This window comes from Bifidobacterium avesanii (assembly GCF_009299475.1).
GTDB lineage: Bacteria > Actinomycetota > Actinomycetes > Actinomycetales > Bifidobacteriaceae > Bifidobacterium > Bifidobacterium avesanii.
On the sequence record NZ_WBSN01000011.1, the window covers coordinates 1 to 57,671 of the forward strand.

42 protein-coding genes (1 of these 42 running past the window's edge) are annotated in these 57,671 nt (G+C 67.0%); 15 read left to right on the forward strand and 27 right to left on the reverse strand.

Going from position 1 to position 57,671, the window contains the following annotated elements; translation table 11 throughout:
- Positions 1 to 302 (forward strand): transposase (locus DSM100685_RS06765; RefSeq protein ID WP_240811893.1); only part of this gene is annotated, 302 nt, incomplete at its 5' end.
- A gap of 79 nt (positions 303 to 381) precedes the next feature.
- Here DSM100685_RS06765 and pstB read toward each other — a convergent pair.
- The 6 genes from pstB to DSM100685_RS06795 all read right to left on the reverse strand — a co-directional run bounded on the left by pstB (position 382) and on the right by DSM100685_RS06795 (position 6,943).
- On the reverse strand, positions 382 to 1,161 hold the full coding sequence (gene pstB / locus DSM100685_RS06770) for a phosphate ABC transporter ATP-binding protein PstB (RefSeq protein ID WP_152350598.1): 780 nt from the start codon (positions 1,159 to 1,161) through the stop codon (positions 382 to 384).
- A 33-nt stretch (positions 1,162 to 1,194) separates the two neighbouring features.
- A complete protein-coding gene (gene pstA, locus DSM100685_RS06775) occupies positions 1,195 to 2,187 on the reverse strand; it encodes a phosphate ABC transporter permease PstA (protein WP_163201029.1) in 993 nt (330 codons plus the stop codon).
- A complete protein-coding gene (gene pstC, locus DSM100685_RS06780) occupies positions 2,187 to 3,140 on the reverse strand; it encodes a phosphate ABC transporter permease subunit PstC (RefSeq protein ID WP_152350599.1) in 954 nt (317 codons plus the stop codon). Before pstC ends, pstA begins: the two co-directional genes overlap by 1 nt.
- Before the next feature lie 96 nt (positions 3,141 to 3,236).
- Positions 3,237 to 4,373 (reverse strand): phosphate ABC transporter substrate-binding protein PstS, encoded by a 1,137-nt coding sequence (gene pstS, locus DSM100685_RS06785; protein WP_152350600.1) that lies wholly within the window; start codon positions 4,371 to 4,373, stop codon positions 3,237 to 3,239.
- Between the two features lie 234 nt (positions 4,374 to 4,607).
- Positions 4,608 to 5,312, reverse strand: a complete 705-nt coding sequence (locus DSM100685_RS06790; RefSeq protein WP_152350601.1) for a response regulator transcription factor — start codon at positions 5,310 to 5,312, stop codon at positions 4,608 to 4,610.
- 314 nt (positions 5,313 to 5,626) lie between these two features.
- Positions 5,627 to 6,943 carry a sensor histidine kinase gene (locus DSM100685_RS06795; protein ID WP_420837380.1) on the reverse strand — a complete coding sequence of 439 codons (1,317 nt, stop codon included), beginning with the start codon at positions 6,941 to 6,943 and terminating at the stop codon, positions 5,627 to 5,629.
- Between the two features lie 92 nt (positions 6,944 to 7,035).
- On the opposite strand from DSM100685_RS06795, the gene DSM100685_RS06800 reads away from it, so the two are divergent.
- The 3 genes from DSM100685_RS06800 (at position 7,036) to DSM100685_RS06810 (ending at position 9,152) form a co-directional block, all read left to right on the forward strand.
- Positions 7,036 to 7,575: an arsenate reductase/protein-tyrosine-phosphatase family protein gene (locus DSM100685_RS06800; protein WP_152350602.1), complete on the forward strand. Its 540-nt coding sequence runs from the start codon at positions 7,036 to 7,038 to the stop codon at positions 7,573 to 7,575.
- Between the two features lie 251 nt (positions 7,576 to 7,826).
- Complete coding sequence (locus DSM100685_RS06805; RefSeq protein ID WP_239512699.1) at positions 7,827 to 8,363, forward strand: hypothetical protein; 537 nt, start codon at positions 7,827 to 7,829, stop codon at positions 8,361 to 8,363.
- Between the two features lie 327 nt (positions 8,364 to 8,690).
- Positions 8,691 to 9,152, forward strand: a complete 462-nt coding sequence (locus DSM100685_RS06810; RefSeq protein WP_152350603.1) for a hypothetical protein — start codon at positions 8,691 to 8,693, stop codon at positions 9,150 to 9,152.
- Positions 9,153 to 9,347: 195 nt separating this feature from the next.
- Here the strand turns inward: DSM100685_RS06810 and DSM100685_RS06815 are convergent, their stop codons facing one another.
- The gene (locus DSM100685_RS06815) at positions 9,348 to 9,530 is read right to left on the reverse strand and encodes a hypothetical protein (protein WP_152350604.1); all 183 of its coding nucleotides are present in this window, start codon (positions 9,528 to 9,530) and stop codon (positions 9,348 to 9,350) included.
- Between the two features lie 41 nt (positions 9,531 to 9,571).
- Between DSM100685_RS06815 and DSM100685_RS06820 the strand changes: the two genes are divergently transcribed.
- A complete protein-coding gene (locus DSM100685_RS06820; RefSeq protein ID WP_152350605.1) occupies positions 9,572 to 10,858 on the forward strand; it encodes a Gfo/Idh/MocA family protein in 1,287 nt (428 codons plus the stop codon).
- Positions 10,859 to 10,877: 19 nt separating this feature from the next.
- Here the strand turns inward: DSM100685_RS06820 and DSM100685_RS06825 are convergent, their stop codons facing one another.
- From DSM100685_RS06825 to DSM100685_RS06840, 4 genes are all read right to left on the reverse strand, one after another.
- Complete coding sequence (locus DSM100685_RS06825; RefSeq protein WP_152350606.1) at positions 10,878 to 11,309, reverse strand: nucleoside 2-deoxyribosyltransferase; 432 nt, start codon at positions 11,307 to 11,309, stop codon at positions 10,878 to 10,880.
- A 138-nt stretch (positions 11,310 to 11,447) separates the two neighbouring features.
- A complete protein-coding gene (gene ilvC / locus DSM100685_RS06830; RefSeq protein WP_152350607.1) occupies positions 11,448 to 12,503 on the reverse strand; it encodes a ketol-acid reductoisomerase in 1,056 nt (351 codons plus the stop codon).
- A gap of 319 nt (positions 12,504 to 12,822) precedes the next feature.
- On the reverse strand, positions 12,823 to 19,332 hold the full coding sequence (locus tag DSM100685_RS06835; protein ID WP_152350608.1) for a 3-keto-alpha-glucoside-1,2-lyase-like domain-containing protein: 6,510 nt from the start codon (positions 19,330 to 19,332) through the stop codon (positions 12,823 to 12,825).
- Between the two features lie 705 nt (positions 19,333 to 20,037).
- Positions 20,038 to 21,189, reverse strand: a complete 1,152-nt coding sequence (locus tag DSM100685_RS06840; RefSeq protein ID WP_152350609.1) for a glycoside hydrolase family 88 protein — start codon at positions 21,187 to 21,189, stop codon at positions 20,038 to 20,040.
- A gap of 251 nt (positions 21,190 to 21,440) precedes the next feature.
- Here DSM100685_RS06840 and DSM100685_RS06845 point away from each other — a divergent pair, with 251 nt between their 5' ends.
- The 6 genes from DSM100685_RS06845 to DSM100685_RS06870 all read left to right on the forward strand — a co-directional run bounded on the left by DSM100685_RS06845 (position 21,441) and on the right by DSM100685_RS06870 (position 30,125).
- Complete coding sequence (locus DSM100685_RS06845) at positions 21,441 to 22,877, forward strand: M20/M25/M40 family metallo-hydrolase (protein WP_152350610.1); 1,437 nt, start codon at positions 21,441 to 21,443, stop codon at positions 22,875 to 22,877.
- 246 nt (positions 22,878 to 23,123) lie between these two features.
- Positions 23,124 to 24,890, forward strand: coding sequence for an ABC transporter substrate-binding protein (locus tag DSM100685_RS06850; RefSeq protein ID WP_152350611.1), 1,767 nt, complete (start codon positions 23,124 to 23,126; stop codon positions 24,888 to 24,890).
- Between the two features lie 122 nt (positions 24,891 to 25,012).
- Complete coding sequence (locus DSM100685_RS06855; RefSeq protein ID WP_152350612.1) at positions 25,013 to 25,990, forward strand: ABC transporter permease; 978 nt, start codon at positions 25,013 to 25,015, stop codon at positions 25,988 to 25,990.
- On the forward strand, positions 25,987 to 26,949 hold the full coding sequence (gene opp4C, locus DSM100685_RS06860; RefSeq protein ID WP_152350613.1) for an oligopeptide ABC transporter permease: 963 nt from the start codon (positions 25,987 to 25,989) through the stop codon (positions 26,947 to 26,949). The genes DSM100685_RS06855 and opp4C overlap by 4 nt, the downstream gene beginning before the upstream one ends.
- 24 nt (positions 26,950 to 26,973) lie before the next feature.
- On the forward strand, positions 26,974 to 28,770 hold the full coding sequence (locus DSM100685_RS06865) for an ABC transporter ATP-binding protein (protein ID WP_152350614.1): 1,797 nt from the start codon (positions 26,974 to 26,976) through the stop codon (positions 28,768 to 28,770).
- Positions 28,771 to 28,892: 122 nt separating this feature from the next.
- Positions 28,893 to 30,125 (forward strand): amidohydrolase, encoded by a 1,233-nt coding sequence (locus DSM100685_RS06870; RefSeq protein WP_152350615.1) that lies wholly within the window; start codon positions 28,893 to 28,895, stop codon positions 30,123 to 30,125.
- Between the two features lie 165 nt (positions 30,126 to 30,290).
- On the opposite strand, the gene DSM100685_RS06875 is transcribed toward DSM100685_RS06870, so the two are convergent.
- The 7 genes from DSM100685_RS06875 to DSM100685_RS06905 all read right to left on the reverse strand — a co-directional run bounded on the left by DSM100685_RS06875 (position 30,291) and on the right by DSM100685_RS06905 (position 39,675).
- A complete protein-coding gene (locus DSM100685_RS06875; RefSeq protein ID WP_152350616.1) occupies positions 30,291 to 31,871 on the reverse strand; it encodes an MFS transporter in 1,581 nt (526 codons plus the stop codon).
- Positions 31,872 to 32,020: 149 nt separating this feature from the next.
- Positions 32,021 to 33,556: an MFS transporter gene (locus tag DSM100685_RS06880; protein WP_152350617.1), complete on the reverse strand. Its 1,536-nt coding sequence runs from the start codon at positions 33,554 to 33,556 to the stop codon at positions 32,021 to 32,023.
- 146 nt (positions 33,557 to 33,702) lie between these two features.
- Entirely contained in the window at positions 33,703 to 35,226 is a 1,524-nt protein-coding gene (gene gtfA / locus DSM100685_RS06885; protein WP_152350618.1) for a sucrose phosphorylase, read from the reverse strand.
- A gap of 684 nt (positions 35,227 to 35,910) precedes the next feature.
- Positions 35,911 to 37,257, reverse strand: coding sequence for an Nramp family divalent metal transporter (locus DSM100685_RS06890; RefSeq protein ID WP_152350619.1), 1,347 nt, complete (start codon positions 37,255 to 37,257; stop codon positions 35,911 to 35,913).
- 84 nt (positions 37,258 to 37,341) lie between these two features.
- Entirely contained in the window at positions 37,342 to 38,118 is a 777-nt protein-coding gene (locus DSM100685_RS06895; RefSeq protein ID WP_152350620.1) for an HNH endonuclease family protein, read from the reverse strand.
- 68 nt (positions 38,119 to 38,186) lie between these two features.
- Complete coding sequence (locus tag DSM100685_RS06900) at positions 38,187 to 39,056, reverse strand: aldo/keto reductase (RefSeq protein ID WP_152350621.1); 870 nt, start codon at positions 39,054 to 39,056, stop codon at positions 38,187 to 38,189.
- A gap of 109 nt (positions 39,057 to 39,165) precedes the next feature.
- Entirely contained in the window at positions 39,166 to 39,675 is a 510-nt protein-coding gene (locus DSM100685_RS06905; protein WP_152350622.1) for a hypothetical protein, read from the reverse strand.
- Positions 39,676 to 39,906: 231 nt separating this feature from the next.
- Here DSM100685_RS06905 and DSM100685_RS06910 point away from each other — a divergent pair, with 231 nt between their 5' ends.
- From DSM100685_RS06910 to DSM100685_RS06925, 4 genes are all read left to right on the forward strand, one after another.
- Entirely contained in the window at positions 39,907 to 40,494 is a 588-nt protein-coding gene (locus tag DSM100685_RS06910) for an MptD family putative ECF transporter S component (protein ID WP_152350623.1), read from the forward strand.
- A 28-nt stretch (positions 40,495 to 40,522) separates the two neighbouring features.
- Positions 40,523 to 41,245 (forward strand): energy-coupling factor transporter transmembrane component T, encoded by a 723-nt coding sequence (locus tag DSM100685_RS06915; RefSeq protein WP_152350624.1) that lies wholly within the window; start codon positions 40,523 to 40,525, stop codon positions 41,243 to 41,245.
- Between the two features lie 167 nt (positions 41,246 to 41,412).
- Positions 41,413 to 43,032 carry an ABC transporter ATP-binding protein gene (locus DSM100685_RS06920; protein ID WP_152350625.1) on the forward strand — a complete coding sequence of 540 codons (1,620 nt, stop codon included), beginning with the start codon at positions 41,413 to 41,415 and terminating at the stop codon, positions 43,030 to 43,032.
- 170 nt (positions 43,033 to 43,202) lie between these two features.
- Positions 43,203 to 45,026, forward strand: coding sequence for an AMP-dependent synthetase/ligase (locus DSM100685_RS06925; protein ID WP_152350626.1), 1,824 nt, complete (start codon positions 43,203 to 43,205; stop codon positions 45,024 to 45,026).
- Here DSM100685_RS06925 and DSM100685_RS06930 read toward each other — a convergent pair.
- From DSM100685_RS06930 to DSM100685_RS06970, 9 genes are all read right to left on the reverse strand, one after another.
- Positions 45,008 to 46,138 (reverse strand): HTH domain-containing protein, encoded by a 1,131-nt coding sequence (locus tag DSM100685_RS06930; protein WP_152350627.1) that lies wholly within the window; start codon positions 46,136 to 46,138, stop codon positions 45,008 to 45,010. The two genes, DSM100685_RS06925 and DSM100685_RS06930, sit on opposite strands and share 19 nt — an antisense overlap.
- Positions 46,135 to 47,034, reverse strand: a complete 900-nt coding sequence (locus DSM100685_RS06935; protein WP_163201031.1) for a class C sortase — start codon at positions 47,032 to 47,034, stop codon at positions 46,135 to 46,137. Before DSM100685_RS06935 ends, DSM100685_RS06930 begins: the two co-directional genes overlap by 4 nt.
- 67 nt (positions 47,035 to 47,101) lie before the next feature.
- Entirely contained in the window at positions 47,102 to 48,826 is a 1,725-nt protein-coding gene (locus DSM100685_RS06940) for a SpaH/EbpB family LPXTG-anchored major pilin (RefSeq protein ID WP_152350629.1), read from the reverse strand.
- Positions 48,827 to 48,937: 111 nt separating this feature from the next.
- Positions 48,938 to 51,376, reverse strand: coding sequence for a SpaA isopeptide-forming pilin-related protein (locus tag DSM100685_RS06945; protein ID WP_163201033.1), 2,439 nt, complete (start codon positions 51,374 to 51,376; stop codon positions 48,938 to 48,940).
- Between the two features lie 640 nt (positions 51,377 to 52,016).
- Positions 52,017 to 53,036 carry a glycerophosphodiester phosphodiesterase family protein gene (locus DSM100685_RS06950; protein ID WP_152350631.1) on the reverse strand — a complete coding sequence of 340 codons (1,020 nt, stop codon included), beginning with the start codon at positions 53,034 to 53,036 and terminating at the stop codon, positions 52,017 to 52,019.
- Between the two features lie 84 nt (positions 53,037 to 53,120).
- A complete protein-coding gene (locus DSM100685_RS06955) occupies positions 53,121 to 53,972 on the reverse strand; it encodes an amino acid ABC transporter permease (RefSeq protein ID WP_239512701.1) in 852 nt (283 codons plus the stop codon).
- Positions 53,963 to 54,634, reverse strand: coding sequence for an amino acid ABC transporter permease (locus DSM100685_RS06960; protein ID WP_204314333.1), 672 nt, complete (start codon positions 54,632 to 54,634; stop codon positions 53,963 to 53,965). Before DSM100685_RS06960 ends, DSM100685_RS06955 begins: the two co-directional genes overlap by 10 nt.
- A 162-nt stretch (positions 54,635 to 54,796) precedes the next feature.
- Positions 54,797 to 55,756, reverse strand: a complete 960-nt coding sequence (locus tag DSM100685_RS06965; RefSeq protein WP_152350632.1) for a glutamate ABC transporter substrate-binding protein — start codon at positions 55,754 to 55,756, stop codon at positions 54,797 to 54,799.
- Positions 55,757 to 55,877: 121 nt separating this feature from the next.
- On the reverse strand, positions 55,878 to 57,671 hold the 3' portion of the coding sequence (locus DSM100685_RS06970; RefSeq protein ID WP_240811894.1) for an ABC1 kinase family protein. Its footprint extends 90 nt past the window's final position; only the last 1,794 of its 1,884 coding nucleotides appear in the window; its start codon lies off the right edge, out of view; it ends in the stop codon at positions 55,878 to 55,880.

Genomic DNA, 57,671 nt, shown 5'->3' on the forward strand with positions numbered 1-57,671 from the left:
AGGAAGACCGCAGGAAAGGCCGGGGCATGATGGCCGAACTCATCGAATCCCTCGCCGTCAAAGGCGCGACACCAGGATGCCCCGAACTCGCCACGCTCGGCCGCACCCTCAAACGACGCATGAGCGATATCCTCGCGTTCTTCGACCACCCCCACGGGGCGAACGGGCCCACCGAGGCCGTCAACGGCCGACTCGAAACCCTCAGAGGCATCGCCCTCGGATTCCGCAACCTCGACAACTACATCACCAGAAGCCTGCTCCACACCGGCGGATTCAAACACGCCATCCAAACCCACCTCTAACCACCACCCCTACACACCAAAATGCGAAGAGCCGTTATATGAAAAAGCCCCGCCGAAGCGGGGCTTTTTCATATAAGGATCAGCCAAAGCGACCGGTGATGTAGCGCTCGGCCTCTTCGTTCTGCGGGTTGTTGAACATCGTGGTGGTGTCCGCGAAGTACTCGAGGTGGCCCGGCTGGCCCACGGCCTTCAGGTTGAAGAAGCCCGTGAAGTCGGCGATACGGGCGGCCTGCTGCATGTTGTGGGTCACGATCACGATCGTGTACTCGCCCTTCAGCTCGTTGATCAGGTCCTCGACGGCGAGCGTCGAGATCGGGTCAAGGGCGGAGCAGGGCTCGTCCATGAGCAGCACCTGAGGGTGCACGGCCACGGCGCGGGCGATGCACAGACGCTGCTGCTGGCCGCCGGACAGGCCAATGCCCGGGTTGTCCAGACGGTCCTTGACCTCCTGCCACAGGTTGGCGCCGCGAAGCGCCCACTCGACGAGGTCGTCGGCGTCGGACTTGGAGATCTTGCGGTTGTTCAGGCGAACGCCGGCGAGCACGTTCTCACGGATGGACATCGTGGGGAACGGGTTCGGGCGCTGGAACACCATGCCCACGTCGCGGCGCACGGCCACGGGATCCACGTCGTCGGCGTAGAGGTTCTTGCCTTCGAGCAGGACCTCGCCCTTGCAGTGGGCGCCGGGGATGATCTCGTGCATGCGGTCGAGGGTGCGCAGCACGGTGGACTTGCCACAGCCGGAGGGGCCGATGAAGGCGGTGACCTTGTTGGCCTCAATGTGCATGTTCACGTCTTCGACGGCCAGGAAGTTGCCGTAGTAGACGTTCAAATGGTTGACATCAATACGCTGTCCCATTATGGTTCCTTTGGTTTTGTTCCTAGAGTCGAATCACTGTTCGGTCTTGACCGCGAAGATCTTGGCGACCAGACGGCCCAGCAGGTTGAGCAGAAGCACGATGACGATCAGCACGAGGGCGGCGGCCCATGCGCGCTCGGTCGGGATCGTGGGGACGCAGGCGGCGCCGGCGCTCTTGGTGCAGACCACGGCCATGGTGCTGTACTCCTGGTACACGTACACAGGCAGCGTGGTCATCTGGCCGGAGAACAGGTTGAAGTTCGTGGAGCTGATGTAGCCGGCGGTCATAAGCAGCGGGGCGGTTTCGCCGATGACTCGCGCGATGGCGAGGATCGCGCCGGAGACGATGCCCGGCAGGGCCGTCCTCAGGACGATCTTGGTGATCGTGCGCTGCTTGGTGACGCCCAGTGCGTAGGAGGCCTCGCGCAGGTCGCCGGGGACGATCTTGAGCATTTCCTCGCTGGTCTTCACCACGGTCGGCATCATGAGCAGGGACAGTGCGACCGAGCCTTCGAAGCCGTTGATCGTGCCGGGGCCGCCCAGGATGGTGAACATCGAGAAGGCGAACAGGCCGGCGACGATGGACGGGATGCCACTCATCACGTCGACGAGCAGGGAGATGGACTTCGCGAGCTTGCCGCCATGGGCGTACTCGACGAGGTAGACCGCGCACAGCAGGCCGATCGGGATGGAGATGACCATCGAGCCGAAGGTCACCTCAAGCGTGCCGATGATGGCGTGGAGCACGCCGCCGTAGCCGCCGGAGGGGGACGGCTTGCCGCCGGAGATGCCCTTCATGTTGTGGGACAGGAAGTCCAGGTTCAGACGCTGGAAGCCGTCCGCGATGGTGGTCCACAGCACGGAGATCAGCGGGATCAGGGCGATGATGAAGGCGATCACGATGAGCGCCTGCATGATCGCGTTCTTGCGCTTGCGCGCCGCGATGAACGAACGGGTCGGCTTGAACTTGTCGAAGTCGATGACGGGCGCGCCGTCCATCGAGCTCTTCTTTGCCGCTTCAGCCATCAGACACCTGCCTTATCGGTGATCTTGCGGGCGATGTAGTTGACCACGAAGGTCAGCACGAACAGCACCAGACCGGTGCCGATCAGCACCGACACGCCAAGGTCGTCCGCCTCAGGGTACTGGGCGGCGATGTTCGCGGCGATCGTCTGGCTCTGCGAAGCCTGCAGCAGTTTGAACGAGTAATTGAGGCCGGGGGAAAGAATCATGAGCACGGCCATCGTCTCGCCGAGTGCGCGGCCGAGGCCGAGCATGGAGGCCGACACGATGCCGGACTTGCCGAACGGAAGCACGGCGAGCTTGATCATTTCCCACTTGGTGGCGCCGAGCGCCAGCGCGGCCTCCTGCTGCAGGCGCGGGGTCTGCAGGAAGATGTCGCGCGACACGGAGGTGATGATCGGCAGGATCATCACGGCGAGCACCACGGCCACGGTTGCGACGGTGCGGGACGGGTTCGCGGCCGGACCGGCGAAGATCGGGATCCATCCGAGGTAGGTGGCCACCCAGTTCCAGAACGGGTAGATGGCCGGCACGAGGATGATACCGCCCCACAGACCGTAGATAACGGAGGGGATGGCGGCGAGCAGGTCCACGACCGAGCTCAGTACGGTGGCCAGCTTCTTCGGCGCGTAGTGCGAGATGAACAATGCGATGCCGAGGGAGACGAAGAAGGCCAGAATCAGCGCGAGGGCTGCGACGAGCACGGTGCCGAACAGCAGCGGGCCGACGTACTGCCAGAAGTTGGTGGCCTTGCCGCCGGTCAGCGTGTTGATGGTCTCGGAGTTGGCGGACTGGTCACCGCCGATGAGCGGCCACGCACGGTAGAGCAGGAAGAGCGTCACCGCGCCGAGGACCACGAAAATCATGATGCCGCACGCATAGACGACGCCACGGAAGACCTTGTCGGCGGTCTTGCCGGTCGCGGGCTCCACGGCAGCCTTGTCTTGTGAACTCACGGGTTCTCCTTATATCGCTGCTTATCCGCGAAACCGCAGCCCGCTCGGGGAAGGTCCCTGATCAAGCGGACTGCGGTGTCAGCGGATGAGCAAAGCTCACTTGATGGCGTTGATGGACTCGGTCACCTTGGCGCGCAGGGTGTCCGAAATCGGGGAGGAACCGGCGTCCTCGGCGGCGGCCTTCTGGCCCTCGTCGGAGGTGACGTAGGTCAGCCAGGACTTGACGAACTTGGCGGTGTCGTTCTTGTCGTTCTGGTAGGACGGGCAGGCGATCATGTAGGAGACCAGGATGACCGGGTAGGCGCCGTCGGCGGAGGTGGTGCGGTTGATGTTCACAACCACGCGGTTCGCACCCTCGGCGGAGGAGTCAAGCTGGGAGTCGTCCAGCGTCTTGGCGGCGGAGCCCTCCTCGTTGTAGGCGACGTACTTCTCGCCGACCTTGACGGCCACGGTGCCGAGGGAACCAACGGCGGAGCCGTCGGCGTAACCGATGGTGCCGTCGGCCTGCTTGACGGTGTTCACCACACCATCGGTGCCCTTGGCGGCCTGGCCGACCTCGTTCGGCCAGTTCTCGCCGACCTCGTAGTTCCAGTTGTCCTTGCCGCCGGCCTTCTGCACGTAGTCGAGGAAGTTCTTGGTGGTGCCGGACTTATCGGAGCGGTGGACCACGGTGATGTCCTTGGCGGGCAGGTTGACGCCGGGGTTCTGCTCGGTGATGGCCGAGTCGTTCCACTTGGTGATCTTGCCGTCGAAGATCTTGGCGATGGTCGCGGCGTCGAGGTTGAGGTGCTTGTCCTGGCCGGAGATGCCGTCGAGGTTGAAGATCACGGCGATCGGGGACACGTAGACCGGCACGTCGAACGCGGTGGTGCCGGCGGCGCAGGCCTTGTCGGAGGACTGCTTGACCTGATCGGCGGTCAGGGCGGCATCGGAGCCGGCCCAAGCGGCGGAGCCCTGCAGGAAGGCGGTCACGCCGGCGCCGGAACCGGACGGATCATAACCGATCTTGACGTTGGGGTTGGCGTCCTGGAAGGCGTTGGTCCAAGTCTGGACGGCGGTCTTCTGGGAGGACGCGCCCTTGCCCTGGAACTCGCCGGACAGCTCGGAGGAGGAAGAGTTGGAGCCGGAGGCGGTGTTGCCGCTCGTGGAAGTGTTGTCACCGCAGGCGGCGAGAGAGGCCATCGCGGCAATGGAAGCCACGGCGGCAATGGAACGAATCACAATCTTGCGCATTCTTGTTTCCCTCTATCTATTGTCGACGGCCCGGGACCCGAGCCGCCTTTCTCATGACACATCCAAGCCTAAAGGCGCGGCGAGGGGGTGAAATCCAAAAATGGTGAACGGAAGATGAACAGTTTTCGATCACTCTGCGCGTAGATGCGATCGCCGGCGTCCGCCGCTGTGAGCGTTCAACTACGTTGTTGCGTTCACGCGCCCGGACGCCGGCGAATTGGGCCGCGAAACGACTTACTCGGCCTCCGGCTCGTCGATCTTGTAGCCGAGGCCGCGCACGGTCGTCAGGTACTTGGGGTGCGCCGGGTCCTCCTCGATCTTGGAGCGCACGCGCTTGACGTGCACGTCGAGGGTCTTGGTGTCGCCCACGTAGTCGGATCCCCAAATGCGGTCGATGAGCTGATGGCGGGTCATCACGCGTCCCTTGTTCTGCATGAGGTACTCGAGCAGCTCGAACTCCTTGAGCGGGAAGAACACGGTCTCGCCGCGCACCAGCACCTGATGCTGTCCCACGAGCATGGAGACGTCGCCGCACTTCAGGGGCATGTCTTCGTCGCCGCCGGGCGCCAGCGAGCCGCCCTGGTTGCGGCGCAGCACCGCGCGGATGCGGGCCAGCAGCTCGCGGAACGAGTACGGCTTGGTCACATAGTCGTCCGCGCCGATCTCGAGGCCCACCACTTTGTCGATCTCCGCGCTCTTGGCGGTGAGCATGATGATCGGCACGCGGCTCTGCTCGCGGATGCGGCGGCACAGGGACGTGCCGTCGAGCCCCGGCAGCATGAGGTCGAGCAGCACCAGATCGATGCCGCCCTTGGTGAACAGCTCAAGCCCCTCCTCGCCGGTCGCCGCGGCCGACACTTCGAATCCCTCGCGGTGCAGCTGGTACACCAGCGGCTCCCTGTACGACTCCTCGTCCTCGACGATCAGAATGCGAGTCATGCTTCCGATGCTCTCCTTCTCCCGCGCTTCCGCCCGGTTCGGCCCCTCCCGGTTTCGTCCGGCAGACGCGGCGTTCATGAATCCGCCACCCATCATACCCACCGGAGCCACCGCGGATTCACGTTCCGTTCGCCTTATTCGTGAGCTTGGTCAAACGTCCGTCAGGAGCTACATTGTCGCTATAAAAACCACGTAGTTTTTTATGTTTTGGCGTGCGTTCCACGCCCACTGCACATCTCTTCGCCGACCTTTTGGAGATCCTTCGGCGACCCATTGAACGCCGCCGCCGATTTCCGACCTCATGCGGCGTGAATTCACGCGCCGGCGGGAGCTTGCTCCGTTTTGGTATCCGCGGCATTCTTGGCCTCGGGCAGCTCGATGGTGAAGGTGGACCCTTCCCCCTCGCGCGACCACACCGAGATGGTGCCGCCGCACTCCTGCACGCAGTGCTTCACGATCGCAAGCCCCAGACCGGTGCCGCCCGTGGCGCGGGAGCGGGCCGGATCCACGCGGTAGAAGCGCTCGAAGATGCGGTCGAGCGAATCCGCGGGGATGCCGATGCCCTGATCGACCACGCGGATGGTGACCTTGCCGCCCGCCACGGCCACGCCCACGCCGATCGTGGTGTGCTCGGGCGAATAGCGCACGGCGTTCTCCACGAGGTTCTTCACGGCGGTGGTGAGCGCCTCCTCGTCGAGGAACACGGTCGCGTCGCCATGCTCGTCGCGCTGCGCGGCCTCCGCAGCGGTGGGCGCCACGGGGGTTCCGTCGAACGAGATGTTCACGCGGATGTGCTTGTTGGACGCCTGCACGGCGTTCTCCTGCACGGCCTCGCGCACCACCTTGAGCACGGACACATTCGCCGCGGACAGGTTGAGCGCCTGACTGTTCTGAGCCTTCTGCAGGTCGATGAGGCGCTTGACCATCTCCGTCAGGCGCGCGGACTCCTTGGTGATGCGCCCGGAGAAGTAGCGGACCATGTCCGGATCGTCGGCGGCGTCCGTGATGGTCTCCGCGAGCAGACTGATCGCCCCGGCCGGGGTCTTGAGCTCGTGCGACACGTTGGTGACGAAGTCGCGGCGCATGGCCTCGAAGCGGCGCTGCTCGCTGATGTCCTCGATGAGCACGGCGTACAGCTGCTCGGTGATGCGGCCCGCGCGGATGCGCAGGTGCAGCGTGTCGCTCGGCGCCTTGTCCCCCGCCTTGATGCCCTTGCCGCTCATCTCCGGGCGCGGGCGCACGCCGGCCGGATAGTTGATCGGCATGTCCACCTCGCGCTGGAGGATCTCGCCGTCCTCGGCGGCCTGCGTGATGATGTCCTCCACCTCGCGCGACGACAGCCATCCGCCCTGCACCACGCCGAGCTGGCGCGCGCCGGGACTGTAATAACGGACCATACCGTGCACGTCCGCGATCACCACGGCGCTCGGCATCACCTCGATCAGCCCACGCTCCGCCTCGCGCACCGGCACGTCCTCGCCGAACAGCGACGACTCCTCCCCCATGCGGCGCAGTTCCTCGCGGCTGCGTTCCTCCTCGACCATGCATCCCGTGTGGTAGCCCCACACCCACACGCCGACCGCCGCCAGCAGCACGCCGACGATCACCGCCGCCATCTGCACCGTATCCAGATCACCCATGCCGACCTCGCTTCGTGTCGCTTTGCGCATCCGCTTCGCATCCTACGACGACGGGCCGTCGCAAACGACCTACAATCGTGCGCGTGAAGATCCTATTCGTATGCACCGGCAACATCTGCCGATCCCCGATGGGCGAGCTGCTGTTCCCGCGGTTCATCGCCGACCCCGCCATTACCGTGCGCTCGGCGGGCACGCACGGCCTGATCGACCATCCCATAGCCAAGCACTCCGGCGAGCTCATGCGGCACGACGGCATCGACCCGAGCGCCTTCCGCTCCCGCCGGCTCACGCCCGCCATCGCGCAGGACGCCGACCTTATTCTCTGCTTTGAAAAGGCCCAGCGCGCCGACATCGTGACCATGGCGCCGGCCAAGCACCGCCGCACGTTCGTGCTGCCCGACTTCGCCAACGCCTGCTCCTACTGCGCCAAGGCCGGCTACGTGCGGGGCGGATCTCCCGCCGCACGGTTGGAGTCGGTGATCGCCAACGCCGATCTGGCGCGTCCCCTCCTGCCGCCCGTCCACGATGTGGCCGATCCGCAGGGCAAGGACACGCCGGCGTTCATCACGGCGCACAACGAGATCGTGACCGCGCTGAACGCCATCGCCTTGGCGGTCCGATAGGACGACACGCCCGGAATGACGCCAAAAGGGGGGATTTTTAAGAGGGCATATGCCGATGCCCCCTTGATGAATTTTGTCTCCCAAGTCACAAATCGTTCATTTAGCCGTCATTTAGAGGATTCTCAGTTGTCGGCAGACGTGGTATGGTAGAGCACGCGTAAGGGGGAACACCTCATTCGAGATGCCTTTCGCATAACTGCACAAAGCAATGAGGGTTGTTGCATGCCCCCCAACGCATTAAGGAGTTACCCATGAAGGGACTGAAGAAGAAGATCATGGCGGTCGTCGCCGCCGTGGCCGCGCTGTTTGCCGTTAGCGCCGGCACCACCGCTGCTTTCGCCGAGGACTACGGTGCAGCCACCGTGGCCGGCAACACCGTCACCGTGTCCTACAAGGCCGGTGCGTTTGATCCGTACGAGACCGTGAACGTCACGGTTGACACCGACTACGTGTCCAACGTCGTGCAGGTCGCCAACAAGACTTACACGTTCAAGGCCGACGCTCAGGGCGCCCTGAACCTCAAGCTCACCCTGACCCAGAAGGCTCTCGCCAACGGTGGCACCGTGACCGTCGTGGCCAAGGGCGCCACTTCCGGCAAGACCTACAGCACTCCGGCCGAGGTTCCGGCCACCGGCGCTGGTGAGAACACCACCGCTGGCACCACCTCCTCCGAGTCCGCTGGTCTGGCCCAGACCGGTGCTTCTGTCGCTCCGTACGCGGTTGCCGCCGTCCTGCTGGTCGCCGCCGGTGCCGCTGCCCTGGCCGTTCGCAAGCAGAACGCCCGCTGAAATTAGCATTGTTCTGATCTAACTTCAGGGTTTCCAAAAATCCCGGGAATCGCAAGGTTCCCGGGATTTTTTATATGCCGTCGCCATCATCGCCGATGTAGCGGCGGACATCAGTGCACATTGCCAAACTGTAAAACTAATGCAATATCCCCCTGCATAGTCTTCGTCTATTCGAATATCTTTGTATTGTCTTTATCGAGCGATATTCCCAGCACAATACTTTGCATTAAAAGAAACTGCTAACCCTCGTGAATAACATCCCGTAAAAGCGATGTTATACTGACGTTGAAATCATTTGTTCGCATGCATGATGAAGGAGCGCATATCATGGCCGCATTGCTGCAGGGATTCAGCGAAATCAACCTCACCGTTCCGCCTCTGAAGACCGTCATGACCGTCACGGAAACCGCCATTCGATTCAACAAAGCCACCGCCGAGGCGCTGGATTACCCGGCGTACGCCAAAGTGCTCATCAACGAGCGCACCCGCCGCATCGCCGTCACCCCGTGCGAGAAGGACGATCCGAACGCCGTGAAGTTCAGCAAGCCTGAAGGCAAGCAGACCACGTCCGTGTCCATCAAGACCCCGCTTGTGCTCGAGGCCGTGCTGCGCTACTTCCCGCTGGACAAGGCCCCGGAGGGCGAAGTGTCCTACAAGTCCGTCGAAGGCAACGACTACCCGCGCGAGAAGGCCGTGATCTTTGCCGTGGACGAGGCCGTGGCCGGCACCATGAAGCACCGCGGCCGCCGCAAGGCCTCCGCCGCCGAAGACGCCTCCACCGAGGAGTAATTGCGGGCGTCATTGCAGACGCATTCGCACTTTCGGATGCGGTTTGAGACACGGCAGTATTTGTTTGCGTCTCAATCCGCATCCGTTTTTATTTGTGGATGCGATGCGAGACACGTGAGGGGCTAGTGCTGTCTCGAATCGCATCCAAAGTCAAAATGGGTGGCGGTTTGAGACGCAGAGCGGCACATCCATGTCTCAATCCGCATCCGCTTTTGTTTTTGGATGCGAGGCGAGACGCACATTGCTTCCAATGCCGACATGGGCTGCGACGCGAGACATGGAATGGGCCGCAAATGTCCGGCATCTCATCCAATGTTTAATGCGATGGCGATGGCGATGGCCAATACGACCGAGCACGGCGAAATGATCGCCGGACATAAGGCCCATGGCATTATCACAGCTCAGAGAGGAGCGGCAACATGGAGGATCGTCAGCCCGCCCAACGGCCGGTTCGATTGGCGCTCATCGGCGCGGGAAGCATGGGGCGGAATTACGCGCGGCTGATCGGCGAGCACGCCGCGAATCGCACGGATCGCACGGCTGGCGTGGATCGCACGAATTGTGCAGGCTCCCCGCTCAGCATCACGGCCGTGGTGTCCCGGCATGAGGAAACCACGCGGTGGGTCCGCGAGACGCTGGGCGATGGCGTCTTCGTCGCGCCTACGGCCGACGCGCTGTACGCTGCCGACGCCGATGCAACCGGAGCCGCAACAGGAGCCGCAACAGGAGATGCCGAAACCACGCTGTTCGACGCCGTGCTCATCGTGACGCCGCAGGAATCCCATCCCGCGCTCGTTGAGCAGGCGCTGCGCCACGGCAAGCACGTGCTGTGCGACAAGCCCGCCGGCAAGTCCGTGAAGCAATGCGAGCCCATGCTGGCCACCGCACGGGCCAATGCGCCTGATCTCGTGTGCGCCATGATCTTCCAGCAGCGCATGTTCGCCCGTCATCGCCGCATCCGCGAGCTCATCCGGTCCGGCGCACTGGGCGAGATCCGGCGTGCGCAACTCGTGGATTCGCAGTACTTCCGCACGGTCGCCTACCATCATTCTCGGCCGTGGCGCAGCAGCTGGGCGCATGAGGGCGGCGGCGTGCTGGTCAGTCAGGGGCCGCACATTCTGGACCTGTGGCAATGGCTGTTCGGTATGCCAAGCACGGTGCACGCCACGATCCCGTTCGGCAAGTACAACGATTTTGCGGTGGACGACGAGTCCACGCTGGTCATGACGTATCCGAACCGCATGACCGGCACGTTCATCATCACCACCGGCGAGGGCGTGGGCGAGACGCGGCTCGACGTGCAGGGCACGCGCGGTCAGCTGGTGATGGAGGGCGACTTGCTGCGCATCTGGCGCTACGACCGGGACACGGCCGACTATCGCCGTGAAACCACCTGCTTCAACGCCTCCGAACTGGGCGTCGAATACCGCGAGGAAACGCTGCCGGAGCCGGACGGGTGGGCGGCGTATTGGGCGCTCATGGAGAATTTCGCCGTCGCCGTGCGCAGCCAGGGCCAAAGTCGGAGTCGGGGCCGGGACCAGAAAGACGCGGTGGAGCCGGTTGCCACGTTGGAGTCCGGCATACGGTCTTTGGAGATCGCCGACGCCGCCTATCTGTCCGCATGGGAGGATCGGACCGTCACGCTGCCCCTCGACGCCGACCGCTTCGAGCGCGCCCTGCAAACGCACATCGCCGCCGAAGCATAGATCCGGAGCCGCGAGAACGCTAGAACTGCCTGAACGCCGGTTCCTCGTGGACGCCGGTTTCCAGCCACCGGGCGAGGTCGTCGGGGCCGGAGAACACCGCATCCACCGCCTGCGCGATCATGAGGTTCACCGTGGTTTCGGCCGTGAGCCCGTCCAGATACGCATAGACGGGGATGCCGTGGCCGTGCGCGAAGCCGATTTCGAACATGGTGCCCGGATCGTCGTCGATGAGATTGGCGATCACCGCGCGTGAGGCGAGTATGCCGGCACAGTCGTCCTCGAAGCACTTGCGCGGACCCACCTCGTCGATTTCACTGACGAACCGCGGCTTGAACAGCTTCCTGCCATGCGATTCCAACACCGCTTCAAGCCGTTCCATGCTGGCCACCTCGCGGTCGTTGAAGAACGGCCCCGCCGCGTAAAAGTCAAATTCCTTTGATTCCTGTCCCATACCGCCCACGCTAGCACGGCGATGTGCGTATGTATTAAAAAGCCGCCGTTCCTCCGGATGAACGGAGAAACGGCGGCTTGTGAAGATCTACGCGATCCGCGCGGTCACGCAAGCGCGATCACGAACGGATCGTCACACTCACTCCTGAACCTGGGCGCGGGCGATCTTGCCGGTGAAGGAGTTGGCCTCGTCGGCGTCCTTGGCCGGGCCGTTGTTCCAGGAGAACATGGCGCGCAGCTTCGGACCGACGGTCTCCAGGTGCGGGTGGGAGAACTTCTCCTGCAGGGCCTTGAACTTCGGGGCGCCGGCGGCCTGATCGTCCATGAACTCCTTGGCGAAGGAGCCGTCCTGAATGCGCTTGAGCTGGTACTCCATGCGCTTCTTGGTCTCCTCGTTGATCACGGTGCAGGTGTAGTCGCCGTACTGGGCGGTGTCGGAGCAGGACCAGCGGGCCTTGTTCAGGCCACCCTCGTTGGCCAGGTCGACGAGCATCTTGAGCTCGTGGAAGACCTCGAAGTAGGCGATCTCCGGCTGGTAGCCGGCCTCGGTCAGCACGTCGAAGCCCATGTCGCACAGGTGGTTGATGCCGCCCATGAGGACGTTCTGCTCGCCGAAGAGATCGGTCTCGGTCTCCTCCTTGAACGTAGTCTTGATGGCGCCGGCGCGCAGGGCGCCGAGGGCCTTGGCGTAGGCGAGGCACAGCGGCCAGGTCTTGCCGTCCGGATCCTGCTCGACGGCCACGACGACCGGGACGCCACGGCCGGCGGCGTACTCACGGCGCACGATGTGGCCCGGGCCCTTCGGGGCGACCATGAAGACCGGGTGGTCGGCGGACGGCTTGATGTAGCCGTAGTGGATGTTGAAGCCGTGGGCGAAGGCCAGGGCGGCGCCCGGCTTCAGGTTCGGCTCGACCTCGGACTCGTAGACCTTGGCCTGGTACTGATCGGGCAGCAGGATCATGACCACGTCGGCCTCGGCGACGGCCTCGCCGACCGGCTTGACCTCAAGGCCCTGCTCCTTGGCGAACTCGACGGACTTGGAGGTCGGGCGCAGGCCGACGACCACGTCGACGCCGGAGTCGCGCAGGTTCAGCGCGTGGGCGTGGCCCTGGGAGCCGTAACCGAGGATGGCGACCTTCTTGCCATCGAACACGGACAGGTCGGCGTCCTTCTCGTACCAGATAGTTGCTGCCATGATTGGCACTCCTTTGAGTTTGTTGGTGAAGTTATGTTTCCTGTGGTCGTTACGCACGAGGATTTTGTCCTGCAAACCGTGATCAATCTAACACGAAACACCCTTGTAACAATTTGGCCGTTCCACGAAGTGGGCGCGAATGGGAAAACGTCTCACTGGGTGGACGGGCGGTCGCGGAGGGCCGGCGCGGCGGACCGGCGGCGCGGCGCAGGCATAAAAGCGGGTGGCCCGTGCGGAATCGCTTCCGCACGGGCCACCCTAGGGAGGAGGGGCAAGCCTTACCTCATATATGGCCGTCGGGCCTCACGACCGACCGGGGTCAGTCGCGGCGGCGGCGAGCCAGCGTCAGGACGACGCCGGACGCGGCGGCGATCAGCGCCAGAGCGGCCACGCCGGCCACGGCGGCACCCGTCGAGGCCAGGCCGGACTTGTCGGACTGCTGCTGGGCGGTCTTCTGATCGCCCGCGGTCTGGCCGGACTTGTCCGTGCCGGACTGGTCAGCCGTGTTGCCGGACTGGCCGCCGTTGGCGTTGGTGTCGACCGTCTCGTTGCCGCTGACGGTGTTGTCGCCGCCGTTGCCGGCGCCTTCGCCCTTCTCGGTCTCGTCCTGTTCGCCGTTGCCGGGCTGGACATCGGGCGTCTCGGGCGTGGCGGCGGGCTTGGCGAGGGCGCCGTAGGCCTGGAAGAGGGCCTTGCCGGCATCCGCGATCTGCTGCTGGGTCGCGTCATCCGCGGCCAGCACGTTCTTCGCGGCGGCCAGCGCCTCGGAGAACGCCTTCCAGGAGGCGGCGGTGTAGTCCTTCTCCTGTGCGGCGGCCGCGGCGTCGACCAGCGCCTGAAGCACCGTCTTGTCCGGCTTCCGCTGCTGCGCGGCGGCGGGCTTGGCCAGACCGGCGGCTGCGTCGAGCAGGGCGGAGGCCGCGTCGGACACCTGCTGCTGCGTGGCCTTGTCGTTCGCCAGCACGTCGTTGGCGGACTTCAGGGCGGAGGCGAACGCCTTCCAGGAATCGGCGGTGTAGTCCTTCTCGGCGAGCTTCGCTGCGGCGTCGACCACGGCCTTGAGCGCGGTCTTGTCCACGGTGCCCGGCGTCGGCTCGGGCTCCGGAGTGGGCTCGGGCGCAACCTTGACCAGCTCGCCCTGCGCCTTGACCAGCGTCTTCACCGCATTGTCCACATCGGCCTGGGTCGGCGCGGCGGCGCGGGCCTTCGCCCCGTCGCCGTTGAACGCCTCGGCGGCGGCCAGCGTGTCCTTCGCGGCGGCCAGCGCCTCGGAGAACGGCTTCCACGAATCCGCGGTGTAGTCCTTCTCGGCGAGCTTGCCGGCGCTGTCGATGGCGGCCTTGAGGCCTTCCACCTTGAGCAGCTTCACGAGCGCGGACTGGGCCTTGACCAGATCGGCGGAGGCCTTGTTCACGGCGGCTTGGTCGGCGTCGGCGGGCACGGCCTTGGCGGCGGCCAACGCGGCGGCGAACGGCTTCCACGAAGCGGCCGTGTAGTCGGCTTCGGCAAGCTTGCCGGCGGAGGCCACGGCGGCGCCGAGCGCCGTGCGGTCGGCCGGGGTCGGCTCGGGCTTCTCGGCGGGCTTGACCGTCAGACCAGCCTGCGCCTTGACCAGTGCTTCGAGGGCGGCGTTGACGTCGGTCTGCGTGGCGGCGTCATCCGCGGCGACCTTCTTCGCGGCGGCCAGCGCCTCGGAGAACGCCTTGGCGGAGTCCTCGGTGTAGCCGGACAGGTCCACGCCCTCGGCGGCCTTGACGACCGCGTTGAGCGAGGTCTTGTCGACCGGGGTCGGCTCGGGCTCCGGCGCCGCGGCGACGAGTTCGCCCTGCGCCTTGGCCAGTGCGGCCACGGCGGCGTCCACATCAGCCTGCGCGGCGGCGTCATCCGCGGCGACCTTCTTCGCGGCGGCCAGCGCCTCGGAGAACGGCTTCCACGAATCCGCGGTGTAGTCCTTCTCGGCGAGCTTGCCGGCGGCGGCGAGCAGGGCGTTGAGCACGTCCTTGTTGACGGTGGGCGCGGGCTGCTCGGCCTCGACCAGCTTGGCCTCGGCGTCGAACAGGGCGGCCACGGCGGCGTCCACATCGGACTGCGCGGCGTCCTCGTTGGCCAGCAGATCCTGCGCGATCTTCAGCGCGGCGGCGAAGGCCTTCCAGGAATCGGCGGTGTAGTCGGCCTCGTTTCGCGTGGCGGCGGCGTCCACGGCGGCCTTGAGGACCGTCTTGTCGGCGACCTGCTTGGCGGCCACGGCCAGCCAGGAGATGACGGGCTTCTCGCCGCCGGCGCCCTCGTTGGTCACCACGTATTCCACGGTGGCGGCTTTGTCGAGCTTGAAGGTCAGAGACTCCTTGAGCGGTGTATTGCTGCCGCTCAATGCGATCGAACCCTTGGCAAGTTCATTGCCGTCGACGTTCACCGTCTGATACATGTTTCGGCTCTTGCCCCACCACTCGGCGAAACCTCCGGTGAGGGTGTAGGTGCCGGCTTCCAGCGGCAGACGGTAGATCTGCTTGGCGTTCGACTGCCACAGACCCGTGGAGTACTTGTCGTTGATGTCGGTGGAACCCTTGACGTTCACGCCGTCCTTGACGTAGCCCCACTGGTCGGCGGACTCGGACACCTGATCGACCTTGTCGTTCTTCAGCTCCACGGCGTTCTTCACCGCGGTGTACTGCGGGGAGTCGGCGCCGTTGGTGCCGGAGTCGATGTAGTAGGTCAGACCGTCCGGGATCACCTCGACGGTGGCCTTGACGGTCTGCTCCTTGCCGTTGACGGTGGCCTGACCGGCGAGGGTCAGGGTGTCGTACGGTTCGGCGGCGGCAAACGCGGCCACGGAATCGGTGTTCCATGCGACCGGGACGTCGGCGCCGTCATAGGAGACGGTCTTCGGCAGCGCATCGCCTGCCACGGCCGCGACGGTGCCGAGACTGACCGGCTGCTTCTCGACGGCGAGCCAGGAGATGACCGGATCCTTGCCGCCGTTGGCGAGCACGTTGAACGTGACGGTGGCATCGGCGGCGAGCGTGAAGCTCACATTGCCGCTGGACGTCCTGCCCGCGGTGCCGATGCTGGCAAGTTGGGAGCCATCGACCGTCTTGGTCTGGCCGTCCTCGGTCCACGTGACCTGCAGCTTCATCGGGCGGTTCTCGCCGGTCCACCATTCGGTGAAGCCTGCGGTGAGGTTGTAGGAGCCGGCTTCGAGCGGCAGCGTGTACGTAAGGGTCTGTCCGTTGGCGTACAGGCCGGTCGCGTACTTGTCGTTCACATCCGCGCCGCCCTTGATGACCGAGTTGCCGCTGTAGCCCCAGTCGCCGGCCTTCTGGTCGGCCACTGCATTGCGCAGCGACGGAATCGCGGCCTTGACGGCGTTGTACTCGGGCGAGCCGTCGGCGCCGGTCACGCCGGAGTCGATGAAGTACTCGATGTTCAGGGACGGCAGCACCTCCACGGTTGCGGAGACGCGGTAGCGGTAGGTGCCGTCGATCTTGTCATCGGTCACACCGGTGATGGTGGCCTGGGTATAGTCGCCGGCGTTGGACACGGCCTCGGCGGCTGTTGCATCCCATGTCACCGCGGATTCCTTGCCGTCGACCGTCACGGTCTTCGGCAGATCGGCGCCCTTGGCGACTGCGCCGGTCAGGCCCAGCTGCTTGATCTCGGGGCTGATGTACTTGTCCACGAGATTCTGACGGGCGGTGGCCAGACGGGCGACGATCGCGGCGGCGCCTTCGGCGTCCAGACCGTAGCCGGCCGGATCGGCGAGCGCGGCCTTGGCCTCGGCGAGGTTGGCGGCAAACACGGCCCACGTGTCCGGATTCCATTCGTCGGCGCTGAGGTCGGCGTAGGAATCGATGGCGTCGGACAGCGCCTTGGTGTCCACCTTCGCGGAATCGTTGTCGGTGGCCTTGACCACGCCCACGGCGTCGATGGAGATCGCGTTGTCGTCGGCGGTCTCGAACGTCACGGTGTGCTTGCCGTTCTTGAGGCCGCGCAGCTCGTACGTGGTCGGCTTGCCGTTGTCGGACGCGATGGTCGGGGCGGAGGCGGCGATCTGGGTGCCGTCCACCGTCACGTTGAGCTTGGCCGCGCCGTTGTTGGCGCCGAGCAGGTCGATGCCCGTACCGTCGAACGTGTAGGTCAGGGTCGCGCCCTTGCCGGTGGAGTTGGAGACGGAGCGCTTGTAGACGTACATGCCCTGGCCGTTGAGGTGCTGCCACTTCTCGTTGTAGGTGAGCAGCGCGGTGGAGTTGTCGTCCCAGCTGCGCTGGTGCATGTTGTCGAGCAGGTCCGTGTAGTACGGCGTGGCGCCGTCAACGGTTTCGACCTTCAGGTTGTCGAACTGGACGAAGTTGAAGGTGGAGCCGAGCTGCACGCGGCCGTTGGCCTGCGGCTGCGGGTCGGTGTAGGAGGCCACTTCGACGCCGTTGATGTACGCGGTGTAGACGTCGCCGAGCACCTGCACGGCGATGTTGTTCCACTGGTTCGCGCCGGTCTTGAAGTTCACGCCCTCAATGTCGGACGCTTTGCCGGACTGGAGCACCGTGCCGAAGCGCATGAGGTCCCACGAGCCGTCGGGCGTGACGCGCAGCTGGGCGGGCGAGTCGTTCTTGCCGTTGGAGCTGTTGCCCCACTGGCGTGCGCCGACCGTCGCGTTGCCGGCGTCGGCCTCGAACAGCACGTCCACGGAGACCTTGTAGTTAGTCCAGCGGTAGTCACCGAGCGTGGTGACCGGGTCGCCGCCGTTCCATGCGCCGCCGTTCCACGAGCCGTAGGCCATGCCAGGGCCGACCTGCTGGCGCAGCACGTGGTTGCCGTCGGCGGTCTTCACGACCTCGAAGGCGCCGTTGGTGTCGTTGGTGTACAGCGGGGTCGCACCGGTGTCGCCGCCGCGGGACTTGAGGAAGTCCTCGGTGACCATCTTGCCGGTCTTCGGATCGTAGGATTCGACCGTCTTGCCGGTGTACTCGTAGTCGTCGGCGTACAGCGTGCTGTCATCGGTGACGCCGTTCTTCTTGCCAGATTCGTCGGTGTCGAGCACCGCGTAGTCCTGGCCTTCCACGTACTCCTTGTTGGAGGGCACCTGACTGCCCTTGCCGTCGCGGGCCGTGAGCGTGCCGTCGGCGCCCTTCACGGCGTCGTCGAGCGTAGTGGCGGTCACGATGCTCCACGGCTTGACCTGGAACTCGTAGTAGCCGTCGGCGCCGGGCGTGAGCTCGGCGAAGGGCTTGACGTAGTTGGCGTCGTAGGCCTGCCCCTCGTCGGCGGCGCGGGTCTCCCACAGCTCCATCGTCTGATCGTCGCCGAGGTTCATGTCCTCGGCCTTGATGCGGTACGTCTTGGTGTACTGCGAATCGTTGACGATCACGGTGGAGAAGTCGGAGGCGTCGGGCGCGGCCAGCGTCATGTAGCTGGTGGCGCCGCCGCGGGAGGAATTCCACGAGCTGCCGCGTCCGGGCGGGTTGCCATCGGTGATGTCGGACCGGGACGCGTTCGGGATGCCGCGCCAGATGTCCGCGTTGTTGTTTGCGGTATCGTAGCCGGTCTTCGCGAAGCGGGACACCTGTTCGAGCACGGCGAGCGCGCCGTCCCAGTTGATGGCGCCGCTCCACGGGTCGTGCATGGTGATGACTTCCTTGGAGGAGTACTGGAAGCCGTCGTAGAACGCGGAGATGGCCGGCTGGTAGACGAAGTTGGTGCGGCGGGAGCTGGTGAAGCCCTTGACGTACGTGTTCGCCATTTCGAGGGCGGAGTTGATGCCGCCGATGCCGGTGCCGGACGTGCCGTCGTTCTGCCCGTTGTTGGTGCCGTTGCCCTCGCCGGAGCCGAGATCCATGGTGTTGTTCGGGCGGTCGGCGGTCACGGAGAAGGTGGCCTGTGCCTCGGAGTTCCAGACTTCCTTGTCGTACTGGTCGGCCAGGGTCTTGAAGTTGTTGCCCTGATCGGCGGTGTTGTAGTGGTAGCCGGCGATGTCCACGGCGTTGAGCAGGTCCGGGTCACTGAGCATGTCGTCGCCGAAGGAGCCGGTGCTCACCTCGTCGGAGATGACGGTGCGGATCTTGTGGAAGAGCTCCTTTTCGGTGTCGCTGCTCCACGCCGGGACGGCGTTGCCGTCGAGGTCCTTGATTTCACCGGCGCCGATGAAACCGTCCTGATCGTTCTTGACCTTTTCGGAGAACTGCTTGGTCCAGTTGAGGTCCGGGGCGGATTCGTTGATGTGCGGGTTGACGGAGTCGACCATGTAGCCATACTGGCGGTAGACGGCGAGGATGGTGTTCTTGTACCAGCGGTACACGTCGTCGTTGCTCTTGACCCAGGCGGGCGAGCGCCAGCGCAGGATGCTCACCTTGACGTTCGGGTTGACCTTGAGTGCATCGGCGGCCAGCTGGAAGCCGGGCTCGTGCGCCACGTTCGGGTACTCGGTGGCGGAGCGCATGGTGGCGGCGTTCGGGCCGGTCGACGTGTTCTGGTCGTTGCCCATCTCGATCTTCACGGTGTTCATGATCGGGTTGTCCCCGCCGAACAGCACGTTGATCATCTGCCAGTAGGCCTCCGGGTTCTGGGCCTTGTAGTCCATCAGCAGCGAGCTGGTGGAGTTGGCGCTCAGCACGCCGAAGCCCTTGAAAGTCAGGCCGTTGACGCTCTTGGCCGCGGTCGCCACGTCGGCGCCGTTAACCACGACGTCGATCGGGGCGTCGGCCGCGTACGCGGTGCCCGAGACGACGAACGGCGCGAACATGGCCAGAGCCGCGACCGCGACCGTCGCCTTCCTCGAAAGCGAACGCGCGGCACCTCCCCCGCCACGTTTGCGGAAGGAGTCGTTTCCTGTGTTCATATACTCTCCCTGATTCCACTACCTTGTGTTTCCTGAATTCCCCGCATCATCGCTGATGCGCACCGCCGTTGGATCCCAACTTCGGAACCCGCCGACGATGAACTCAGCATAAAACATGAATGCAACTAAATGCAAACGATCAGAAACGATCAAAGACTGTTAAAGGTGCGGAATATTGGCTGCTTATGCTTGATGTTTACATGTGTTCAGAACGCCTGAAACGCTTCAGAAAACGCTTTCATATGCCTTCATGGAATTTTCATTGAACCGTTCAACACGGCGATTCGCGCACGGCTCCCCCGATTCGCGCAATACGATTCGCCCGTGAGCACAGATTCATGAGCAATCGAAACCGGGGCCACGCCGGATGCGGATTGAGACACAGAGAGGCTGATCTGCGTCTCAATCCGCATCCAATCCCAGAAATGGATGCAGGTTGAGACACAGAAGGGCCGGTTCATGTCCCAATCCGCAACCAATTCCGAAGACGGATGCGAACCGAGACACAGGACAGCCGGTTTGCGTCCCAATCCGCAACCAAATACGGAAATGGATGCGGATCGGGACACAGCCAGCGAGAAATTCACCTCGCGAGAGGCATAGCCACGCCGCGGCGCAACCGGCGGCCAATGGCGGCGGACGACCGCACGGTCGCCGCAGTCGCCGCAGTCGCCGCAGTCGCCACGGTCATCACGGTCGCCGCAGTCACCACAGATCGACGGCGCGCCCCTGCAGGCGCAGCACGGCCTCGAGCAGGAAGTAGTCGGCGTAGATGATCGGCACGTGGATGCGGCCGTCATGGTATTTGTCCGAGCACAGCTGCACCACGCCGTCGCGCGCGGGGTCGAAGTCGCAGGCGCGGTCCGCCACGGCGCGCAGGATCAGCATGGCCCACTGGCGGTAGAACGCGCGCTCGGCCTCGGGCACCAGCTCGGCGAGCTCGATGAGCCCGTCAGCCGCCACGCAGGACGCGATCGCGTCGAACACCTTGGGTTCGGCGGGCTGACGGAAGTCCACGAGCGCGATGCCGCCGGTCAGCGCCACCTGCGAGCAGAAGTAGTGCGCCACGCGCTTGGCGGCGTCCAGATAGCGCTCGTCGCCGGTATGGCGGTAGGCGCGCGCGAAGCCGAAGATGCCCCACGCCTGACCGCGGCTCCAGCTCGAGCCGGCCTCGTAGCCCTGCCCGGCCGGCGCCTTCTCGAATTCGCCGGTCGCCGGGTCGAAGCACACGATGTGGTTGCACGAGCCGTCCGCGCGCACCACGTTGGCCAGCATGGTGTCCGCGTGCAGGCGCGCCACCTCGGCGAAGCGCGGGTCGCCGGTCTCGTCGGTGGCCCAGAACAGCAGCGGGATGTTCATCATCGAGTCGACGATCGCCCACCCCTCGCGCCCGGGTTCGTTCCATGCGCGGATGAACCGGCCGATCGGGTTGAAGCGCCCGGCGAGCACCGTGGCCACATGCAGGCCGCGCACGCGCGACGCCTCGTTGCGGGTCAGACGCCAGTCGGCCACCGCGGACAGCAGCCACAGGAAGCCGACGTCGTGGTCGAGCTTCTCGTAGGCGGCGATCACGCCGTCCAGCGTGGTCTCCTCGATGGTCCGGGCGGGGGTCATGTAGCTCGGGTCGCCGGTCGCGTGGAACATCTGCCACAGGATGCCGGGCCAGAACCCGTTCGTCCACCAGCCTGGGAAGGTGACGGCCATGTCCTCCTCGTACCGCCCGTCCACGGCGATGTACGGGATGCGCGAGCCCACGCGGTCGCGCTCGGCCGCGAACTTGGCCTCCAGTTTGGCCGCGGTGACGGCCGCCCACTGCGCGTCCTCGGCGGTGAGCTGATCGCTGACTGATGCTCCCATGGCGGGCCCTTTCTCCGTCGACTATGATCACGTCGATCATAGCCGACACGCACGGACCGTCGACAACGGACCGCCTGCCACGCGTCATGCCCCGCCGGCGGCATGCAACCGGCTACAGAAAACCCTTATAGCCGCGCCCCGGCGCCTAGCCGGCCGCCACGATAGCGTATAAGCACCGGCGCACGGAGGGCGGCGGCGCGCCGTCTCACGGGAGCACCGGCGCAGCAGCATGTCAGGGGGCACTCATCATCATGACCGCATTGCACGCAACAACCGGCGACCGGGCGGATACCACGTATGGAACCGGCAACGGTCGCGCCCCGGACCGGCATATCGCAACCACCGAAACCACCGCCGAAGCCGAGGCCGTCGCCTTCACCCGCCGGCTCATCCGGTTCGACACGCGCAATGCCTGCACCGACTCCCCGGACCGCTGCAACGAACGCCCGGCCGCGCAATGGGCCGCCGACCGTCTGGCGGAGGCCGGCATCGCACCGACGATCATGGAAAGCGCACCGGGCCGCGCGATCGTCACGGCCACCCTGCCGGGCATGGACCGGTCGCTGCCGCCGCTGCTCATCCACGGCCATCTCGACACCGTGCCGGTCGACCCGGCGCAATGGTCCGTGGATCCGTTCGGCGGCGAGATCCGCACAGACGCCGACGGCATCCCCTGCGTGTGGGGCCGCGGCGCCGTGGACATGAAGGACATGGTGGGCATGACCCTCGCCGCCCTTCGATCGCTGGCCCGCAACGGCACGCGTCCGCGGCGGGACGTCCGGCTGGCGCTGCTGCCGGACGAGGAGGCGGGCGGACGCTATGGCTCCATATGGGTGGCCGAGCACCGGCCGGACATCTTCGCCCATGTGGGATACGTGGTGAGCGAAACCGGTGGATTCTCCGATCAGGTGAACGGGCGGCGGGTCTACTACGTGCAGGTGGGCGAAAAGGGCACCCAGTGGTTCCGGCTCGAAGCGCGCGGCACGCAGTCGCACGGCTCGCAGATCAACCGGGACAACGCCGTGGTGCGCATCGCCGAAGCCGCCTGCCGCATCGCCGCATACCGCTGGCCCGTGGACGTCAATCCGGTGACCCGCATGCTGCTGGACGGGCTGCGGTCTCTGACCGATTCGCCGGCCGGCTCCGCTCAGGCCGTCGACGACGAAGCCGTCCGCACGCTGGTGCGCCACGCCGGCGCCACGGAACCCTGGATCGCATCCTCGCTGCGCAACACGTTCAACGTGAGCTCCATCGACGCAGACAGCACCGTGAACGTGATTCCGGCCACGGCGAGCGCGCTGGTGGACGGCCGCGCACTGCCCGGTCAGGAGGAGCCGCTGCTCCGCACGCTGCGTTCGCTGGCCGGCGACGGCGTGACGGTCAGCGCGATCCATCGCAGCAACGGCTATCTGAGCGATCCGTCCGGCGCGCTGTTCCGGGCGGCCGCAAACGCCATCCACGAGTTCGATCCCCAGGCCCGGGTGCTGCCGTTCCTGTCTTCCGGCGGCACGGACAGCAAGGCCGTGCTCGGCGTGAGCCCGGGCGCGCAGGCGCTGGGATTCGCGCCCCTGCGCACACCGCCGGCCTTCCGGTACATCGCGCGCTTCCATGGCGTGGACGAACGGGTGCCCGTCGAATCGCTCAGGTTCGGAGAGCGCGTGCTGGAACGGTTCATCGCCACGCTGTGACGGCCCCGAATACAGACCAAGCAACCCGGCGGCGAGCGCCGAACCGCCGATGCGCCAAAGTGCCGATGCCATGCGGCCCGCAGGCCCGCGGCGAACAACGCTGGACCATTCCGCCCCCGCCCTGTAACCTCCCATAAGCAACGCGTATAGCCGCGCCGGCCCGCGAACGCCCGCATGCGGGTATGGTCGGCACCAAACCGCCCCGATATGACGTCGGGGCGTTCCGATGAGAGAGGGCAAACGATCATGACGCTTCAGACATCGAAGGCATCGAGGACACTCACCCCGGGCGGCAGGCTCAGGGCCCGCGGATTCCGCGCGCTGGCCGCGGCGCTCGTCGCCGTCACCGCGCTGGCCGGCTGCGGCGGCACCGGCAACAAGACGGCGTCCCAGGTGTCCACCGGCAACGTGCAGGCCATCGCCGACGAAACCATCAAGGCCACCGACCCGTCCAAGAGCCCGGCGAACGCCAACAAGCGCACGGACACGTTCGTGGCGACCATCAAGAACGCCGGCGGCGTGTTCCTGCCGTACTTCTACCGCAACGCGTGGGACGAGAACCTCGTGCAGCCGATCTTCGCCTCGCTGGTCGTCTACGACAAGGACGGCAACCCGGTGGGCGACCTCGCCAAGTCGTGGGAGGTCTCCTCGGACAACCTCACCTACACGTACCACCTGCGCGAGGACGCCAAGTTCTCCGACGGCACCCCGGTGACCGCCGACGACGTGGCCTTCACGCTCACGCTCGAGAACGACCCGGCCTACAACTTCGGCCTCGCGGACTTCACCGAGATCGGCATCCAGGGCGCGGAGGACTACAAGAGCGGCAAGGCCGACTCCATCTCCGGCATCAAGGTCGTCGACGAGCACACCGTCTCCGTAACCACCGAGAAGGTCAACCCGGTGGCCCTCACCGCGATCGGCGGCTACGTGCTGTCCAAGAACTACTACGGCAAGGACTACAAGCGCGGCCAGCTCGACTACCTGCAGCAGTTCTACGACAAGCCGCTCGGCGCCGGCCCCTACACGCTGGACAAGTACGTGCCCGGCCAGGAGGTCCGCTACACCGCCAACCCGAACTACTACGGCGGCAAGCCGCAGATCGAGCACCTGATCTTCAAGGTCGTCACCGACGACACGGCCCTGCAGTCCTACCAGAACGGCGACACCGACACCGACGTGTTCACCCCCGACCCGGACGTGCTCGAGCAGCTCAAGGGCTTCGGCTGGTCGAACGTGAACATCCGCACCAACCCGTACTTCTCCTACTCCATCTTCAACGCGAAGAAGCCGTACCTGACCAAGGCCGTGCGCCAGGCCCTGTACTACGGCCTCGACCGCAAGCAGATCGTCGCCGCCTGGTACAAGGGCTACGGCGAGGTCGCCAACGTGTACGCCCCGCCGAGCAACTGGGCCTACACCACCGACGGCGTGAACACGTACGACTACGACCAGGCCAAGGCCGAGCAGCTGCTCGACCAGGAGGGCTGGACGAAGGGCTCCGACGGCATCCGCGAGAAGGACGGCAAGAAGCTCACGCTCACCTACGTGACCAAGGACCAGACCGACCCGATGCTGACCATCGGCAAGGACCAGTACAAGCAGATCGGCATCGACCTGCAGACCGAGGTCACCGACCAGAACACCGAGACGACCCGTCTGCACAGCGGCGACTACGACATGATCACCTTCCGCACGTCAGTCATCAACGACCCGTACGAGGCGGTCAAGGAGTTCGGCACGCTCGACGAGTCCGTCAACCCCGAGGGATACGACAACGCCACCGTGCGCGATCTGGTCAAGCAGAGCATCTCCGCGTCCGACCGCGACGCCCGCAAGCCGGTCTACGCCAAGCTCTACCAGGAGCTGAGCAACGACCCGCCGTACCTGCTCATCGGCTACATCAAGGGCTTCAACGCCTGGAACGACCGCATCCAGGGCGGCGAGAACTTCTTCCGCGGCACCGGCGACGCCGCGCTCCAGCTCGCCAAGCTCTCGATCAAGCAGCAGTAAGCCGCATCCGCCCCGAATGCCCCGCCGCCCGGTCACCCCTCGACCCGGCGGCGGGGCATTCGGGCGCTTTCGTATAACATTCAACCAGCCGAGCATCCGAAGACGAAAGGCCATCCCCACTCATGCTTCGATACACGCTCCAACGATTCCTGCTCATGATCCCCACACTGCTGGGCACGTCCATCCTGGTGTTCGCGCTCTTCGCGCTCATGCCCGGCGACTTCTTCTCCGGCGACACCAAGCTCACCCAGGAACGCCTCGACCAGCTGCGCGAGGCGTACGGCCTCAACAAGCCCGTGGTGGAGCGCTACTTCACGTGGCTCGGCCAGCTGCTGCGCGGCGACTGGGGCTTCTCCATGCAGTACAACCTGCCGGTCTCCACGGTGATCTCCAACTACATCTGGAACTCGTTCATCGTCTCGTTCGGCGCGTTCATCATCGCGTGGGCGCTGGCCATCGCGGTGAGCGTGTACTCGTCGCGCCACCAGTACTCGTTCGGAGACCGCGCGATCACGTTCGTGGTGTTCGCGCTCATGTCGCTGCCCTCGTTCTTCGTGGGTCTGGTGCTCATCAAGGTCTTCGCCCTCAATCTGGGCGTCATGCCGGTGGGCGGCCTCATCACCACCGGCTCCAACTACACGGGCGCGGCGTACTGGTTCGACGTGATCCACCACGCCATCCTGCCCATGCTGGTGATCGTGTGCGTCAACTTCGGCCCGCTCACCCGCTACTTCCGCACGTCCATGCTGGACACGCTGGGCATGGACTTCATCCGCACCGCGCGCGCCAAGGGTCTCTCGGAGGCGAGCGTGGTGGGCAAGCACGCGCTGCGCAACGCCATGCTGCCCGCCATCACGCTGCTCGGCTTCCGCCTGCCGGCCCTGTTCTCCGGCGCGATCATCACCGAGCAGATCTTCAGCTGGCCCGGCATCGGCCGCATCCAGTTCGAATCCGTCACCACGCGCGACTACGCGCTGCTCATGTCCATCACCATGCTGCTCGCGTGCCTGACCATCGTGGGCAACTTCATCGCGGACGTGCTCTACACCCTCGCGGACCCGCGCGTGCGCATCACCCGAAGCAAGGAGGCCTCGCGATGAGCTCCCGACTGCCATTCGCCACCCGCAGGAAGAACGCCGAACGGGACGCCGAGCTCGCCGGGGCGCTGGACCGCTCCGCGCGCACCCGCGGCGGCTCGCTGTGGCGCGACGCGATCCACGCGTTCCTGCGCAACAAGACCGCCGTGGCCGCGCTCATCGTGCTGCTGGCCATCGTGCTCATCAGCTACGTGGGACCGTTCCTGAGCCCGTGGGGCATCAACGACTACGACGTGATGAACATGAAGCAGGGCCCGAGCGCGGAGCACTGGCTCGGCACGGACAGCTACGGGCGCGACGTGTTCACGCGCGTCATGTACGCCGGCCGCATCTCCATCGCCATCGGGCTGATCTCCATGCTCGTCTCGGTGCTGTTCGGCGCCGTGCTGGGCGTGGTCTCCGGCTACTTCGGCGGCTGGGTGGACGGCGTGACCATGCGCATCGCGGACGTCGTGTTGTCCATCCCGAGCATGCCGCTCATGTTCATCATCGCCGCGCTGCTGAGCGCCTTCAAGGTGCCCGCCGAGCTCAAGGTGTACTTCGTGATCGTGATGCTGAGCTTCGTGGGCTGGCCTTCCATCGCCCGCATGATCCGCGGCCAGGTGCTTTCCATCCGCGAACGCATGTACGTGCGCGCGGCCGACGTGCTGGGGCTCGGCACCGGCTCGAAGCTGTTCCGCCACATCCTGCCCAACACGTACCCGATCCTCATCGTGGAGGCCACGCTGGCCACCGCGAACGGCATCATGAACGAGTCGGCGCTGAGCTTCCTCGGCCTCGGCGTCTCGCAGCCCATCCCCTCGTGGGGCAACATGATCTCCGCGGCCAACAACCTCATCGACTTCCAGATGCACTGGTGGCTGTGGGTCACGCCGGGCCTGGCGGTGTTCGCCACGGTGATCTCCATCAACACGATCGGCGACCGTCTGCGCGACGCGTTCGATCCGAAGCAGTACGCGTGAGCCGCGGGAACGGAGGCGAAGACGATGACTGACGAAACCGTGAACGACAACGAAACCAACGACGTGGCGCTGAGCGTGCGCAACCTCAGGACCTACTTCTACCCGGACGACGGCACGGTCAAAAAGGCCGTGGACGACGTGAGCTTCGACGTGCGCCGCGGCCGCGTGTGCTGCCTGATCGGCGAATCGGGCTCCGGCAAGAGCGCCACCGCCATGTCGATCATCAACCTCGTGGACCGCCCGGGCAGGGTGGTCGGCGGCAGCGTGACGTTCGACGGCACGGACCTGCTCAAGTTGGACGCGAAGGCGCTGCGCAAGGTCCGCGGCGCGCGCATCGGCATGATCTTCCAGGAGCCGATGCACTCGCTCGACCCGGTCTTCACGATCGGCGAGCAGCTCATCGAGACGATCCGCGCGCATGCGGACGTGACGCGCGACGAGGCCGCCAAGCGCTCGGTCGAATGGCTCAGGCGCGTGGACCTGCCCAACCCCGAGGCGATCATGACCGCCTACCCGCACGAGCTGAGCGGCGGCATGCTGCAGCGCGCGATGATCGCCATCGCCCTGTGCTGCGGCCCGAAGCTGCTCATCGCCGACGAGCCGACCACCGCGCTCGACGTGACCGTGCAGGCCCAGATCCTCCGGCTTCTGGTCAGGCTCAAGGACGAGATCGGGCTGTCGATCCTGCTCATCACGCACGATCTGGGCGTGGTGGCGGAGACGGCGGACGACGTGCTGGTCATGTACGACGGGCACATCGTGGAGCGCGGCCCGGTGGAGGACATCTTCGACCGCCCGCGGCACCCGTACACCAAGGCGCTGCTGCTCACGCGCCCGATCATCGGCCGCAAGCTGCGCCGCCTGCCCACGCTGCACGAGGTGATGCGCGAGGTGGGCGACGGCGAAATCGCGCAGCCGCAGGACTGGTCGGCGCTGACCGCCGAGACGATCGAGCCGGCGGACGCGGACGGCGCTAACGGCGGCGGCACCGGCGGCGTTCCGGCCGATGCCGAGCCGATCCTCACCGTGCGGCACCTCAAGAAATACTTCGAGCGCGTGCACGGCTTCGGCAAGGGCGAGGGCAACGTGAAGAAGGCCGTGGACGACGTGAGCTTCGACGTGCGCCGCGGCGAGACCGTGGGCCTCGTGGGCGAATCCGGCTCCGGCAAGACCACGACAGGCCAGACGGTCCTACGCCTGCACGCCAAGACCTCCGGCGACGTGATCTTCGACGGCACGGACGTGTTCTCGCTGAGCAGCCGCAAACTCGCCAAGCTGCGCACGCGCATGCAGTACGTGTTCCAGGACCCGTACAGCGCGCTCAACCCGCGGCTCAAGGTCGGCTTCGCGATCGGCGAGGCGCTGCTGCACCACAAAATGGCCACCAAGCGCGACGTGATGGACAAGGTGGTGGAGACGCTGGAGCTGTGCGGCATGGACTCCTCCTGCGTGAACCGCTACCCGCACGAGTTCTCCGGCGGCCAGCGCCAGCGCATCGTGATCGCGCGCGCCATGGCCCTGCAGCCCGAGTTCGTGGTGGCGGACGAGCCGGTCTCCGCGCTCGACGTGTCGATTCAGGCGGAGATCATCAACCTGTTCAGCGAACTGCAGCGCAAGCGCAACGTGTCGTTTCTGTTCATCTCGCACGACCTGAGCGTGGTGGAGCACATCTGCTCGTCCATCCTCGTGATGCACAACGGGCGGATCGTGGAGCGCGGGTCCGTGGACGACGTGTTCAACCACCCTCAGGACGACTACACGAAGAGCCTGCTCGACTCCATCCCCGCCAGCAACCCGAGGTACCGCAAGATCGGGCGCTGAGCCGGCGCGGTCGTGTCTGCACAGACACGACCGCGTAGCCGCCCATAAGGAACGCGTATAGCCGCGCCGGCGAGCGGACGGGCCGCGGTGGGTAAGGTGTGGGACAGTCGAAAGGAATCGCCATGTCCAACACCGCATCCGCCGCGCCCGCCGCCTCCGCCGCCTATCCCGTCCCCGAAGGCCTCCAGTCGCAGCTCGAGGACCACTGCCGCTGGTTCCACCAGCATCCGGAACCGTCCTACGGGGAGGTCGCCACCACCGCACGCATCAGGGAGATCCTCACCGCGCACGGCATCGAGATCCTCGACACGGGTCTCAGGACCGGTCTCGTGGCGCGCATCGAGGGCACGGCGGACCCGTCGGCCGTTTCCGGCGCCGGCCATGTGGTGGCGGTGCGCGGCGACATCGACGGCCTGCCGATCACCGAGCAGACCGGCGTGCCGTACGCCTCGCTCAACGAGGGCTACCTGCACGGCTGCGGCCACGACTACAACCTCACCACGGCCCTCGGCGCGGCGCTCATCCTCGCCGCCCGCCGCGACTCGTTCGCCGGCACGGTCAAGGTGATCTTCCAGCCGGCCGAGGAGGTGGCCGCCACCAAGGAGGTGCCCACCGGCGCGGTCACGGTGATCAACACCGGCGCTTTGAAGGACGTGGAGGCGTTCTACGGCGTGCACGACACGAACGGCACCGAACCGGGCGTCTTCGTCATTCACCCCGGCCCGGACAGCGGCGCGGTGGACAAGTTCCGCATCACCATCAACGGCAAAGGCACGCACGCCGCGCATCCGAACGGCGGCGCCAACCCGATCCGCACGCTGGCCGCGCTCATCGACGGCATCCAGTCGATCGCCGGGCAGGACGTCGAGCCGTCGCACCCCCGCGTCGTCACGGTCACGCACGTCGAATCCGGCAAGACGTGGAACGTCATCGCCCCCACCGCGTTCCTCGAGGGCACCGCGCGCACCGCGTTCCCGGAGGACCGCGTGATCATCCACGACCGCTTCCAGGCGCTCGTCAACGGCCTCGGCGCCGCCTACGGCACCCCCATCGACTTCGAGTGGGAGTACGGCGCGCCCTCGGTCGTCAACGACGAGCACTGGTCGGCCCTCGCAGCGGACACCGCCACCGCGCTGGGACTCACGGTCACAGCCGGCGGGCAGGCGTCGCTCGGCGGCGAGGACTTCTCGTACTACCTGCAGGAGGCTCCGGGCGCGTTCATCCACATCGGCGTCGGCAACGCGGACCGTCCGATGCACGGCCCCACGTTCTTCCCGAAGCTCGACGCGCTGGCGGACGGCGCGAACCTGCTCGCCACCGTCGCCCAGCGCACCCTCGCCGAGCTCGGCGCCTAGCCGTCGCTTCCCCGTCCGCAGCGTTGCCGCTCACGCACTGGATTCGCTCAATCCCCACCCCGCGTTTGCGGCGGATTGAGCGAATCCAGTCTGTGAGCGGCGAAAATGCGGTCCAGCGCACCGGATTCGCTCAATCCGCGCTTTTCCGCTGGTCGGACGTCGGCCCTAGGCGTCGATCGCGCCCTTCACGCTCACGAGGAACGCCGCGGAGACCACCGCGAACGCCACGGCGGCGGCGAACAGCGCGGTGAAGGAGCCAGCGAAGCGCAGGATCACGCCCGCCGCCAGCGCGGAAACCACCACGCTCAGCGTGCCGGCGAGGTTCAGGGTGCCGAGCACACGGCCGGCCTCGCGCGGGTCGGGCAGCACGGCGGACACGAGCTCCTGGCCGACCGCGTTGAACAGGCCCAGACCGAACCCGGCGAACCCGGCGAACAGCAGCAGCCCGAGCACGGAGGCGGGCAGCACGATCGGCATGAGCGCGCCCACGGCCACGCACGCGGCGCCCGCCAGCGACGGACCCCACGCGCCGAACCGGTCGGCGATCGGCCCGGACGCCCACGCGGCCACGAGCGAGACGACCAGCGTCACCACGCCCATCCATGCGAGCAGCAGCGCGGAGGCGGCGTTGCGGTTCTCCCCCGCGACGCCGGACGTGCCGGCGAACACGCCGTACTTCGCCACGAAGAACGCCACCACGGTCACGCAGCCCACGGCGGTCATGAGGAACAGGCGCGACCAGAACACGCGGCGGAACCCCGGCACCTTGCCCTTGAGGCTCAGCGAGGCGAACGCGTCGTCCATGCTGCTCGGCAGACGCATTTCGACGCTCGAGCGCTCGCGCGGCCAAACCACCACGGCCACGATGCCCGCGAGCGCCAGCGCGGCGGCGCCCCACGTGAGGCCCTGATGGATGCGGTCGACGAACAGCACGCCCGCGAAGCCGCCGAGCATCTGCGCCACGGCGAGCGCGGTGCCGTACCAGGCGTCGGCGCTCGGACGGAACTTGTCGGGCACACGGTCGGCCATGACGCTCACGAACGGGCCGATGAGCATGCCGTAGCACGCCTGCACCACGCACCACAGGATCACCACGAGGCGCGGCAGGATCGTCGCGCCGCCGAGCGAGGCCAGACCCCACATGGCCAGTCCGGTCAGCAGGCCGCCGCCGACGATCCACATGGTGCGCCGGCCGAGCACGGAATGCGTGGCGTCGGACGTGGAAGCGAACACGGTCTGCGTGTAGAAGGAGATCACGGCGCCGAGCGCGCTCAGCAGGCACAGGGCGGATACGGCCGGCATCATGCCGAACCGGTCGAGCCACGCGGGCAGGAGCGTGCCGGTGGCGGCGGCCATCGGGACCGCGCACAGGATCGCGCCGGCCACGAAGCCGAGCTTGATGCGCAGCATCTGGCCCTTGGTCGGGCGGGTGCCGTCGGCGGCCACGACCGGGTCGCGCATGTCGAGGTACGCGGAGTCCGGGTCGGGCATGGCGGCGTCGATGGTGGCGGCGGCCACGGCGGGCGTCATCTCGGTGGCCATGCGCGTGGACTGCAGGCCGGACTGGTCGGCGGACGCGGTGGCCTTGTCCTGCGGCAGGCGGACGGCGAGGCGCGCGATGGCGGCCTTGTCCGCGGCGGACAGCACCTTGTCTGGGTCGGGCCTGTCGTCGATGCCGGGGCGCACGTACACGTCGCCGGGCATGACGAACTTGCGAGGCTGCTGATTTTGGGATGGTTCGGGCATGGTTGCGGTTCCTCTCTGTCAATCCCTCTTCCGCCCCACAGCTTAGAAAGCGATTTCGACAGCCCGCAACGCAAAGGGCCCCGCCGCGGCGAGGGAAACGCCACGGCGGGGGCCCGGTGGGGAAACAGGGAAACGGGAAACGGAGGGAACTACTTCACGTTCTTGATGCGCATGATCAGGAACGCGGCCACGAGCACGAGCACGATGGCGACCGGGAAGATCCACATGTAGTTCTGGCCGGAGATCACCACGACGATCGAGCCGAGCAGCGAGCCGAGCACGGTGCACAGCGTGTTCGCGAGGTTGAGGATGCCGAGGTCCTTGCCGGCCTCGTCCGGGTTCGGCAGGACGGACACGTTGAGCGCCTGATCGATCGCGTTGTACACGCCGTAGCCGAAGCCGGCGATCGCGGCGAACAGGTACATGCCCATGGCGCTCGGGATGATCCACGGCATGAGCACGCCCACCGCGTACAGGCAGCTGGCGATGGCGACCGGCACCTTGCGCATGCCGATCTTGTCCGTCAGCGGGCCGGCCACGAGCGCGGCCACGAGCGAGACGACGAGCGTGATGGTGGCCATGACGGCGATGATGTTCGCGGCCTCGTCCGCCAGCGCCTGGTCCTTGAGGCCGGAGCCGGCCAGCGTGTAGTACTTGACGATGTACAGCTGGTACATGACGATCATGTTGTAGCCGGCCATCATCATGGTGCGGCCGAACAGCGCGTAGTAGAAGTCGGGCGCGTTCTTGGGCGGGCGGAAGCTCATGAGCAGCATCTTGGCGCTGAACGGCTCGCGCGGCAGGTCCACGCTGGACTTCTCGCGCGGCCAGACGATCACGGTGACGATGCCGATGAAGCCGAACACGCAGGCGGCCATCATGAAGCCGGTGGACAGGCCGGCGGCCTTGATGACCTGCGCGCCCACGAGGGAGCCGAGCGTCTGGCCGCAGGCGATGCCGGCGCCATAGAAGCCGGAGATGGTGCCGCGGACCTTGTCCGGCACGCGGTCGGACATGGTGGCGACGAACGGGGCGAGCATGACGTTGTAGCCGAGCTGCATGCCGCACCAGGCGACCATGATCACCGCGTGGGAGTGGGTGGCGCCGAGCAGCAGCGCGCACAGGCCGGTGATGACGCCGCCGGCGATGATCCACGGGGTGCGGCGGCCGAAGCGCGAGCGGGTCAGGTCGGAGAAGGTGCCGAAGATCACGTTGGCGAGCAGGGCCACCACGGAGCCGGCCGCGTTCAGGGCGCCGATCATGGCGTCGCGGGAGGCCGGGTCGATCTGGTCGAGCAGCTCGGGCAGGATCAGCGAGCTCAGGGCGACCCACGGGATGGCGCAGGCCACGGCGGACAGGGTGAAGCCCACGCCAAGGCGGATGATCTCGGCCTTGGTCGGGCGGTGGCCGTCGGCGGAGACCATCGGGTCGCGCATGTCGTTGAACGCGGAGTTGAGGTCCGGCGCGGCGGAGTCCACGCTGGCCACGGCGGTGGCGAGGTTCGCGGCCTTCGCCTGCGCGGCGGCGACCGTGGCGTCCGCCGGGTCGGTCTCGATGGTCTTGGTCTCTCCGGGCTTCATGGCCAGCCGCTCGACGGCCTCCTTCTGCTCGGGCGTGAGCGCCTTGTCGTAGTCCGGGCGGTCGTCGATGCCCGGGCGCACGAACTTGTCGTTCTCTTCACTCATGGTGTGCTCTTTTCTCTTTGGTTGTTGACTGCGTTGTCGTTGTTGACTGCTTTGTCAAGTGCTGCGGGCCCGGGCGCATGCCGTGTCGCATGGCCCGGGCCGGCGGGGCGGCCTCCGCTTGTGGCTCCCCGCCCGGGACTCTGCGGTCAGGCCGCGACCGGGGGCTCGGCGAGCAGGTCGTGCGTCTCGTGGTCGCCGGCCGCGTCGTGCCACGCGAGGCTGGCGATCGGGGTCGCGTTGTCCACGCCGAGGCCGCGCGACGGTTCGAAGGTGAGCGCGGCGGAGGTGCCGGTGGCACCATTCTCCCAGCGGAACGTGATCGCCGCGCCGCCGTCGGCCACTTCGTAGGAGAAGTCGCCGTCGAACGCGTCGAGCTCGTTGCGGAACTTCGACAGGGCGTTCAGGGCCTTGACGACCGGACGGGCGAGGTTCTCGTCCACCTCGGCAGTCGAGTAGTAATGGCGGTTGATGTCGCGACCGTTGTTGGTGCGGCGCAGCAGCTCCATGTCGTTGGAGCCGGCGAGCGCGCCCACGTAGTAGACCTGCGGTACGCCCGGCAGGAAGAACTGCACGGCGCGGGCGGCCAGATAGTGCTGGTCGTTGCGGCCGAGCGCGGAGTAGTACGTGGAGTTGACCTGGTAGAGGTCGAGGTTGGACGCGGCGGCGCCGGTGGCGGCCTGCGACTCGCCGTTGGTGTTGGCGTGGATGGTCTTGACCAGGTTGTCCACGTCCTCGTCGGGGATGAGACCCTTGAGGCTGCGGTCGAGCTGGTCGGAGCCGATGTCGATCACGCCGATGCCGTCGTGCGTGTCAAGCACGGTGACCGCGTTGTTCGGGCGGATCTCGGTCCACTCGGCGAGGGGCTTGATGTTCCCGGAGAACACGGAGTGCAGGAGCAGCGGCGGCAGCGCGAAGTCGTACACGCGGTCCACCTTGGAGGCGATCTCCACCTGCTTCTTGTAGTACGAGTGCACCTCGATGAGGATCTCGAGGCCGCGCTTGACGCCCTCCTCCCTCAGGCGGGAGATGAGCTTGAAGGTCTTCGGCGTCATGAAGCAGCTGGTGCCGGCCTCCTTGGCGCCGTAGCCCACCGCGTCGAGGCGGATGTAGCTCACGTGGCTGGCGGCCATCTGGTCGAAGATGGACATGAGGTATTCCCAGCCCTTGTCGGAGTCGGTGTCGATGTCCACCTGCTGCGGGGTGAAGCTCACCCACACCAGACGGGTCTTGCCGGCGAACTTGTAGTGCGTGAACGGCAGGCCCGGACGCGGGCGGTAGATGCCGGCGAGGTCCTCCTCGGTGGCGCCGTTGGGGAACACGGAGCTCATGGTGAGGAACATCGGGTAGTACTCGGACTCCTCGCCCTTGGCGAGCACGTCCTGGAACTGCCTGGACTCCCAGCTCATGTGGTTGACGATCGCGTCGACCATGATGTCATGGGTGGAGCTCAGCTCGGCCACGTCGTCCCAGGAGCCCAGTCGCGGGTCCACCTTGGTGTGGTCGATCGGATCGAAGCCGGCGTCCGCGCCGTCGAACGGGGTGAAGAACGGCAGGATGTGGACGCCGTCGTACACGCCGTCGAAGCGGGTGCGCAGGATCTCGGTCATGGACTTGAGGGTGCCGTCGCCCAGACGGTCCGCGTAGGTGATGAGCTGGACCTTGTTCTTCATGGCATCTCCTTCATCGATGATGGGTGATTGCGGTTGGCGTTGACGTGTTGAGTTATGGCCCGACGCTGGTGTCGAACCGGTTCGATGCGCCGTACGGCCTTACGCCGCCCATCCTCGCGGACATGCGGCCGGATCGTGCTGCTGTGATTTCCTACTTCCCATCACACCATTGTGTGTCGAACCGGTTCGATAATACCGCGCACCGGCCCTTCCGCGCAACTGCGGCCCCCGGCGTGTCGCGCGACCGCCCAACGCCTTCGGCTCCCGCCACGCACCAAATCACCGCCGGGGCCCAGCCCGGTCCGCTCCGACGTTCCACCGCCGTTCCTCGCTGTCCCTCGATGTCCCTCGCTGTGTCTCAATCCGCCGCCATTTTCAACTTCGGATGCGAATCAGGACACGAAACCGCCGCCTTGCGTCTCAAACCGCATCCACTTTTCATTTCGGATGCGAATCGAGACACGGAACGGCCATCACACGTCCCGGATTGCATCCGGCTTCGTCAATGGATGCGATTTGGGACACCAATGTGCAATGTGCATGATGAATGAACCGCGGCACCGCAGCATCACAGCGCACAATACGCACCCATGGCACCGCAATCACCCCGCGCACGGTACCGCGAGCACCCCACGGCGGCGAAGATCACGCCCTCGCGGCACAGGTCCCGCCGCCGCACCGCAATCACGCCCGCCCGGTGAGCGTCAGGTACACCAGCAGCACGTTGAGCGCGATGATGAGCACCGCCACGGCGATGAAGATCACGTGCTTGACCATGCCGTCCGCATACTGCCCCATGAGCTTACGGTCGTGCGTGTAGCGCATGAGCGGGATGATGGCGAACGGGATGCCGATCGACAGGATCACCTGCCCGATCACCAGCGCCATCGTCGGGTTCGGCGCGAACCACAGCACCACGAGCGCCGGCACCAGCGTCACCACGCGGCACGCCCACATCGGCGCCTTGACGTGCAGCAGGCCGCGCATGATCTCCGCGCCCGCGTACGTGCCGACCGACGTGGACGACAGCGACGACGCCAGCAGGCCGATCGAGAAGATCACGCCGATCGTCGGGCCGAGCACCGCCACGATCGCGTGCTGCGCGCCCTCGATGGAATCCGTGCCGGCCATGCCGTACAGGCTGTTCGCGGCGATGAGCAGCAGCGACAGGTTCACCGTGCCGGCGAGCAGCAGCGCCCACACCACGTCGATCTTGGAACCGCGCAGCAGCTGGCGCACGCCCGGCTTCTTCTCGCCGCCCGCGTAGTGGTCGTTGACCAGCGTGGAATGCAGGTAGATGGCGTGCGGCATCACGGTCGCGCCCAGCATGGAGGAGGCCATGAGCACCGAATCCGTGCCGTTGAACCCCGGCACCAGACCGCCCAGCACGTCGCCCACGGACGGCGGCTGGATCACGAGGCCCGCGATGAAGCCGAACGTGATCACCAGCAGCAGCGAGATGACGATCTTCTCGAACACACGCTGCGTGCGGCCGCCCTCGAACATGAGCATCACCGTGGACACCGCGCCGATCACGCAGCCGCCGATGAACAGCGGCAGGCCGAACAGCAGGTTGAGCGCGATGGCGCCGCCGATCACCTCGGCCAGATCGGTCGCGATGGCGATCACTTCGGCCTGCATGAAGAACATGAACCGCCCGGCGTCGCTCATGCGCTCGCCGAGCAGCTGCGGCAGGGACTTGCCGGTCACGATGCCCAGCTTGGCCGACTGGTACTGGATGAGCACGCTCATGGCGTTGGCGAGCACGAGCACCCACACCAGCAGGAACCCGTAGCGCGCGCCGGACGTGATGTTCGCCGCCACGTTGCCCGGGTCCACGTACGCCACCGCCGCCACGAACGCCGGCCCCAGAATGCTGGCCAGCGCGTGGCCCTTGTTCTTCTTGCCCCTGCCGGCCTCCAGCGCATGACCGCGCTCCACGTCAATCTCGGAGGCGCGCCCCTTCACGCCCACGTCCACGCCCAACTGGGGGAACTGCTCGGTTTCCGTGTTGTTGTCTTCGTTCACCATGCCGATTACCGATCGCTTCCTTCTTGTCCGCCACAGTTGTACCGCAGGCGGGCGCCAAGCGTGTAACGGCGCGGGCGGCCCCGGCTACCGCACGGGCACGCCCTCGCCGGGGCAGTTGTGCAGCACGCCCTTCATGGCGCGCTTCTCCTCGCTGGTCACACTCAGCCCGTACTTCGCCTTGACGCCGATCTGCCGCGCCACGTACGGGCACTGGTACGCCCTGTTCTCCGGCAGCCACGCGTCCGCGGAGGCGGATCCCTTGTCCTCGTTGGCCGGCCCGTCCACGGCGAGCAGGTTGTACATGTCGTTGCCGAACTGGTAGCGCCGGGCCGTGTCCCACGTGCTCGCGCCCGACTTCCACGCGTTCTCCAGCGCCACCACGTGGTCGATCTGCACGGCCGTGCTGGTCTTCACCCCGCGCGTGAAGTGGATCGTCGCGCCGGTGTACGGGTCGTCGAGCACGCCGGTCTTCACCTTGCAGCCGCCGGCCTTGGTGTACGTCACGTCGGTCATGTCGCGCTTGAGCACGGCCTCGCGCACGTCGCACCCGTCGCCGTCGTCGTCGGTCTTGCGGAATCCGAACGCGTCGCGGTCGTACTGCGAGGCGGGCTTCGGGTTGTCCACCACGGCGAGCGTGTCCAGCGTGGTCGCGGCGTCGCCCACGGCCGTGTACGCGCCGGTGACCTCGCCCACGCCCGGGCTCACGCGCGGCAGCAGCACGCCGGCCGTCACGCCCGCGATCACCGCGGCCACGACGAGGATCAGCACGCGCTCCAGCGGCGACGACCCCCACGCGGCGCGGCGGTACCTCGCGTTGCGGCGCGGACGGCGGGATGGGCGGCGGTATCGTCGTCCTGTCATATCGGTCCTGTTGCTCCTGTTACGCCTTCCGATGGCTTCCGATGACGGTTCCCGACGACTGTTCCCGATCAGGCGTACGAGAAGGTCATCGGATCGTGGCCCATGCGCCCGTCGCCGTCCAGCGCGTCGATCGCGGCGTGCTCCTCGGCGGTGAGCGCGAAGTCGAACAGCTCGATGTTCTCGCGCTGGCGGGCCGCGTGCGTGGACTTGGGGATGATGATCGTGCCGTTCTCGACGTGCCAGCGCAGAATCACCTGCGCGGGGCTCTTGCCGTGCGCCTCGGCGATGCGCTCGATCGTGCCGTTTCCGGCCTCGAGGTCCTTGCCGCGGGCCATCGGCGAGTACGCCTCGACCGCGATGCCGTGCTCCTTGCAGTAGGCGACGGTCTCGCGCTGCTGCCACGTCGGGTGGATCTCCAGCTGGTCGACCGCCGGCCACGCGCCGGTCTCCTCGTGCAGGCGCTCCAGATGCTCCGGCAGGAAGTTGCACACGCCGAGGGCGCGGATGCGGCCCTCGTCGCGCAGCTTGGCCATGGCCTTCCAGCTCACGTCGCTGCGCCAGTCGAACGGGGTGGGCCAGTGGATCATGTACATGTCCACGTAGTCGAGGCGCAGGAGGCCGAGCTGGCGGTCGAACGCCCTGAGCGTGGAGTCGTAGCCCTGCTCGGAGTCGCGCAGTTTGGTCGTCATCCACAGGGACTTGCGCGCCTCGCCGGTCGTGAAGCCGGCCGCCTCGAGCGCGCGGCCCACGCCGGCCTCGTTGTTGTAGCCGGCCGCGCCGTCGATGTGGCGGTACCCGGCCGCGAGCGCCGATTCGACGACCGGCACCACGCCCTCGTCGTCGATGCGCAGCACGCCGAGGCCCACCTGCGGGATCCGGTTGCCGTCCGACAGTTCGATCATCGGCACCTGCGCCGCGGCCTTGTCCAGTTCGCTCATTGCGTCCCTTTCCTCGTCTTCCGTCAGTCTTTCGTCCGTCTTTTGCCCCGCTGCCGTTTCCCGCGCGTGGTCCACGCGTTGTCCACGCGGCGCCCGCGCGTTCCAGGCGTCAGCGGTAGTCCACGTCCCACGTGATGTTGCGCTCGTGCTTCATGAAGCACCACGCGGACACGCGGTCGGCGTCGGTGTCGCCCATGAGCGCGCGCACGGCGATCACGGTCTGCGCGCCGAACGGCAGGGCTTCGAAGTGCTCGTACGCGTTCCACCCGTCCACGGCCACCGCGCGGGAGTCGTGGTCGTCGGTGTAGCCGTAGCCGGCCGCGTTGGACCAGCCGAAAAAGCACAGGCCCCAGGCGTCGTGCTCGTCCAGCTCCTTTTCGAAGGCGTCGGCGGCGGCCACGTCGGCGTCGTTCGCGCCGTACTCGCGCGCGCGGGCGTCGGCCTGATCTCGCCAGTTCTCGGGCACGGACTGCGGGCGGGCGAACGTGCGCGGCAGGGCGTCCTCGTCCACGATGCGCATCGGCGTGCCGTTGGCGGCGCCGGAGAGCAGCAGGCCCAGCATGCGGGCGGGCGCGTTCGGCGGGATGTTCTTCAGCGCCTCGGACAGATGGTCGTTCATATGGTCCCCTTAGGTTCCCTGTTTCGTTCGCGGTTCCGCGTGCGATTATATGCCGAGCCACCGCCGAGGACGGGGCCGCCGGCTCCCTGCGCCCGCCGCCGCGCCAATCCGCGCATACCATAAAACATTTCCAAAAACAAGTAGTGACTTTTGCCGCGCACTGCCGTAAGGTGCGGTTTCAGTACGCCCTGAGAACGCCTTTCCGGGGCATGGCAAGGAATCGAGAAACACATGTCCAACGACAAACTCAACACACGAGACTACATCTACATCGGCGTCTACACGGTCCTCTACTTCGTGCTCATCTGCGTGGCGGCCATGATCGCGAACCTCATCCCCGGCGGCCAGCTGTTCATGGGCCTCGCCTGCGGCATCCTCGGCGGCGTGCCTTACATGCTCGTGCTCATGAAGTCCCGCCACTTCGGCGCGGTGACCATCGTCGGCGTCCTGCTCGCGCTCATCATGGGCGTCATCCACGGCAACTGGTACACCATCGTCACCGCCATCGTGGCCGGCGTGGCCGCTGACCTCATTGCCCGCGCGGGCGGCTACCGCAAGCTCGCCCTCAACGTGCTGTCCGCCGGCGTGTTCAACCTGTGGAACCTCGGCCTGTTCCTGCCGTTCTACATCGGACGCAACGACTACCTCGCCGCGCAGGCCGCCAAGAAGGGCGCCGAGTGGGCCGAGAACATGGCCAACCTCTTCCCCACGTGGATGCTGCCGGTGATCGTCGTCATGGGCGTGGTCGGCGGCTTCGCGGGCGCGTGGATCGCCAAGGTGCTCATGAAGAAGCACTTCCAGCGCGCCGGTCTGGTCTGAGCCCGAGCCCCATCCCGCCCGGAATCCCATGAACTTCTCCACCGCCAGCTACCGCGGCATCCTGCGGTTCGACCCGCGCACCAAGATCCTGTTCACGCTCACCGTGGGCGCGTTCTGCCTGACCATGCTCGGCGGGTCCGCCCCCGCGGCGTCCGCGGTCCGCGGCGCACTCACCGTGGTCTCCTTCCTGCTGCTCGCGGTGAGCGGCCGCCCCCGCGCGGCGCTGGTGTTTCTGGTCTGGCTGGGCGTCGCCTACGCGGCGGCGGAGTGGCTGCTGCCCCACGTGGGCGGCTTCCTCGGCTGGTTCATCTACGCGACGCTGGGCATGACCACGCAGACGCTGCCCAGCGCCATCGCCTCCTACTGGCTGCTGTTCACCACCACGGCCGGCGAGCTCATCGCCGCCCTGCAGCGCGCCCGGGTGCCGCAGGCGGTCACCATCCCGCTGGCCGTCATGTTCCGCTTCTTCCCCACCGTGGTGGGCGAGGCCCGGCAGATCAACGACGCCATGCGCATGCGCGGCGTGCATCTGGGCGGCGGCAAGGCGTCCGAGATGTTCGAGTACCGCGTGGTGCCCATGGTCACGAACTCGGTGAAGATCGCCGACGAGCTCAGCCAGGCGGCCCTGACGCGCGGCCTCGGCGCGGCCCCCACGCGCACCAGCATCGCGCGCATCGGCTTCGGATGGCAGGACTGGCTGCTCGCCGCCGGCTGCGCGGCCTGTTTCGCGGCCCTTGCGCTGCCTTGGTGATCGCCGATGGCGATTTCTGACCGCGCCCGCCATGTAACCGGCATTGATCGCCGCGCCGGAACGGCCATTTCCGGGCTTTCGCACTTGCCCACGCCGGTGCGGCACGGCCTTTGCCGAGCGCGTTAGGTCAGAAATCGAATCCCTCCCGCATGAAAGGGTTTTCACGGATGATTCACTTCGATCAGGTGACGTTTGAATACGCCGGGGACGCGCACACCGGCGTCTACGACCTCAACGGCGAGATCAAATCCGGCGAGACGCTGCTGCTGTGCGGCGATTCGGGCTGCGGAAAGACCACGGTCACGCGACTGATCAACGGACTCGCCCCGCACTACTTCGACGGCACGCTCACCGGGCACGTCGCCGTGGCCGGGCTCGACACCGCCTCCGCACCGGGCGGCCTCGCCGCGATCGCCCGCCATGTGGGCTCGGTGTTCCAGAACCCGAAGAGCCAGTTCTTCACCCTGGACGTGACCGGCGAGCTGGCCTTCGCCTGCGAGAACTTCCAGATGCCTCCGGACGAGATCCGCACGCGCATCGCCTCGGTGGCCGCGGACTTCCACATGGAGGACCTGCTCGACCGCCCGATCACCAACCTGTCCGGCGGGCAGAAGCAGAAGGTGGCCTGCGCGTCGGTGTCCACGGCCGGCCCGGACGTGCTCGTGCTCGACGAGCCGAGCAGCAACCTCGACGCGCGGGCCATCGCGGACCTGCGCGCGATCATCGCCCTGTGGAAACGGCAGGGCAAGACCGTGGTGATCGCCGAGCACCGCCTCTACTGGCTCGACGGGCTCATCGACCGCGCATGGTACCTGCGCCACGGCCGGCTCGAGCGCGAGATGACCGGGGACGAGCTGCGCGGCCTGTCCGACGCCGAGCGGCGCGAACTCGGTCTGCGCCCCGTCCGCGCGGAGCAGATCGTGGGCACGGTCTCCGCCGCCGATTCCGCCGCCGATTCCGCGTTTGGCTCCGCGCCGGAGACCGCGCGATCCTATGCCGTCGACCATTTCTCCTACACCTACCGCCGCGCCAAGCAGCCCACGCTGGACGTGCCGCACGCGCTGCTGCCCGCCGGCCGCGTCACGGCGGTCACCGGCTTCAACGGCGCCGGCAAGTCCACGTTCGTCCGCTGCCTGCAGGGGCTCGACCGCCGCTGCAAGGGCACGCTGGCGCCGCCAGCCATGCCGCCGTCGGGCGCGGCTTCCGCAACGGCCGCGACGCCCGGCACCGACGCCAAACCGGTCAAGCCCGCCAAGCCCCTCGACCGCAAGGCCCGCCTCAACGCCTGCTTCACCGTGCTGCAGGACGTCAACTGCGAGCTGTTCACCGAATCGGTGCTCGACGAGGTGCTGCTCGCCATGCCGGAACGCGACGGTTCAGGCGATGAGCCGACCGGCCCCGCGGCCCGCGAGACGAAGGCGCGAAGCATCCTCGCCGACCTCGACCTCGCCGAGGTGGCCGACCGCCATCCGCTGTCCCTGTCCGGCGGACAGAAGCAGCGCGTGGCCATCGCCGCCGCGTTGGCGTCCGGGCGCGACATCGTGATCTTCGACGAGCCGACCAGCGGCCTCGACATGCGCCACATGCGCGAGGTGGCCGGCCTGCTGCGCAGCCTCGCCGCCTCCGGCCGCACGGTGGTCGTGGTGACGCACGACCCCGAGTTCGCGCTTGCGGCGGCGGACGGCGTGCTCGCCATCGACCGTGGCAGGGTCACGGGCTCCTACGCGTTCGACGCCGCCGGCGCCCGCCGCCTCGCCGCGTTCCTCACCGCCAAGGTGACCGCCTGACCGCGCGGGCGCCGGACTCCCGTACGCGGCCGGACGCGACCCCGGCGCCGTCCGACCAAACACGGCAAACCATTTTTGTAGGTTTCCACAAATCCGCGCCCGCCCGCGTTTGCCTACCATGGCGATATTGGATAGCCATATACGGCCCCGTGAATCGAAGGATGACAGGCATGCTGCAGGAATACACCACCCCGGGCGAATCGATCGTCGTGCGCGATGACGAATCGCTGTTCTCACTGCTCACCGAGCGCATCGCGCGCACCGGCGAGGACACGGTCATCGCCAGCCGCAAGACCGGTCCGGGCAGCTGGGCCACGATCACCAGCGGCGAGTTCCTCAAGCTCGTGCGCGCGGCCGCGAAGGGCTTCATGGCGTTCGGCATCGGCAAGGGCGACGCGGTGACGATCTTCTCCCCCACCCGCTGGGAGTGGGGCGTGCTCGACTTCGCGCTGGCGGCGATCGGCGCGGTCAGCGTGCCGATCTACGACACGGACTCCGCCGAGCAGGCCAAGCGCATCCTCGTCGATTCCGACGTCAAGCTGGCCATCGCGGACAACGAGACGCGCTTCCACCGCCTGTACACGGTGATGGACGCGTGCCCGGCCCTGCGCCGCATCCTCATGCTCGACAACAACGCCATGGGCGCGCTGCAGGGGCTCGGCGCCTCGATCACCGACGAGGAGCTGGACGGGCGCATCGCCTCGGTGAGGGCCGACGATCTGGCGACCATCGTCTACACGTCCGGTTCGACCGGCGCACCCAAGGGCGCGGAGCTCACGCACCGCAACTTCCTGTCCATCGTGCGCGCCGCGACCGACTGCCTGCACGAGATGGTCGCTGACGACCACCCGCGCCTGCTGCTGTTCCTGCCGCTGGCCCACTGCTTCGCCCGGTTCATCCAGTACGTGTCGATCGGCACCGACGACGGCGTGGTCGGCTACCTTCCGGACACCCGTTCGCTGCTGCCCGACCTGCGCTCCTTCCAGCCGACGTACCTGCTGGGCGTGCCGCGCGTGTTCGAGAAGGTCTACAACGCGGCCTCCCGCAAGGCCGGCAACGGCATGAAGGGCCGACTGTTCCTCAAGGCCGCCGAGGCCGCGCGCGACTGGTCGCGCACCCAGCAGGCCGGCGAGAAGCCGACCGCCAGGCAGATCAGCGAGCACGCGATGTACGAGGCGCTGGTCTACCGCACGGTGCGTGGCGCGCTCGGCCCGAAGATCCGCTACGTGGCCTGCGGCGGCGCCCCGCTGTCCGAGGATCTGGCGCACTTCTTCAACGGCATCGGCCTGCCGATGATCCAGGGCTACGGCATGACGGAAACCGCCGCCCCGTTCGCGGCCACCCGCGTCACCGACAACGTGATCGGCACCGTGGGCCAGCCTGCTCCCGGTTCGTCCGTGCGCATCGCGGACGACGGCGAGCTGGAGGTCAAGGGACCGAACGTGTTCCGCGGCTACCACAACCTGCCGGCCAAGACCGCCGAGGCGTTCACCGCCGACGGCTGGCTGAAGACCGGCGACCTCGCCACGATCGACGACGAGGGCCGCATCGCCATCACCGGCCGCAAGAAGGACATCATCATCACGGCCGGCGGCAAGAACGTCTCGCCGATCCCGCTCGAGGAGGAGATCGGCAAGTGCCCGATCGTCGAGCACGCCGTGGTGGTGGGCGACGCCCGCCCGTTCATCGGCGCGCTCGTCACGCTCGATCCGGAAGGGCTGGCCGCATGGCTGCCCACGCGCCGGCTGCCCGCGGACATGCCGATCGCCGAGGCCGCCGTGAACGACGAGGTGCGCGCCGAGATCCAAACCTACGTGGACAAAGCCAACGCGACGGTGTCCCGCGCCGAGTCCGTGCGCAAGTTCGTGGTGCTGGACGAGCAGTTCACGCAGGACAACCGCTGCCTGACCCCGTCGCTCAAGGTGGTGCGCCCGGCCGTCAACCGCGTGTTCGCCGACGTGATCGACAAGGATCTCTACGAGGGCAAGCGCTGAGACAGTGCCTCGCCGCATTCGAGCGCATCGAGCCGGCGTTCGAGCTCCTCGATGCGCGCCCGATAGCGCAGCAGCACCGCCTCCACGGAATACCGGTGGCACACGCTGCTCGGCATGTACGGCGCCGGCATGGGCGTGAAGCCCTTGGAGCGATCGGCGCCACGGCACTCGTGGGAACCGCCGCAACCGTCCGAATCGCCGGCGCCGTCCATTCCGCCGCCGACCTCGGTCTCGGAAACCGCTCCGAACACCTGCCCGACCGTATCTTCCGCGTCGCCGGCCGATTCGTCGTCCGCGATGGCATTGCCCGCGTTATCGTCGGCAATGCCATACAGCGCGCCGCGCTCCTCCGCATCCCCATCCATCGAATTTGCAACGCCGTATGCCGCGCCGATGGCTCCGCCCGTTCCGCGCACTTCGGCCTCGTCGTCCGCGCCGGCAACCATGCCGCCGTCCGCGCCGACATCCGCGTCCGCCGCCGAATCCACGGCACCGAAAACGTTGCTGGTACGCAGCTCGCGGGCATCCGTCGCACCGTTCTCATCGGTCACGCCGTTGTCACCCGCCGCGCCGTCCGCATCCAGCGTCCCGACGACGCCGGCATGGGACGCCGCCGCACTCGTTCCGCCGCCGTCATTCACGTCACCGCCGTCATTCGCGCCGGCGTCCCCAACGAACCGGGCCACCCGAGTTCCCGCGCCGCACGCGTACGCGTATCCGCGTCGGGCGAGAACGCGAGGCGAACGATCGCCCGCAACGGCACTGTCGGCGATACCGCATTGATCGGCACCGCAGCCGGCAACGCCACGGTCGCCGATGGCGCAATCGGCGGCGCCCCGCCCGTTCCTCCGCGCTCCGGCCGGCCTGTCCTCAGGCACGTCCCCGCCGCGCATCCACCGTTCGGCGCACCGTTCGATGCGTTTGGCGCCGATGATCTGCGGTCCCAGACCGGCCGCCTCGAACACCGCCCGCGGCGATTCGCCGGCGTTCACGCGTCTGCGGAACTCGTTGCGGAACGTGTTGGTGTAGTAGATGCGCGACGGCGAAACCATTCTGACCGCCGGAATGCGCCGGAGCAGCATCATCTGCTCCTCGTCGAATGCGTTGTTCATGATTTGTTCTCCTTGTGTGTATATGTCCGTGTATGCGTCCTTGCATGAATCCGCGAACGGGTGCGCGCGGCGCCAATCGCCAAGGCCGACAGCAGGACCGTGATCCCGCCCGCAATCCATGCCATGTACGGAATCCGGCCATCACCCGTCGGCGCCGTCGCCGCGTCCACGGCGTCGCCGTCGCCGACCCGCTCACCGGTGATCACCAGCCGGTGCGTGTTGACCCCGTACGGCGTGCACGTCACCAGCGTCACCAGATCGCGGCCGGGCTCAATGCCCAAACCGGCGATTTCCCGCGGCTCCACCGTGCGCACACTCGTCACGCGGTAGGTCAGGGAGCGTTCCAGCACGGTGACCGAGAATTGGTCCCCCACCGCAAGCTCGTCCAGCCGCGTGAACAGTTCGGCCGACGGCAGACCGCGATGACCGGTCAGGATGGCGTGCGAGCCGTCGCCGCCGACCGGCAGCGAGGAGCGCCGCAAATGCCCGACGCCCTTCGCCAGTGTCTCCTCGCCGGTGCCGTGGTAGATCGGCAGCAGCAGCCCGATGCGCGGTATGGTCACATACCCCATCGCGCCATCGCCGGCCACATTGAGCAGCGCGTCATAGTCGGGGGAAGCCGTGCCGGGGACAGGTGCGGAGGCATCCGGCACCGGCACGCGGCCATTGGCGAGCGCCCGGTTGTACCGGTCCGCCGCCTCCCATTGCCGTTGCAGCGCCGCCGCGTCCAGTTGCGACACGGCGGCGCGGTAACCGACGATGGCCGCGGCGTGCGCCCGGTTGGCCAGCATGTTCGCCGCCGCCGGGTACAGGCACACGCCGAGTCCAGCCACAATGAGCAGCACTGCGACCGCGGCGACACCCGGGTTCCGACGCCTTGCCGCATGCTTTGCCATGCGCCTTGCCGCCATGATCGTTCATCCCCTCCTTTCCGCCTGCGTCGCCGCAATCGTCCGCCGCCCGTTACCGCCGCCGCGCACGCCGCCCGACGCGCGTCGCCATGAGCACGGCCCCGCCGGCGATCAGCAGCGCGCCGACCACGCCGAAGACGACCGTGCCCACGCCGCCGGTCTGCGGCAGCCCGCCCTTGAAGTTGGCGACCGTGCCGAACGCATAGCCGGGGTTGGCGTCCTCCTGGCCGGTGACGTTGCCGGTGTATTCGCCCAGTCCGTCTTCGGTTTTGCCCGTGTCGGCGATGGTGAAGGCGATCGGCGTGGAGTTCAGCACGTACCCCTCCGGCGCCTTGGTCTCGCGCAGCGCGTAGTCGCCCTGATCGAGTCCCGCGATGTTGAGCCGTCCCGGATTGGCCGCGTCCGTCGCCACGTGCAGGGATTGCGCGAAGCCCTCCGTCTTCCCGGCCTCGGGCAGCCGGTACAGTCCGCGCGCCTCGTCCACGGCGACCACCCGCAGCGTGGCGCCGTCGGCATCGAGAAGTTCGAATTCGGCGCCGGTGAGCGGATGGTTGTCGGAGCCGGTTTTGAGGATGGCGAGGCCGTAGGCGTAGACGACCACGTCGTCGCGTTCGGTGCGGTGGTCGTCCTGCGCGTACGGGTTGGTGGAGTACTGGAGCCTGACCTCGTTGCGGTTGCCGCCGGGGCCGACCACGGCGTTCCGGTTCACCACGGCGGTGTAGCGCACGTGGATGCTCCGGTATCCGGCGACCGCGGCGTACCGTTCCGCGCTCATGTCGACGAGGAAGCTGACCGCGTGGCCGTCCAAGTCCTTGGCGTCGGACGTGACGAGGTCGTAGGCGGTCCCGGCGACGAGCGGCGTCTCCTCCACCCCGGCGTTGACGCCGCTCACGGTGATCGAGTCGGCGTTGAGCGTCAGTCCCGGGTCCAGCGCATCCGCGAGGACGAACCGCCTGTTGACGGCGTTGGCGGGAAACACCGGCACGTCGGCGCGCAGGTCGAAAGACACGGTCTCCCCGATGCCCGCCGAATCGGAGCCGGTGCCGTTGGCGCCCTTGCCGCTCACATGCCCGGGAACGGTTTCGTTGACGGACTTGTCCACGCCGGGCAGGGCGCGTTTCGACGCGATGGAGACCGGGTCGATGCGCCACGAGCCGTCGTGGAAGGCGGGAATCACGTTCGCCATCACCGCCCGGTACACGTAGGCGCCGCCGGTGACGTGGATCAGGTAGCCGCCCATGGGCAGGTCGAACCGTGCGGACGCTTCCTCGCCCGCGACGACGGTGGCCGTGACCGTCACGGTGTCGGCCGGCGTGGCCTTCCGCAGGACGACGGCTGCGGACAGGGCGTCCGTGAACGCCGCGATGTCCGTCGCGGGCGCGCGATCCGCGGACGAGCCCGACGCGACAACCGTGTCGGACGGCAGGTCCGCGAATTGGTCGGTGACGGCGCCGTCATCGCCGATGTACTGCGGATAGTGCTCCGTCACCCATGCCCGCACGCCCTCGGACCAGACGTACTGCGGGTTCGACGGCCGGTCCGCCGCGTAGTCGTACCGCACGTCGAGCACCTGGTACGCGGTGGCCGTCGTGCCGGCTTCGACGTTGCCGATGGTGACCTCGCCGGTGTCCTCCCGCCCGATGGCCATGGCGGGTGCCGCGCCCGATCCGACCGCCGCCAGCAGACCGGCCAATGCGGCCAATGCGGTGAGCGCGGCGCCGATGCCGCCTGCAAGCGACTTGAACCGAGTCCTCAATGTGGTGTGTTGCGTTGTCATGGTTGTCTCCTTCTCAAGACCATGCGATGAAATGTTCGATGCGTTTGCGTCGTGCGTGCGGCCGCCCCACAACTGCGTGGATATCCCCCCGACGGCCGCCGCGCGGCATGCTTAATGGCGTTTGCCTGCGGACCTCCTTACCGTTTTTCCGGTTGCGATGGACAGCGCGACCGTGCCGGCCAGCAGCAGCGAACCTCCCGCCGTCACAGGCAGGACGACGCCGATGCCGCCGGTCATGGGCAGTTCCCCGCCGGGCCGGTCGTGGTTGGTGAACGCGATGGCGTCGCCGCCGACCGTGATTGTCCCCTGCGCGCCGGTGCCGGACGCCGCTTCCCGGCCGTTCACCAGCACCGTGGCGTTGAGACCGTGCGTGACGCCCGAGCCGTCGGCGTTCTCGCGCTCGGTGACGCGGATTTCCACCTGATGCACCGTGCGGTCGTACTCGACGTTCGGATCGTCGCCGCGCGTCTCGCTCACGGCGTAGCGGAACGTGGCCACGCCGTCCCGGTCCTTCGCCTTGCGGTAGACGTCCCAGGTGATCGCCGGCAGACGCCATTGGGCCAGACCGTCGGCGTCGACCGGGCTCGACGTGCCGTCGGCCGGTGCCGGCGCGCCGTCCTGCGGCTCCATGGACAAGGTGAACCGACCCGCTTCGATCGGCAGGTCGCCGTCGCGTCCGGTGAAGTGCTTGCGCGCCTGCACGGTCACGTCGATGGGCCGCGCCCGGTCGGTCTGCTCGTGGCGCCCGTCCGTGTACCGGTTGAGTTCCAGACTGGCGTCGTCGTGGTAGACGACCGTGGTGTTCACGGTGTAGTAGTCGTCGTCGCGCGTCATGCCGGAGGAGGCGATGACGTCGTTGATCTGCCGTTGCGCGGCGTCCACGGCGGCCAGCCCCTCGCCGGCGTGCACGGTCGCCGCATCGGCGCGGTTTCCGGCGACGACCGTGCTGCGGGACACCAGCGGCTTCCACGCGTTCCCCGCGCCGTCCACGTGCAGGCTCACCGGCGAACCCCCGTTGCGGATGAACACGTCCGCGCCGCCGTAGTCCGCTGCACGCCGGAGAGTGGCCGCCTCGGATCCGTCATGGGCGCGCATGGTCATGGCCTCGCCGGAATGCACGTAGTCGATGCCGAAGTCCTCGGTGGGCGCCGGCGTGGTGGAGGCGTCGGTCCAGCGGTCCGCGACGGCGGTGACCTCGTCCTTGGTCACGGTCGCGCTGTCGCCCTCGCCGCCGTCCGTACCTGCGGACACGGCATTGGCGCTGGATTTCACGGTGACGGGGACCGGCGCGGAGGCCGTTTCATAGCCGTCCGGAGCCGCGACCTCCACGAGCTCGTAGCGCACGCCCTCGGGGCTGGCGGGCAGATTGCGGGCGGTGAAGGTGCCGTCCCCGCCGGTCGTCAGCCGCAGCACGCCGTCCGCGTCCGCCCGGTCCGCGGTGTCCAGCGCGCCGGCGTCGTCGTAAATGGCGGCATTGTTCGCACCCCTGACATATCGGCCCTGCGCATCCCTGAGCACGTAGACGGCGCCGGCGAGGCCCTGTTCGGGGTTGGAGGCGCTGGTCTTGCGGAACGAGAAGTCGCCGAGCACCGTGGCGGAGGCGGTGTGCCTGACCGTGCTGAGGAAGTCGACGCGGAGCCCGTAGAAGTAGCTGAGCGACACCGCGTCCAGCGCGCCGTTGCGGTCCGTGTGGCGCACCGCGTAGGTGTATTGCGCCATGTTCATGACCTCGCCGTCCTTGGCGTCATGGCCAAAGCCGGTGACGGTCCATGCGGCGGCGTCCTTGGACACCGTGGCCCCGGTGGTCGTGTTGAAGCTCAGATCCTCGCCGCCGAATTCGGTCCGGTCCAGAATCGGCTTGACGGGCAGTTCCCCGCCGCCGTCCCGCACCGCCTTGACCGCGGCGGCGTCATCGGTGAGCTGGAGGATACCGGCCTCCACGCGGATGGTTTTGGGCTGACCGGCGCCGGAGCGGACGTAGGTCACGCCAGTGTGGTGGTAGTACTCCTGATTGGGATTGATAATCGCATTACGAGTTGTCGAGAAATTCTTCTCATACAACTTACTTGGCAGGATATGAAAAACGTTGCCGACTATGTTCAGGTTCGGAATTTTCGTCTCAACCCCCACTTCCGGCATCGCCAACACTTCCAGCCCCAGCCCGCGCGCATTGACCTCGTACACCCCGCTCAGGTACTGCACGCCGTTGAGCAGCCGGATCGGCGGCAGACCGCTGCCCGCGTACGCCTTGCCCAAGTCCCACGCGGGCCAGCCCTTGTCGCTGGTCTTGCCGTCGCCGCGGATCGACGCCAACACCTGCGCGGTCGTCTTCGCGGACAGGTTGGCGCCCGGGAATTCACGCCGCACCTCGGCGGTCATGAGCGCGCGCAGGGTGGAATCCGGCACCATCGCGCGCATGTCGCTTTCCCACGAAGCGGGCAGCACCGTGCCCGCCGCCCCGGCGTCACGCGTCGCGCCGAAGGCCTGATCGGCAAGCCCGATGCCCGCCGCCAGCATGCCGAACAGCACGGCGACCATCGCGACGCGCATCCCCGCCTCGCGCAGCACGGCGCCCGCAAACGCGCGGGACTCACGCAGCAGCGCGCGCCAAACGTCCGGCCGCGCGCCTTCCCCGCAGCGTCCCGGCGAACGTCCATGCCCCGGGAAACATCCGCCGGAGCCCCGCACGCTCTCCGCGGCGCCTGTGCCCGCCGCGCCCGAGGAAACGGTGGCCCCGACAGGCCCTGCGGGTTGGTCGTATGGTATTTGGGCAAGCTCATCCGAGCCATGGATAGCCGTAAGCATGGTTTCCCCTTCTGGCGTCATCGCCGTGTTTTCGGAACCCCTGGCTATCCCTCAACGCCGGAATTCGTTGTACAACCAATCAGTACCCGCCGCCGCAGACACGCTCCGGCCCCGTGACCGCCCATAACGGGGAATTCCCAAGCCCATTCAATCCCGGCAAATCGGCACAACCACACCGTTGAAACACCGCCGTCTCGCTCCCCTTCGCAACACGCCGGCCGAAAAACCAATGCGCCAAGTCACGCCGCACCGCGCAGCGCGCCACAGCGAACCGACCCGCCATCCGTCATCCCATCCGTCATCCCGTCCGTCGCCCGCAAACGAAAAACGGCCCCGCCGGCACAAAGCCAACGGGACCGCAAAACAGCCTATAAAGCCTGTAGCGCTACGCCTTCCGGGGCACGAACGCCTCGAAGATGAACCGGTCGAAGTACGGCTCGGACTCGCCGAGTTCAGCGGAGCTGCGCACTGTCCAGGAGACCGTGGTGGCGCCCATCGCGCGGGCGAGACGGACCTGCGGGGTGTCGCCGCCGTGCCAGTCGTAGGCGATGAAGTCGGGGCGGGACAGCCAGTCGAACGCGAGCAGTCCGGCCATCCATTCGGTGACGGCCTTCTTGTCCGTGCCGAAGGACGCGAAGTCCGCGAGCTGGCCGCGGTTGGCCTCGGGACGGTTCTGCTTGTACCAGTTGACCGCGCCCGGGTGGAACGACTCGATCACGTACGGGCCGGCGTAAGCGCTCAGCAGCGCGTCGCCCTTCTCCATGAGCTCGTCGTCGCGGTCCGACCAGTCGAAGCCGTCGAACTTGTACTCCACGATGATCGGCACGCGGCCGTCCACCACCTTGAGCACGTCGGAGAACAGCGGCACGTGCTGGTAATAGCCCTCCGGCGCGGTGGCGGGCGCGGCGTCGAGCGGCTTGGCCTCGGCGTCGCCGGGCTTGGCGGGGGCCGGGAACAGCGGGATGGCCGTGAGCTCCTCGTAGGTCAGATCGGCCACGCGGCGCGGGTCGCCGGCCACGCGCTCCAGATCGGAGTCGTGCACCACCACGACCTGCCCGTCGACCGTGAGCTGCAAATCGAGCTCGATGCCGTAGCCGGCCTCGGCGGCCGCGGCGAAGGACGCCAGCGAGTTCTCCGGGGCGATCGGACCGGCGAAGTCGGCGCTGCCATAGCCGGCCTGAACGGCCATGCGGCGGGCCAGATCCACATAGTCGCCGCTTTCCGCCTCGTAGCCGGCAACCAGACCGGAACCGGCGTCGTGCAGGCCGCGATGGGCGTACGGCACGTCCGGAACCTCCGGCACGTCATGGTTGCGCTTGTCGAATCCCGGGCGCGGCGCCACGGCCAGCACCCCGGCGCCGGCGGCGACCACGCCGGCCGCCAGCAGCTTCTTGCCAAATCCCATTCGGGCCTCCTTGACGGATTGGCGCGGCGAAATCATCCGCCGCGATCACATCACAAACCTAGCACCCTGCAACCGGGCCGGCGATCAGCTCTCCACCATGTGCGGCATGACCGTGGGGATATCGAGAACCTGTGTGTTCTGGCGGCGCGACAGCCAGTTGGCGAACCGCGAAATCGCCAGGTTCACGAGGATGTAGATGATCGCGACCACCAGATACACCGGCACGAGGCTGGAGAAGTTCGCGATGATCACCTTGGCGTTGACCATGAGCTCGGGGTACGTGACCACATAGCCGAAGGAGGTGTCCTTGACGACCACCACGAGCTGCGTGACCAGCGTGGGCGTGATGATGCGGAACATCTGCGGCATGACCACGTAGCGGAAGTTCTGCCACTCGCTCAGGCCCAGCGACACGCCGGCCTCCTTCTGGCCGTGGGGCACGGCGGCGGCGCCCGCGCGGTACACCTCCGCAAGCACGGCCGAGGCGTAGGCGGACACGGGGATCACAACCATCCAGTAGGTGCTGATCTTCAGTCCCATCTGGGCGGGCAGCAGGAACATCGCGTAGATGAACAGCAGGGTGGGCGTGCCGCGGAAGAACTCGATGAACGCGGTGGCCACCCAACGCACGGGGGCCCAGCGCGAGGTGCGGCCGAGCATGAGCACGAGGCCGAAGACCACGGCTATCGCGCCGGCGCCCAGAGCCGCGCGCATGGTGCCCACAAGGCCCATGCCGATGAACTCCCACACGTTGAGCTGCGCGAAGAAGTACCAGTAGCGGGAGTCGAGTTGGCCCTTGATGTAGAAGCGGTACACGATCCACGCGAACAGCGCCGCGAGGGCGAGCGCGGACAGGATCGTGCCGATGAGGATGCGCCTGCGGGCGCGCGGGCCGCCGATTTCGAACAGGGCGGCCTCGGTCGGGGTCATCGCCATATCGTGAGCCTCCTTTCGAGCCTGCGGCCCAGGAACGCGATGAACAGGCCGGTGAACACGTACATCAGCGCGGCCACGAAGAACGTGGTGACGCCGAGCGCCTCGGCGTTGTTGATCTGCGCCACCAAGCCGGTGAGCTCCTTGTGCGCGATCGGCACGAGGGAGCCGACCGAGGAGCTGATGAGCACGGAGAGGGCCAGCGTGACCATCGGCTGGATCACGGCCCTCAGGGCCTGCGGCAGCACGATCGAGCCGACGATCTGCGAGAAGCCGAGGCCCAGCGACCGCGCGGCCTGAATCTGGCCGGGGTCGATGGTGTTGATGCCGGTGCGCAGGTTCTCGCATGCGAACGACGAGGAGACGAGCACCAGCGCGAGCACGGCGCTCGGCTCGTAGTCGATGACGAGCCCGAGGTTCGGCAGCGCGTACACGATGAACACGAGCAGGCACAGGACCGGCATGTTGCGGAAGATCTCGACGTACACGGTCACCGCGCCGCGCAGGGGCGGAATGGGGCTCACGCGGGCCACGGTGAGCAGGATCGCCACCGCGAATCCGCCGATGAATCCGAGCACCGCGATGCGCAGCGAGACCAGATACGCGGCGACGAACGCCTGGCCGTACGTGGTCACGAGGTATTGGAAGTCAGTGAGGACCGACACCGCGCGCCTCCTTTCTGATTGGTCGCCGACGGACCGTCCCGCGGCATTGCGCCGCTACGGGGCCGAATACGGGTCGAAGGACCCCCGGACCGGATTGGCCGGGGATCCTTCGACTGCGATCAGCTGTTCCGCACGGGACGGTCGGGCAACGGGATCACTCGATCACTGCTCGATTTCCGGCGGGGTGGGCACGGTGGTCACGCCGGTGCGGTCGCCGATGGTGACCTTCCACAGCTTGGCCCAGGTGCCGTCGTCCTCGATCTTCTTGAGCCACGCGTTCACGAACGCGGCGGCGTCGGAGTCCTTGGGCAGGCCGATGCCGTACGGGTCCTTGTTGCCGAAGGGCTCGCCGGCGATCTTGAAGTCATTCGGGGACTTGACGAGGGTGCCGAGCTGCAGGGTCTGGTCCACGACGTAGGCGTCGACGCGGCCCTGGCTCAGCGCCTGGGTGGCCTCGGCGTCGGTCTGGAACTCCTGCACGGTGGCCTGCGGGGCCACGCCGGCCACGATCTGCGGACCGGTGGAGCCGGCCTGCACGGCGACCTTCTTGCCGTTCAGGGAGTCGGTGCCGGTGATGGTGGTGTTGTCCTTCTTGACCAGAATGGCCTGCTGGGACACGTAGTACGGGCCGGCGAAGGAAATCTTCTCCTTGCGCTTGTCGTTGATGGAGTAGGTGGCGAACACGGCGTTCACGGTGCCGTTCTGCAGCACGGACTCGCGGGTGGACGAGTCGACCACCGTGAGGTCGGTCTTGGCGTCGCCGAGGATGTAGCGGGCGAGCAGCTGGCTCAAGCCGGCGTCGAAGCCGCGCACCTTGTTGTCGGTGGTGGACTGCAGCGAGAACAGCTGCGAGGTCTTGGTGCCGCCGACCTTGAGCACGCCGGCGTCCTTGACGGACTTGGCCCACGCGTTGGCCTCGATGGTGGCGTCGTCTGCCACGTCGCCGGCGTTGATGATCGCGTCGTAGGCGGAGGCGTCGAGGTCGGTGTTGGTCGTCGTGCCGGCGCTGCCGGACGTGGTGGCGGTCGGGGCCTCGCCGCAGCCGGCGGCGAACAGGAGTCCGGAGGCCACGACGAGCGCCGCGACCTTCCTGAACACGGAAGTCTTGAATGCAATGGTCATGATGGGTTCCTCTCTCATCGATGTGGTCACCACCATAGCCGACTCATGTGGCGCTCATGTCACGAAATCGCATTTTTCGCCCTCAGAGGCTATCGGCGTTTCTTATAGCGCGCGCCAAACCTTACCGCCGCTTGGATTTGCGGCCCTTGAAGTAGATGTCGAACACGATCCACGCGGACAGCACGAACGCCACCACGTAGCCCATGAAGCCCACGATCGGGATGCCGAACACCACCGGCTTGATGCCCGCGTAGTACACGATCGACGATCCGACGAACAGGCCGACCACGATCAGGGCCATGGTGACGCGGTTGACCATGTCGCTGAGCATGCGCATCGGCTCGTCGCCGCCCACCAGCTCGGCGTTGAACCTGAGCTGCCCGCGGGTGAGCATGCGCGTGGCCACCTTGGCCTCCCCCAGCGTGGAGAGCAGACCGTGCAGCGCCTTCGCGCCCTCCACGCCCAGCGACCGGGCCTCGTCCTTGGCCATGTCCCGCTTGGATTTCGCGGCGGCGATGTGCGCGGAGATGATCTCGATCATGTTGACGTCCGGGATGAACTCGTCGAGCAGGCCCTCGAGCGTGACGAGCGCGCGGCCCACCGTGGTCACCGAGCTCGGCACCTCGATATGGTGCCGAGCGGCGAGCTGGGTGAGCGAGTTGAGGAACGACGCGATGTCGAGGTCCTTCAGGTCGATCGTGCCGAACTCCTTGACGATCACGTCCAGGTCGGCGAGCAAGGCCGGATAGTCCTCCGCGTCGGTCTCGGATCCGGCGAAGCGCAGCAGGCCGTCGGCGAGCGCGGGCGAATCCTGCTTGGCCACGGCGAAGATCATCTCCTGCAGCACCGAGCGGGTCTTGGCGTTGAGCCGGCCGGTCATGCCGAGGTCGATGAGCACGATCCTGCCCTTGGAGACCATGATGTTGCCGGGGTGCGGGTCGGCGTGGAAGAAGCCGTCGTCGAGGATCTGCGTGGCGTAGTTGTCCACGAGCTTGGTGCCGATCTCCTTGAGGTCGTACCCGGCGGCGACGAGCTGGCGCGGGTGCGAGACGGAGATGCCGTGGATGTACTCCATCACCACCACGTGCTGCGTGCACAGGCGCATGTAGGGCTTCGGGCAGTCCATGTACTTGTACGGCCCGCAGAACTCCTTGAAGTCCCTCAGGTTGCGGGCCTCCACGAGGAAGTCGGTCTCCGCCTCGAAGGTCTCCCACAGCTCCTCGACCACGCCGCGCAGGTCCACCACCTGGGCCGCGTGCACGAACTTGGTGGCGTACTTGGCGGCCGAGCGCATGATGTCCACGTCCTGGGCCATGATCTCGCGCACGCCGGGGCGCTGCACCTTCACGGCCACGTCCTCGCCGGTGACGAGCGTGGCGCGGTGCACCTGCGCGAGCGACGCGGAGCCGAGCGGCGTGGGGTCGATGTGGCTGAAGATCTCCTTGACGGGCCGGCCGTACTCGTGCTCGAGCGTGGTGAGCACGGTGGCGTAGGGCATGGGATCGGCGTCCGCGCGCAGTTTGGACAGCTCGTCGCAGAACGACTGCGGCAGCATTTCGGAGCGCATGGACAGGATCTGGCCCACCTTGACGAACGTGGGGCCGAGCGCCTCGAACATGAGGCGCATCTTGACGGGGGTGAGCCCGTGGAACACGTCGAAGCGGGAACAGATCTTCCAGATCTGGCGGATGCGCTTGAGCCGGCCGCGGCGGGTCAGGTGGTAGCGCGAGGAGAAGTCGTTGCGCCGGCCACCGAAGAACTCGAGGGTCTGCGGGCGCGGGTCGTAGGCGTAGTCGTCGTCCTCGGCGTAGGAGTCGACGCCGGCGTACGCGCCGAGCGGGTCGTCGGGCATCCGCGACGCTGCGGACTCGGCGGGCGCGCCGGACTCGGCCGTTTTCGGGCGCGACGAAGCCCC

Excerpts from the sequence above, each read along its gene's own strand:
- DSM100685_RS06865 (WP_152350614.1), top strand. The coding sequence starts at position 26,974 with ATGACTGACGAAACCGTGAACGACAACGAAACCAACGACGTGGCGCTG.
- DSM100685_RS06895 (WP_152350620.1), bottom strand. The coding sequence starts at position 38,118 with ATGACAGGACGACGATACCGCCGCCCATCCCGCCGTCCGCGCCGCAAC.
- DSM100685_RS06855 (WP_152350612.1), top strand. The coding sequence starts at position 25,013 with ATGCTTCGATACACGCTCCAACGATTCCTGCTCATGATCCCCACACTG.
- pstS (WP_152350600.1), bottom strand. The coding sequence starts at position 4,373 with ATGCGCAAGATTGTGATTCGTTCCATTGCCGCCGTGGCTTCCATTGCC.
- DSM100685_RS06870 (WP_152350615.1), top strand. The coding sequence starts at position 28,893 with ATGTCCAACACCGCATCCGCCGCGCCCGCCGCCTCCGCCGCCTATCCC.
- DSM100685_RS06810 (WP_152350603.1), top strand. The coding sequence starts at position 8,691 with ATGGCCGCATTGCTGCAGGGATTCAGCGAAATCAACCTCACCGTTCCG.
- DSM100685_RS06815 (WP_152350604.1), bottom strand. The coding sequence starts at position 9,530 with ATGTCCGGCGATCATTTCGCCGTGCTCGGTCGTATTGGCCATCGCCAT.
- DSM100685_RS06875 (WP_152350616.1), bottom strand. The coding sequence starts at position 31,871 with ATGCCCGAACCATCCCAAAATCAGCAGCCTCGCAAGTTCGTCATGCCC.
- DSM100685_RS06955 (WP_239512701.1), bottom strand. The coding sequence starts at position 53,972 with ATGGCGATGACCCCGACCGAGGCCGCCCTGTTCGAAATCGGCGGCCCG.
- DSM100685_RS06935 (WP_163201031.1), bottom strand. The coding sequence starts at position 47,034 with ATGGCAAAGCATGCGGCAAGGCGTCGGAACCCGGGTGTCGCCGCGGTC.
- DSM100685_RS06790 (WP_152350601.1), bottom strand. The coding sequence starts at position 5,312 with ATGACTCGCATTCTGATCGTCGAGGACGAGGAGTCGTACAGGGAGCCG.
- DSM100685_RS06910 (WP_152350623.1), top strand. The coding sequence starts at position 39,907 with ATGTCCAACGACAAACTCAACACACGAGACTACATCTACATCGGCGTC.
- DSM100685_RS06825 (WP_152350606.1), bottom strand. The coding sequence starts at position 11,309 with ATGGGACAGGAATCAAAGGAATTTGACTTTTACGCGGCGGGGCCGTTC.
- DSM100685_RS06835 (WP_152350608.1), bottom strand. The coding sequence starts at position 19,332 with ATGAACACAGGAAACGACTCCTTCCGCAAACGTGGCGGGGGAGGTGCC.
- opp4C (WP_152350613.1), top strand. The coding sequence starts at position 25,987 with ATGAGCTCCCGACTGCCATTCGCCACCCGCAGGAAGAACGCCGAACGG.
- DSM100685_RS06840 (WP_152350609.1), bottom strand. The coding sequence starts at position 21,189 with ATGGGAGCATCAGTCAGCGATCAGCTCACCGCCGAGGACGCGCAGTGG.
- DSM100685_RS06915 (WP_152350624.1), top strand. The coding sequence starts at position 40,523 with ATGAACTTCTCCACCGCCAGCTACCGCGGCATCCTGCGGTTCGACCCG.
- DSM100685_RS06945 (WP_163201033.1), bottom strand. The coding sequence starts at position 51,376 with ATGCGCGTCGCGATGGTCGCCGTGCTGTTCGGCATGCTGGCGGCGGGC.
- DSM100685_RS06890 (WP_152350619.1), bottom strand. The coding sequence starts at position 37,257 with ATGGTGAACGAAGACAACAACACGGAAACCGAGCAGTTCCCCCAGTTG.
- DSM100685_RS06900 (WP_152350621.1), bottom strand. The coding sequence starts at position 39,056 with ATGAGCGAACTGGACAAGGCCGCGGCGCAGGTGCCGATGATCGAACTG.
- DSM100685_RS06930 (WP_152350627.1), bottom strand. The coding sequence starts at position 46,138 with ATGAACAACGCATTCGACGAGGAGCAGATGATGCTGCTCCGGCGCATT.
- DSM100685_RS06805 (WP_239512699.1), top strand. The coding sequence starts at position 7,827 with ATGAAGGGACTGAAGAAGAAGATCATGGCGGTCGTCGCCGCCGTGGCC.
- pstA (WP_163201029.1), bottom strand. The coding sequence starts at position 2,187 with ATGGCTGAAGCGGCAAAGAAGAGCTCGATGGACGGCGCGCCCGTCATC.
- DSM100685_RS06940 (WP_152350629.1), bottom strand. The coding sequence starts at position 48,826 with ATGACAACGCAACACACCACATTGAGGACTCGGTTCAAGTCGCTTGCA.
- DSM100685_RS06880 (WP_152350617.1), bottom strand. The coding sequence starts at position 33,556 with ATGAGTGAAGAGAACGACAAGTTCGTGCGCCCGGGCATCGACGACCGC.
- gtfA (WP_152350618.1), bottom strand. The coding sequence starts at position 35,226 with ATGAAGAACAAGGTCCAGCTCATCACCTACGCGGACCGTCTGGGCGAC.
- ilvC (WP_152350607.1), bottom strand. The coding sequence starts at position 12,503 with ATGGCAGCAACTATCTGGTACGAGAAGGACGCCGACCTGTCCGTGTTC.
- DSM100685_RS06820 (WP_152350605.1), top strand. The coding sequence starts at position 9,572 with ATGGAGGATCGTCAGCCCGCCCAACGGCCGGTTCGATTGGCGCTCATC.
- DSM100685_RS06920 (WP_152350625.1), top strand. The coding sequence starts at position 41,413 with ATGATTCACTTCGATCAGGTGACGTTTGAATACGCCGGGGACGCGCAC.
- pstB (WP_152350598.1), bottom strand. The coding sequence starts at position 1,161 with ATGGGACAGCGTATTGATGTCAACCATTTGAACGTCTACTACGGCAAC.
- DSM100685_RS06965 (WP_152350632.1), bottom strand. The coding sequence starts at position 55,756 with ATGACCATTGCATTCAAGACTTCCGTGTTCAGGAAGGTCGCGGCGCTC.
- DSM100685_RS06845 (WP_152350610.1), top strand. The coding sequence starts at position 21,441 with ATGACCGCATTGCACGCAACAACCGGCGACCGGGCGGATACCACGTAT.
- DSM100685_RS06850 (WP_152350611.1), top strand. The coding sequence starts at position 23,124 with ATGACGCTTCAGACATCGAAGGCATCGAGGACACTCACCCCGGGCGGC.
- DSM100685_RS06950 (WP_152350631.1), bottom strand. The coding sequence starts at position 53,036 with ATGGGATTTGGCAAGAAGCTGCTGGCGGCCGGCGTGGTCGCCGCCGGC.
- DSM100685_RS06905 (WP_152350622.1), bottom strand. The coding sequence starts at position 39,675 with ATGAACGACCATCTGTCCGAGGCGCTGAAGAACATCCCGCCGAACGCG.
- DSM100685_RS06925 (WP_152350626.1), top strand. The coding sequence starts at position 43,203 with ATGCTGCAGGAATACACCACCCCGGGCGAATCGATCGTCGTGCGCGAT.